This window comes from Variovorax sp. GW821-FHT10D07, from assembly GCF_059415325.1.
Map to the genome: position 1 here is coordinate 146673 of NZ_JBWKMZ010000010.1, position 50332 is coordinate 197004.

General features: G+C 69.5%; 52 protein-coding genes and 1 tRNA gene. 29 read left to right on the forward strand and 24 right to left on the reverse strand.

The genetic code is table 11. The features are described from left to right. The first annotated feature begins 146 nt into the window (after positions 1–146). A complete protein-coding gene (locus tag AC07PU_RS26525; RefSeq protein ID WP_495321520.1) occupies positions 147–986 on the forward strand; it encodes a DNA ligase in 840 nt (279 codons plus the stop codon). Positions 987–1033: 47 nt separating this feature from the next. Here the strand turns inward: AC07PU_RS26525 and AC07PU_RS26530 are convergent, their stop codons facing one another. Continuing rightward, positions 1034–3331, reverse strand: coding sequence for an Orn/Lys/Arg family decarboxylase (locus AC07PU_RS26530; RefSeq protein WP_495321521.1), 2298 nt, complete (start codon positions 3329–3331; stop codon positions 1034–1036). A 208-nt stretch (positions 3332–3539) separates the two neighbouring features. On the opposite strand from AC07PU_RS26530, the gene AC07PU_RS26535 reads away from it, so the two are divergent. The 5 genes from AC07PU_RS26535 (at position 3540) to AC07PU_RS26555 (ending at position 6192) form a co-directional block, all read left to right on the forward strand. Beyond that, positions 3540–3965, forward strand: coding sequence for an NfeD family protein (locus AC07PU_RS26535; RefSeq protein ID WP_093341745.1), 426 nt, complete (start codon positions 3540–3542; stop codon positions 3963–3965). Positions 3966–4002: 37 nt separating this feature from the next. Next, a complete protein-coding gene (locus tag AC07PU_RS26540) occupies positions 4003–4935 on the forward strand; it encodes an SPFH domain-containing protein (RefSeq protein ID WP_093341743.1) in 933 nt (310 codons plus the stop codon). 44 nt (positions 4936–4979) lie between these two features. Then, positions 4980–5070 (forward strand) — tRNA-Ser (locus tag AC07PU_RS26545). Positions 5071–5283: 213 nt separating this feature from the next. Continuing rightward, entirely contained in the window at positions 5284–5664 is a 381-nt protein-coding gene (locus AC07PU_RS26550) for a hypothetical protein (protein WP_495321522.1), read from the forward strand. A gap of 138 nt (positions 5665–5802) precedes the next feature. Continuing rightward, a complete protein-coding gene (locus AC07PU_RS26555; protein ID WP_093341739.1) occupies positions 5803–6192 on the forward strand; it encodes a response regulator in 390 nt (129 codons plus the stop codon). Positions 6193–6291: 99 nt separating this feature from the next. Here AC07PU_RS26555 and AC07PU_RS26560 read toward each other — a convergent pair whose 3' ends face one another. From AC07PU_RS26560 to AC07PU_RS26575, 4 genes are all read right to left on the reverse strand, one after another. Continuing rightward, complete coding sequence (locus AC07PU_RS26560; protein ID WP_093341737.1) at positions 6292–7500, reverse strand: branched-chain amino acid ABC transporter substrate-binding protein; 1209 nt, start codon at positions 7498–7500, stop codon at positions 6292–6294. 149 nt (positions 7501–7649) lie between these two features. Next, complete coding sequence (locus AC07PU_RS26565) at positions 7650–8069, reverse strand: hypothetical protein (protein ID WP_495321523.1); 420 nt, start codon at positions 8067–8069, stop codon at positions 7650–7652. After that, positions 8069–8512, reverse strand: a complete 444-nt coding sequence (locus AC07PU_RS26570) for a DNA polymerase III subunit chi (protein WP_093341733.1) — start codon at positions 8510–8512, stop codon at positions 8069–8071. The genes AC07PU_RS26565 and AC07PU_RS26570 overlap by 1 nt, the downstream gene beginning before the upstream one ends. Further along, positions 8509–10056: a leucyl aminopeptidase gene (locus tag AC07PU_RS26575; protein WP_208508719.1), complete on the reverse strand. Its 1548-nt coding sequence runs from the start codon at positions 10054–10056 to the stop codon at positions 8509–8511. The genes AC07PU_RS26570 and AC07PU_RS26575 overlap by 4 nt, the downstream gene beginning before the upstream one ends. Positions 10057–10077: 21 nt before the next feature. Here AC07PU_RS26575 and lptF point away from each other — a divergent pair, with 21 nt between their 5' ends. The 8 genes from lptF (at position 10078) to AC07PU_RS26615 (ending at position 16088) form a co-directional block, all read left to right on the forward strand. Further along, entirely contained in the window at positions 10078–11220 is a 1143-nt protein-coding gene (gene lptF / locus AC07PU_RS26580) for an LPS export ABC transporter permease LptF (protein ID WP_093341729.1), read from the forward strand. Beyond that, positions 11217–12326 carry an LPS export ABC transporter permease LptG gene (lptG, locus tag AC07PU_RS26585; RefSeq protein ID WP_093341727.1) on the forward strand — a complete coding sequence of 370 codons (1110 nt, stop codon included), beginning with the start codon at positions 11217–11219 and terminating at the stop codon, positions 12324–12326. The genes lptF and lptG overlap by 4 nt, the downstream gene beginning before the upstream one ends. Continuing rightward, positions 12326–12700 carry a sirohydrochlorin chelatase gene (locus AC07PU_RS26590; RefSeq protein ID WP_495321524.1) on the forward strand — a complete coding sequence of 125 codons (375 nt, stop codon included), beginning with the start codon at positions 12326–12328 and terminating at the stop codon, positions 12698–12700. The genes lptG and AC07PU_RS26590 overlap by 1 nt, the downstream gene beginning before the upstream one ends. Before the next feature lie 63 nt (positions 12701–12763). Then, the gene (locus AC07PU_RS26595) at positions 12764–13705 is read left to right on the forward strand and encodes a CysB family HTH-type transcriptional regulator (protein WP_093341723.1); all 942 of its coding nucleotides are present in this window, start codon (positions 12764–12766) and stop codon (positions 13703–13705) included. A 53-nt stretch (positions 13706–13758) separates the two neighbouring features. Next, on the forward strand, positions 13759–14928 hold the full coding sequence (locus tag AC07PU_RS26600; protein WP_495321525.1) for a pyridoxal phosphate-dependent aminotransferase: 1170 nt from the start codon (positions 13759–13761) through the stop codon (positions 14926–14928). A gap of 37 nt (positions 14929–14965) precedes the next feature. Continuing rightward, on the forward strand, positions 14966–15352 hold the full coding sequence (locus AC07PU_RS26605) for a rard protein (RefSeq protein WP_093341718.1): 387 nt from the start codon (positions 14966–14968) through the stop codon (positions 15350–15352). Between the two features lie 14 nt (positions 15353–15366). Then, positions 15367–15834, forward strand: a complete 468-nt coding sequence (locus AC07PU_RS26610) for a DUF3592 domain-containing protein (protein WP_495321526.1) — start codon at positions 15367–15369, stop codon at positions 15832–15834. Positions 15835–15929: 95 nt separating this feature from the next. Next, positions 15930–16088 carry a DUF3309 family protein gene (locus tag AC07PU_RS26615; RefSeq protein WP_082321553.1) on the forward strand — a complete coding sequence of 53 codons (159 nt, stop codon included), beginning with the start codon at positions 15930–15932 and terminating at the stop codon, positions 16086–16088. A gap of 106 nt (positions 16089–16194) precedes the next feature. Here AC07PU_RS26615 and hrpA read toward each other — a convergent pair whose 3' ends face one another. After that, positions 16195–19980 carry an ATP-dependent RNA helicase HrpA gene (hrpA, locus tag AC07PU_RS26620; RefSeq protein WP_495321659.1) on the reverse strand — a complete coding sequence of 1262 codons (3786 nt, stop codon included), beginning with the start codon at positions 19978–19980 and terminating at the stop codon, positions 16195–16197. Positions 19981–20466: 486 nt separating this feature from the next. Here hrpA and AC07PU_RS26625 point away from each other — a divergent pair, with 486 nt between their 5' ends. The 11 genes from AC07PU_RS26625 (at position 20467) to AC07PU_RS26675 (ending at position 32843) form a co-directional block, all read left to right on the forward strand. Further along, positions 20467–21504, forward strand: coding sequence for an ATP-binding protein (locus tag AC07PU_RS26625; RefSeq protein ID WP_495321527.1), 1038 nt, complete (start codon positions 20467–20469; stop codon positions 21502–21504). Between the two features lie 12 nt (positions 21505–21516). Further along, entirely contained in the window at positions 21517–22482 is a 966-nt protein-coding gene (locus AC07PU_RS26630) for a M41 family metallopeptidase (RefSeq protein WP_495321528.1), read from the forward strand. A gap of 43 nt (positions 22483–22525) precedes the next feature. Beyond that, entirely contained in the window at positions 22526–23872 is a 1347-nt protein-coding gene (gene argA, locus AC07PU_RS26635) for an amino-acid N-acetyltransferase (RefSeq protein ID WP_093341712.1), read from the forward strand. A gap of 31 nt (positions 23873–23903) precedes the next feature. Next, positions 23904–24539: a LysE family translocator gene (locus AC07PU_RS26640; RefSeq protein WP_296787808.1), complete on the forward strand. Its 636-nt coding sequence runs from the start codon at positions 23904–23906 to the stop codon at positions 24537–24539. Between the two features lie 53 nt (positions 24540–24592). Next, positions 24593–25819, forward strand: coding sequence for a succinyldiaminopimelate transaminase (gene dapC, locus AC07PU_RS26645; RefSeq protein WP_495321529.1), 1227 nt, complete (start codon positions 24593–24595; stop codon positions 25817–25819). 50 nt (positions 25820–25869) lie between these two features. Further along, positions 25870–26703 (forward strand): 2,3,4,5-tetrahydropyridine-2,6-dicarboxylate N-succinyltransferase, encoded by an 834-nt coding sequence (dapD, locus tag AC07PU_RS26650; RefSeq protein WP_208507891.1) that lies wholly within the window; start codon positions 25870–25872, stop codon positions 26701–26703. A 91-nt stretch (positions 26704–26794) separates the two neighbouring features. Continuing rightward, a complete protein-coding gene (locus tag AC07PU_RS26655) occupies positions 26795–27943 on the forward strand; it encodes a PilT/PilU family type 4a pilus ATPase (protein ID WP_093341704.1) in 1149 nt (382 codons plus the stop codon). A gap of 13 nt (positions 27944–27956) precedes the next feature. Next, positions 27957–29135 carry a succinyl-diaminopimelate desuccinylase gene (gene dapE / locus AC07PU_RS26660; RefSeq protein WP_495321530.1) on the forward strand — a complete coding sequence of 393 codons (1179 nt, stop codon included), beginning with the start codon at positions 27957–27959 and terminating at the stop codon, positions 29133–29135. Further along, positions 29132–30010, forward strand: coding sequence for a 50S ribosomal protein L3 N(5)-glutamine methyltransferase (gene prmB / locus AC07PU_RS26665; protein WP_495321531.1), 879 nt, complete (start codon positions 29132–29134; stop codon positions 30008–30010). Before dapE ends, prmB begins: the two co-directional genes overlap by 4 nt. Before the next feature lie 168 nt (positions 30011–30178). After that, complete coding sequence (locus tag AC07PU_RS26670; protein ID WP_495321532.1) at positions 30179–32224, forward strand: ABC-F family ATP-binding cassette domain-containing protein; 2046 nt, start codon at positions 30179–30181, stop codon at positions 32222–32224. Positions 32225–32339: 115 nt separating this feature from the next. Next, on the forward strand, positions 32340–32843 hold the full coding sequence (locus AC07PU_RS26675; protein ID WP_093341697.1) for a hypothetical protein: 504 nt from the start codon (positions 32340–32342) through the stop codon (positions 32841–32843). Here the strand turns inward: AC07PU_RS26675 and AC07PU_RS26680 are convergent. After that, positions 32776–33027 carry a hypothetical protein gene (locus AC07PU_RS26680; protein ID WP_495321533.1) on the reverse strand — a complete coding sequence of 84 codons (252 nt, stop codon included), beginning with the start codon at positions 33025–33027 and terminating at the stop codon, positions 32776–32778. The genes AC07PU_RS26675 and AC07PU_RS26680 overlap by 68 nt on opposite strands. Before the next feature lie 3 nt (positions 33028–33030). Next, complete coding sequence (locus tag AC07PU_RS26685) at positions 33031–33435, reverse strand: helix-turn-helix domain-containing protein (protein ID WP_495321534.1); 405 nt, start codon at positions 33433–33435, stop codon at positions 33031–33033. A gap of 117 nt (positions 33436–33552) precedes the next feature. Here AC07PU_RS26685 and AC07PU_RS26690 point away from each other — a divergent pair, with 117 nt between their 5' ends. The 3 genes from AC07PU_RS26690 to AC07PU_RS26700 all read left to right on the forward strand — a co-directional run bounded on the left by AC07PU_RS26690 (position 33553) and on the right by AC07PU_RS26700 (position 36643). Beyond that, positions 33553–34305, forward strand: a complete 753-nt coding sequence (locus AC07PU_RS26690) for a helix-turn-helix domain-containing protein (protein WP_495321535.1) — start codon at positions 33553–33555, stop codon at positions 34303–34305. 288 nt (positions 34306–34593) lie between these two features. Then, positions 34594–35988 (forward strand): alkaline phosphatase PhoX, encoded by a 1395-nt coding sequence (locus tag AC07PU_RS26695; RefSeq protein WP_495321536.1) that lies wholly within the window; start codon positions 34594–34596, stop codon positions 35986–35988. Between the two features lie 127 nt (positions 35989–36115). Then, complete coding sequence (locus AC07PU_RS26700) at positions 36116–36643, forward strand: nucleoside 2-deoxyribosyltransferase (RefSeq protein WP_495321537.1); 528 nt, start codon at positions 36116–36118, stop codon at positions 36641–36643. A gap of 1 nt (position 36644) precedes the next feature. Here the strand turns inward: AC07PU_RS26700 and fliR are convergent, their stop codons facing one another. The 13 genes from fliR to fliF form a co-directional block, all read right to left on the reverse strand. Then, positions 36645–37415: a flagellar biosynthetic protein FliR gene (fliR, locus tag AC07PU_RS26705; RefSeq protein ID WP_057591753.1), complete on the reverse strand. Its 771-nt coding sequence runs from the start codon at positions 37413–37415 to the stop codon at positions 36645–36647. A 19-nt stretch (positions 37416–37434) separates the two neighbouring features. Further along, positions 37435–37704 (reverse strand): flagellar biosynthesis protein FliQ, encoded by a 270-nt coding sequence (fliQ, locus tag AC07PU_RS26710; RefSeq protein ID WP_495321538.1) that lies wholly within the window; start codon positions 37702–37704, stop codon positions 37435–37437. Then, the gene (gene fliP / locus AC07PU_RS26715) at positions 37701–38450 is read right to left on the reverse strand and encodes a flagellar type III secretion system pore protein FliP (protein WP_495321539.1); all 750 of its coding nucleotides are present in this window, start codon (positions 38448–38450) and stop codon (positions 37701–37703) included. Before fliP ends, fliQ begins: the two co-directional genes overlap by 4 nt. Then, positions 38431–38727 (reverse strand): FliO/MopB family protein, encoded by a 297-nt coding sequence (locus tag AC07PU_RS26720; RefSeq protein WP_093341687.1) that lies wholly within the window; start codon positions 38725–38727, stop codon positions 38431–38433. Before AC07PU_RS26720 ends, fliP begins: the two co-directional genes overlap by 20 nt. A gap of 25 nt (positions 38728–38752) precedes the next feature. Beyond that, positions 38753–39118 (reverse strand): flagellar motor switch protein FliN, encoded by a 366-nt coding sequence (gene fliN / locus AC07PU_RS26725; protein ID WP_093341686.1) that lies wholly within the window; start codon positions 39116–39118, stop codon positions 38753–38755. Then, on the reverse strand, positions 39108–40097 hold the full coding sequence (fliM, locus tag AC07PU_RS26730; RefSeq protein WP_495321540.1) for a flagellar motor switch protein FliM: 990 nt from the start codon (positions 40095–40097) through the stop codon (positions 39108–39110). Before fliM ends, fliN begins: the two co-directional genes overlap by 11 nt. A gap of 13 nt (positions 40098–40110) precedes the next feature. Next, on the reverse strand, positions 40111–40677 hold the full coding sequence (locus AC07PU_RS26735; protein ID WP_495321541.1) for a flagellar basal body-associated FliL family protein: 567 nt from the start codon (positions 40675–40677) through the stop codon (positions 40111–40113). Between the two features lie 107 nt (positions 40678–40784). Continuing rightward, entirely contained in the window at positions 40785–42038 is a 1254-nt protein-coding gene (locus AC07PU_RS26740; RefSeq protein WP_495321542.1) for a flagellar hook-length control protein FliK, read from the reverse strand. Continuing rightward, positions 42035–42484 carry a flagellar export protein FliJ gene (locus AC07PU_RS26745; RefSeq protein ID WP_398500445.1) on the reverse strand — a complete coding sequence of 150 codons (450 nt, stop codon included), beginning with the start codon at positions 42482–42484 and terminating at the stop codon, positions 42035–42037. Before AC07PU_RS26745 ends, AC07PU_RS26740 begins: the two co-directional genes overlap by 4 nt. A 61-nt stretch (positions 42485–42545) precedes the next feature. After that, on the reverse strand, positions 42546–43952 hold the full coding sequence (gene fliI, locus AC07PU_RS26750; RefSeq protein ID WP_093341679.1) for a flagellar protein export ATPase FliI: 1407 nt from the start codon (positions 43950–43952) through the stop codon (positions 42546–42548). Then, positions 43939–44616, reverse strand: a complete 678-nt coding sequence (locus tag AC07PU_RS26755) for a FliH/SctL family protein (protein WP_398500447.1) — start codon at positions 44614–44616, stop codon at positions 43939–43941. The genes fliI and AC07PU_RS26755 overlap by 14 nt, the downstream gene beginning before the upstream one ends. Before the next feature lie 43 nt (positions 44617–44659). Continuing rightward, complete coding sequence (fliG, locus tag AC07PU_RS26760) at positions 44660–45652, reverse strand: flagellar motor switch protein FliG (protein ID WP_395347534.1); 993 nt, start codon at positions 45650–45652, stop codon at positions 44660–44662. Positions 45653–45667: 15 nt separating this feature from the next. Then, positions 45668–47413 (reverse strand): flagellar basal-body MS-ring/collar protein FliF, encoded by a 1746-nt coding sequence (fliF, locus tag AC07PU_RS26765; RefSeq protein ID WP_495321543.1) that lies wholly within the window; start codon positions 47411–47413, stop codon positions 45668–45670. 158 nt (positions 47414–47571) lie between these two features. On the opposite strand from fliF, the gene fliE reads away from it, so the two are divergent. Then, complete coding sequence (fliE, locus tag AC07PU_RS26770; RefSeq protein WP_495321544.1) at positions 47572–47889, forward strand: flagellar hook-basal body complex protein FliE; 318 nt, start codon at positions 47572–47574, stop codon at positions 47887–47889. Between the two features lie 73 nt (positions 47890–47962). Here the strand turns inward: fliE and AC07PU_RS26775 are convergent, their stop codons facing one another. From AC07PU_RS26775 to fliD, 3 genes are all read right to left on the reverse strand, one after another. After that, the gene (locus AC07PU_RS26775) at positions 47963–48262 is read right to left on the reverse strand and encodes a flagellar protein FliT (RefSeq protein WP_093341673.1); all 300 of its coding nucleotides are present in this window, start codon (positions 48260–48262) and stop codon (positions 47963–47965) included. 19 nt (positions 48263–48281) lie between these two features. After that, complete coding sequence (gene fliS, locus AC07PU_RS26780; RefSeq protein WP_208509020.1) at positions 48282–48698, reverse strand: flagellar export chaperone FliS; 417 nt, start codon at positions 48696–48698, stop codon at positions 48282–48284. A gap of 98 nt (positions 48699–48796) precedes the next feature. Continuing rightward, on the reverse strand, positions 48797–50245 hold the full coding sequence (gene fliD / locus AC07PU_RS26785) for a flagellar filament capping protein FliD (protein ID WP_296787778.1): 1449 nt from the start codon (positions 50243–50245) through the stop codon (positions 48797–48799). Between the last annotated feature and the right edge of the window lie 87 nt (positions 50246–50332).

The following is a 50332-nucleotide window of genomic DNA, read 5'->3' on the forward strand; positions in this document are numbered from 1 at the left end:
AGTAAGCGGCACCACGGCTCCCGGGCACGCTCTCGCGCCCGTCGGACGGCGATGCACGCCGGTCGCGCAGCGCTTGTCTCGCGAAGGAACTTCGGCCACAAATGGGCATCCATCGGTCGTTTCCAGCTACTCATTTCATAGCACCCGTGCTCCATCGACGCTCCCTGCTGCTCGCCACCCTGGGCTTTGCGCTGACCTTGCCGGCGCACGCCGGCGCGCCCGCGCTGATGCTGGCCGAGGTCTACAAGCCGGGCATGTCGCTGGCCGACTACTGGGTCAGCGAGAAGTACGACGGCGTGCGCGCGTACTGGGACGGCCGGCAGCTCTTCACGCGCGGCGGCGAGCGCATCCTGGCACCGGCCTGGTTCACCGCCGCGCTGCCCAGGCAGCCGCTCGACGGCGAGCTCTGGGCCGGCCGCGGACGCTTCTCGCATGCGGTGTCGACGGTGCGCAGCCAGGCGCCCAACGACGTCGCCTGGCACGAGATGAAATTCATGGTGTTCGACCTGCCGGCCCAGGGCGGCGACTTCACGGCCCGCCTCGGCGTGCTGCGCAAGTTGCTGCCGATCACCGATGCGCCCTGGGTGGTGGCGGTGCCGCAGGAGCGCGCGACCACGGCCGAGGCGCTGCAGGCGCTGCTCGACAAGACCGTGAAGATGGGCGGCGAAGGCCTGATGCTGCACCGCGGCGCCTCGCTCTACCGTGCCGAGCGCAACAACGACCTGCTCAAGGTCAAGACGCACGAAGATGCCGAAGCCCGCGTGGTCGGCCACGTGCCGGGCAAGGGCAAACACGCTCACCGGCTCGGCGCGCTGCTGGTCGAGATGCCCGGCGGCCAGCGCTTCAAGCTGGGCACCGGCCTGAGCGATACCGAGCGCGAGCAGCCGCCCGCGATCGGCACCTGGATCACCTACCGCTACAACGGGCTCACGGCCGGCGGGCTGCCGCGCTTCGCACGCTTCATGCGCGTGCGCGAGGACGGCTGAGCCGCCCCCCGCACCTTGCTCACCCTGCCCGCTTCGCGCTCCGGCGCTCAGGCGATCTTCCGCACGCAGTCCGCGTAGTAGCGCTTCTTGCCCGTCTCGTCGACGCGCGCCACCAGGCCGTGGATGTCGGTCTCGAAGCCCGGGCACTGCGTGTTGAACTCGCGCGAGAACTTCAGGTAGTCGACGATCTTCTTGTTGAAGACCTCGCCCGGGATCAAGAGCGGAATGCCCGGCGGGTACGGCGTGATCAGGCTGGTGGTGATGCGGCCCTCGAGCTCGTCGATCTCCACGCGCTCGGTCTTGCGGTGCGCGATGTGCGCGAAGGCGTCGCTGGGCTTCATCGCCGGCGTGAGGTCGCTCAGGTACATCTCGGTCGTCAGGCGGGCCACGTCGTAGCGCGCGTAGAGCTGGTGGATGTGCTGGCACAGGTCGCGCAGGCCGAGGCGCTCGTAGCCCGTGTGCTGCTGGCAGAACTCCGGCATGATCCGCCACATCGGCTGGTTGCGCGCGTAGTCGTCCTTGAACTGCTGCAGCGCCGTCAGCAGCGTGTTCCAGCGGCCCTTGGTGATGCCGATGGTGAACATGATGAAGAAGCTGTAGAGGCCGGTCTTCTCGACGATCACGCCGTGCTCGGCCAGGAACTTGGTCACCACGCTGGCGGGAATGCCGGTCTCGGCGAAGTTGCCCTCGAGGTCCAGGCCCGGCGTCACGATGGTCGACTTGATCGGGTCGAGCATGTTGAAGCCGTCGACCAGCTCGCCGAAGCCGTGCCAGTTGCGCGGCGACTTCTTCGAGCGGCTCTTGCCGTTCTTCTCGCCGTGCATGATCCAGTCGTCCGGGACGCCGATGCCCTCGTCCACGAGTTTCTCGGGGCCCCAGACCTTGAACCACCACTCATCCTTGCCGAACTCCTCCTCGACCTTGCGCATGGCGCGGCGGAAGTCGAGCGCCTCGAGGATGCTCTCCTCCACCAGCGCGGTGCCGCCGGGCGGCTCCATCATCGCGGCGGCCACGTCGCAGCTCGCGATGATCGCGTACTGCGGGCTGGTCGACGAGTGCATCAGGTAGGCCTCGTTGAACAGGTCGCGGTCGAGCTGGCGATTCTGCGAGTCCTGCACCAGCACGTGGCTGGCCTGGCTGATGCCGGCCAGCAGCTTGTGCGTGGACTGGGTCGCGAACACCAGCGATTCCTTCGGCCGCACGCGGCGCTTGCCCATCGCGTGGTAGGAGCCGTAGAACGGGTGGAAGGCGGCGTGCGGCAGCCAGGCCTCGTCGAAGTGCAGCGTGTCGACGTAGCCGTCGAGCGTGTTCTTGATGGTCTCGGTGTTGTAGATCACGCCGTCGTAGGTCGACTGCGTGAGCGTCATCACGCGCGGCTTGACCTTGTTGGCATCGACGTCGGCCAGCAGCGGGTTGGCCTTGATCTTGGCCTTGATGGCCTCGGGCTCGAACTCGCTCTTGGGGATCGGGCCGATGATGCCGAAGTGGTTGCGCGTGGGCTTCATGAACACCGGGATCGCGCCCGTCATGATGATCGCGTGCAGGATCGACTTGTGGCAGTTGCGGTCCACCACCACCACGTCGTCGGGCGCCACCGTGTGGTGCCACACCATCTTGTTGCTGGTGCTGGTGCCGTTGGTCACGAAGAAGCAGTGGTCGGCATTGAAGATGCGCGCGGCGTTGCGCTCGCTGGCCGCCACCGGGCCGGTGTGGTCGAGCAGTTGGCCCAGTTCCTCCACCGCGTTGCAGACGTCGGCGCGCAGCATGTTCTCGCCGAAGAACTGGTGGAACATCTGGCCCACCGGGCTCTTGAGGAAGGCGACGCCGCCCGAGTGGCCCGGGCAGTGCCACGAGTACGAACCGTCTTCCGCGTAGTCGATCAGCGCCTTGAAGAACGGCGGCTGCACGCCCTCGAGGTAGCTCTTGGCCTCGCGGATGATGTGGCGCGCCACGAATTCGGGGGTGTCCTCGAACATGTGGATGAAGCCGTGCAGCTCGCGCAGGATGTCGTTCGGGATGTGGCGCGAGGTCTTGGTCTCGCCGTAGATGTAGATCGGCACGTCGGCGTTCTTGCGCCGCACTTCGCCGATGAAATTGCGCAGGTTCAGCACCGCCGGATCCAGGTCGGGACCGACCGTGAATTCCTCGTCGTCGATCGACAGGATGAAGGCGCTGGCACGGCTTTGCTGCTGAGCGAACTGGCTCAGGTCGCCGTAGCTCGTGACGCCCAGCACCTCGAAGCCCTCCGTCTCGATGGCCTGCGCGAGCGCGCGGATACCGAGGCCCGAGGTGTTCTCGGAGCGGAAGTCCTCGTCGATGATGACGATGGGAAAGCGGAATTTCATGGGGCGGAGCTCCGGGACAGGCAATGAGGCGCGAAGTGTACGGAATTCAGATGAAGAATTCGCCGCCGCGTCGAATGTCCGCCGAATGACGGTGCGACACGCTTTTCGCCGCAGCGCCGGGAGCCCCCACAAAGTGCAGGCGAGTCCGGGCCGCCCGGAGCGCATGCCTCAGAATGGCGTCGCCTGAAACAACTACAGAGGAGATGTCATGGCGAATTCCACGATCTGGTGGTTGATCGCTGGCACGGCAATCGTGGTCGAGCTCCTGTCCGGCACGGTCTACCTGCTGCTGCTGGCCGGCGGTTTCGCCGCCGCGGCGATCTCCGCCCACCTGGGCTTCGGCACCGTCACGCAACTGCTCGTGGCCGCCGTCGTCGGCGTGGTGGCGGTGCTGACCTGGTACTCGATCCAGCGCAAGCGCCCGCCGCCCCCACCCACCGAAGCCAACCGCGACCTCAATCTCGACATCGGCGAGAGCGTGCAGGTCGAGGCATGGAACCCCGACGGAACCGCCACCGTGCGCTACCGCGGCGCCCAGTGGACCGTCGTGCAGCGCGCGGGCCATGCGCCCTCCACCGGCGAACACCGCGTGGTCGAGGTCGTCGGCAGCCGGCTGGTGGTCGACAAGGTCTAGCTAGAACCCGAGAACGAAAGAGGAAAGGTACAGAGCCATGGAATATTCGGTCCCCATCATCATCCTGGTCATCGCGATCATCTTCATCAGCCAGTCGGTGAAGTTCGTGCCGCAGCAGAACGCCTGGGTGCGCGAGCGCCTGGGCAAGTACCACGGCACCATGACGCCCGGCCCCAACTTCCTGATCCCGTTCATCGACCGGGTGGCCTACAAGCACAGCCTGAAGGAAATCCCGCTCGACGTGCCGAGCCAGATCTGCATCACGCGCGACAACACGCAGCTGCAGGTCGACGGCATCCTCTACTTCCAGGTCACCGACCCGATGCGCGCCAGCTACGGTTCCTCGAACTACATCGTGGCCGTGACCCAGCTCGCCCAGACCTCGCTGCGCAGCGTGATCGGCAAGCTGGAACTCGACAAGACCTTCGAGGAGCGTGACGTCATCAATGCCCAGGTGGTCGCGGCCATCGACGAGGCGGCGCTCAACTGGGGCGTGAAGGTGCTGCGCTACGAGATCAAGGACCTGACGCCGCCGAAGGAAATCCTGCAGGCGATGCAGCGCCAGATCACGGCCGAACGCGAGAAGCGCGCGCTGATCGCGGCCTCCGAGGGCCGGCGCCAGGAGCAGATCAACATCGCCACCGGCGAACGCGAGGCCTTCATCGCGCGCTCCGAGGGCGAGAAGCAGGCCCAGATCAACAACGCCCAGGGCGAGGCGGCCGCGATCACCGCGGTGGCCACCGCGACGGCCGACGCCATCGAGCGCGTGGCGGCCGCGATCCAGCAGCCGGGCGGCGAACAGGCGGTGCAGCTCAAGGTGGCCGAACGCGCGGTCGATGCCTACGGCAAGGTCGCGGCCGATTCCAAGACCACGCTGATCGTGCCGAGCAACATGACCGAGACCGCCGCGCTGATCGCCTCGGCCATGCGCATGGTGCAGGCCGGCAAATCCTCGGGTCCCACGGCCTGAGGCTTCCGGAAACGGCCTCGGCGACTGCTACAATCGTGGGCTTCGGAGCGGTGGATGAGCGGTTTAAGTCGCACGCCTGGAAAGCGTGTGAGGGTTAATAGCCCTCCGCGGGTTCGAATCCCGCCTGCTCCGCCAGAGAGTCTTTGTTCGCAACCGTTCGCGAACATGCAGGAAGCCCGAGTTGCCATTGGCACTTGGGCTTTTTTGTGGGCGCCTGTTGCGTGGCGCGCCCCTTGCTCTCACCGATGCGCCGGACTCACTCCACCGACCCGCGCAGACCTCACACCGCCCTCCCCGACCCGTCTGGCGGTACGATCCCCAGGTTTTCAGTTCCCCAGGAGGCGCCGCATGGCAGGACATCCCAGCACCAAGCCGCACGGCAGCACGTCGCTCGACCGCACGCTCGAAAAAACCGAGCGGGTCGCCGCCGACGTGCAGAAGGCCTCCGACAACCTCGCGGTGGTCAACACGGTGCTCGAGCAGGAGCTGCCCGAGGAGGTGCAGGTGGGCGAGGTGGCGCTGGCCATCGCGCACACGAGCCAGCTCGAGGAAAAGCTCGCGCAATCGGCCGAGCAGCTCGCCGAGGTCAACGCGGCGCTCAGCGAGGAGATCGAGAAGCGCATCGAGGCCACGGCCCAGCGCGACGAGAGCGCGGCCCGCGTGAAGAAGCTCGAGGCCCGGCAGGCCACCGCGGCCGAGCCCGGCACGGGCAAGCACGCGAACGACTGACGCGACCCGCGCGCCGGCGGCGGGGCGCGGCGGACATCGTATGAAATAGGGACACGCCGCGTTTCTCCGTCTCCTTTCTCCTACGCAGCAAGCGCGCGCGGCACGCTACGCTATTGGTTCTCACACCCTATCCGTGGCATGGCCCTCATCACGTTCCTCGTCGAGGACAACAAGACCATCAGGGACAACCTGGTTCCGGCACTCGAGGACCTGGTGAATGCCCAAGTCGTTGGCTTTGCCGAAACCGAATCCGAAGCGCTCGCGTGGCTGCGCGCCCATCCGGCCGAGTGGCAGTTGCTGATCGTCGACCTGTTCCTCAAGGAAGGCTCGGGCCTGGGCGTGCTCGCGGGCTGCAAGGAACGCCTTCCCGGCCAGCGCGCGGTGGTGCTCAGCAACTACGTGACGGCCGACATCCGCGCGCGCTGCGAGACGCTCGGCGCGGACGCGGTGTTCGACAAGTCGCGCGACCTCGACGCCTTCATCGAGTACTGCAACACCGACCGCCCCTCGGGACTCGCGCCGCTCTGAGCAGCAGGCGCCCTCCTCTTCCTTCTCCCCCGCCGTTTCGAGCGCCCATGAAAAAAGGGCCCGAAGGCCCTTTCTCGTTGGAACGCGGATCGAAGCCGATCAGCGCACCACGGCGATCTGCGTACGCTGGCCACCCTTGTAGGTGTAGAGCGTCAGGGCGCCGCCCTTGATGTCGCCCTTTTCGTCGAAGGCGATCGGGCCGGTCACGCCCTTGTACTGGATCTTGCCCACTTCGGGCAGGTACTTCTCGGGATCGGCCGAGCCGGCCTTGACCATCGCTTCGGCCAGCACGTTGACCGCGTCGTAGACGTACGGTGCGTAGATCTGGACGTCGACGCCGTTCTTGGTCTTGAACTTGGCCTTGAAGTCTTCCAGCGGCTGCTTGAAGTCGCCGTCCACGCCGCCGGCTTCGGCGCACACCACCATGTCTTCGCCGATGGCATCGCCAGCGAGCTTCGGCAGTTCGCCGGTGCACAGGCCGTCGCCGCCCATGAACTTGACGTTCAGGCCGAGCTGCTTGACCTGCTTGAGCATCGGGCCGCCAACGGCGTCCATGCCGCCGAAGAACAGCACGTCGGGCTTGGCGGCCTTGAGCTTGGTCAGGATGGCGTTGAAGTCGGTCGACTTGTCGGTGGTGAATTCGTGGCCCACGATGGTGGCGCCGGCGGCCTTGGCCGACTTCTCGAATTCTTCGGCGACGCCCTGGCCGTAGGCGGTGCGGTCGTCGATCACGGCGATGTTCTTGCCCTTGAGCGTTTCGACCGCGTACTTGCCCAGCGTGCCGCCGAGTTGCGTGTCGTCAGCCACCACGCGGAAGGTGGTCTTGAAGCCCTGGCGGGTGTACTTGGGGTTCGTTGCCGAAGGCGAGATCTGGGGGATGCCGGCGTCGCTGTAGAGCTTCGAGGCGGGGATGGTGGTGCCCGAGTTCAGGTGACCGACCACGCCGTTGACCTTGCTGTCGACCAGCTTCTGGGCCACGGCCGTGCCTTGCTTCGGATCGCCTGCGTCGTCTTCGGCGACCAGCTCGAACTTGGCGACCTTGTCGCCGATCTTGAGGCCCTTGGCATTCAGTTCCTCGATCGCCATCTTGGCGCCGAACTCGTTGTCCTTGCCGAGGTGGGCAATCGGACCGCTGGTCGGAGCCACGTGGCCGATCTTCACGACCAGTGCATCGGCGGGAGGTGCAGCGGGTGCCGGGGCGGCCGCGGTGGGCGCCGGGGCAGCAGCGGGTGCCGCAGCTTCTTCTTTCTTGCCGCAAGCCACCAGCGTGAGTGCAGCCAGAGCGACCGCAGTCCATTTCAATTGCATGAGAACCTCCAGAACATGGATGATGAGATTGAGAAACCGGTCGTGTGATCCGGGCGCTCCTGACCTCGCAAGTTCCGCGCCGCAGACCCGGGCCACCCTAACCCTCCAGCTTTGGCCCACCCGACCTGGCGCGCAGTTTAGCTGAAGCTTCACCCCTCGAAAGTTGGCGTAGACCCTGGGTTTTCCGAGAGTTCGGCGGCCATCGCCTCGATCACCAACGCACGCAAAACGGCTTCGATTTCGCCGCGCAAACGCGGCACCATCGCATCGAGTTGCTGCTGCACGGCGGCGGCCACGGTGTCGCTCAAACGCTCCTCGAGCGAGAAGTCCACGCGCTGCAGAACACGGTGCAGCAACTGCTCCTCGAGCCGCACGATGTCGGCCTCGGAACGCTGCACCGCGGGCGGCAATGCGACGGCCTGGGACGGGTCGGGCATGGCCGGCGCGGCGGCATCCGGCCCGGCGTTGTCCGCCAACGGCGAATGCGCCGCGACCGGCTCGGCGGGCAGGTCGAGCACGGTCGTGAGCGTGGGAACGAAACGCGGCGGCGTGCGGGTCGGGGTGGCCATCAGGATGCGCTCCTCGCGAAGTCGTGCGGCTGGATCGTGTAGCCGCGGTCGGCATAGTGGCGCCAGCGCGCGCGGCCGATCTGGCGGTCGTCGGGCTCGTTGCTCACGATGTCGATCAGGCGCTCGTAGCGCTCGAAGCCCGCGGGCACCTGCGCACCGAGATTGACCAGCAGTTCGCGGTGCGGCAGCGCGGCCGACTCGGCGCCCTCGTCGGCCAGGATCACCGGCGAGCGCGACAGCACGTGGGCCGGCGCATCGCCGCGGCAATGGGCGACGAACTCGGTCGGTGCCAGTTGCCAGAGGCCGGCGTCGATCGCGTCGAGCCATTGCGCCTCGCCGACCACCACCACCCGCATGCCGCGCGTGGCGACGGCCTTGCGCACGAGCCGGCAGGCGTAGCTGAGCTTGTCCGGCGCGTTGTAGTGAAAGCCGATGTCCGTCACTGCACCGAACGCGCCTTGCGGGCCGCCGCCTTGCTCTCGGACTTGCCCTCCGTCTTCCGCTCGGCCTTGGCTTTCGCCTTGCCCTCGCCGGCGCCGGTCGCGCCATCCTGCGCGCGGCGCGTGAGGTACGAGACCAGCAGGCCGACCGGTCGGCCGGTCGAGCCCTTGGCCGCGCCGCTCTTCCATGCGGTGCCGGCGATGTCCAGGTGCGCCCAGGCGAAGTCGGCCGTGAAGCGCTGCAGGAACTTGGCCGCCGTGATGGCGCCGCCCGCGCGGCCCGCCACGTTGGCCACGTCGGCGAAGTTGGTCTTCAGGCCCTCGGCGTATTCGTCGTCGAGCGGCAGGCGCCAGCAGCGGTCCTGCGAGCTTTCGCCGGCCGCCTCGAGCGCCGCGGCCAGCGCGTCGTCGCTCGAGAACAGGCCGCTGCGCACGCCGCCCAGAGCCACCACGCAGGCGCCCGTGAGCGTCGCGATGTCGATCACGGCGGCGGGGTCGAAGCGCTTGGCGTAGGTCAGCGCGTCGCAGAGGATCAGCCGGCCTTCGGCGTCGGTGTTGAGGATCTCGATGGTCTGGCCGCTCATGCTGGTGACCACGTCGCCGGGCTTGATGGCGCGGCCGTCGTTCATGTTCTCGCACGAGGGGATCAGGCCGATCACGTTGATCGCGGGCTTGATGCCGGCCAGCGCGCGGAAGGTGCCGAGCACGCTCGCGGCGCCGCACATGTCGAACTTCATCTCGTCCATTTCGGCCGCCGGCTTGAGCGAGACGCCGCCGGTGTCGAAGGTGATGCCCTTGCCGACCAGCACCACGGGCGCCTGGTCCTTGGACCCGCCCTGGTAGCGCAGCACGATGAAGCGCAGCGGCTCGGCCGAGCCCTGGGCCACGGCCGCGAACGCGCCCATGCCGAGCTTGTCGACCTCCTTGGGGCCGAGCACCTCGCACTTGATGCCGGGCAGCTTGCCCAGGCCCTTGGCGGCCTCGGCCAGCATCGTCGGCGTGGCATGGTTGGCGGGGCGGTTGCCCCACTCCTTGGCGAACTCGATCCCCTCGACGGTGGCACGCGCCTGCTCGAAGGCCGCGCCGACCGTGGCCGCATCGGCCACGCCCACGGTCACCTGGCGGATGCTGCGCGGCTCGGCCTTGGACTTGGTGGCGGTGTAGACATAGCTGGCGTCGGCGGCCGCGATGACGGCGCTCGCCACGGCCGCCGGTTCGGCGTCCTGGGCGAAGGCCAGCACCACGCGCTTGGGCGACTGGGCCTTGGCGGCGTTGACCGCGGCGATCACGCCGCTGCGCACCGAAGCCGGCTTGCCGTCGCCGATGGCCGCCAGCACCACGCGGGCGGCGGCCACGTCCTCGGGCCGGTACAGGGACAGCAGCTTGCCGGCCTTGTCGGGCAGGTCGCCGGCCTTGCGGGCGGCGGCGATCTGGACGGAGAGGGGGTCCTTGGACGCGAGCGGCGCACTGCCCACGAGCACGATCAGGACGTCGGATTTTTCGGCCGCTGCGCGGGCGACTGTGAGGGTCTTGAGTTGAAAGTCCATAATCCTTTTTTTCCTCGAACGATGTTATTCCATTCTTCCCTACGCAAGGAGCTGTCGCGCAGCTTCGGAGCGACCCTCGTGGTCCTGGTCACCATCGTGATGACCATGATGCTCATCCGTACGCTCGGACTGGCCTCCAAGGGCAGCGTGAACCCGTCCGAAGTGTTCCTCGTCATGGCCTACACGGTGCTCGGCTACATGCCGACCATCCTGAGCCTGAGCCTGTTCATCGCCATCGTCGGCACCCTGTCGCGCATGTACCGCGACAGCGAGATGGTGATCTGGTTCTCCAGCGGCCGCGGGCTGTCCGACTTCGTCGAGCCGCTGTTCCGCTTCGCCTGGCCGGTGCTGCTGCTGATCGCCGCCATGGCGCTGATCGGCTGGCCCTGGGCCAACTCGCAGACCATGGGCATGCGCCAGCAGTACGAGCAGCGCGGCGACCTCGAACGCGTGTCGCCCGGCGAATTCCGTGAATCGGCCGGCCGGCTGCGGGTGTTCTTCATCGACAAGGACTCCGCCGACAGCGCCACCGCCACCAACGTCTTCATCTGGTCGGTCGAGCGCAACCTGCAGATCACGACCTCGGCGCGCAGCGGCCGCATCGAGACGCTCGGCAACTCGCGCTACCTGATGCTGAGCAACGGCCAGCGCCTGGAGCGCCCGCTGCTGCCCAACGGCGCCTTGAAGATCAGCGAGTTCGAGACCTACGGCACGCGCGCCGGCGGCAGCGCCGCCGGCACCAGCGACGCCACGCCGCCACGCGCGCGCACCACGCTGTCGCTGCTCGGCGACTTCAACGCAACCGCGGCGCGCGGCGAACTCGCCTGGCGCGTGGGCATGCTGCTGGCGGCCATCAACTTCGTGCTGCTGGCCCTGGCCGTCTCCAGCGTCAATCCGCGCGTGGGCCGCAGCGGCAACCTGCTGTTCGCGCTGTTCGCCTTCGTCATCTATTACAACCTGCTGAACCTGGGCCAGAGCTGGATCAGCTCTGGCCGCTACGGCATGGGCGGCTTCATGCTGCTGCTGCACGGCGGCGTGGCGCTGTTCGCCATCTCGTGGCTCACGCTGCGCAACAACAACTGGGCGCGCCGCAAGAGCCGCGGCGGCCGGGCCTCCGGTCCCACCCCGCCGCCCTCCACCGCCCGGCTGGAGCCCACGCCATGAGAACCATCCGCCGCCTGATCTACATCGAGGCGCTGAAGGCCGTGGCCTTCGTGACCCTCGGCTTCCTGAGCCTGTTCTTCTTCTTCGACTTCGTCGACGAGCTGCAGGCCGTGGGCCGCCCCGAGAGCCTGGCCTACGGGCCGGCGCAGGCCCTGCTCTACGTGACCTTGCTGTTGCCGAGCCATCTCTACGAGCTGCTGCCGATCACCGTGCTGATCGGCTGCATCTTCGTGATGGCGCGGCTCGCGCAAAGCTCCGAATACACCATCCTGCGCACCAGCGGCCTCGGTCCCTGGCGCGCGCTGCGCACGCTGCTGGTGCTGGGCCTGGGCTTCGTGGTGCTGACCTTCGCGGTGGGCGACTACCTCGCGCCGGCCGCCGAGCGCGCCGCCCAGCTCGTGAAATCGCGCTACCAGGGCACCTTCACCTTCGTGGGCAACACCGGCGCCTGGCTCAAGGAACGGCAGGACAAGGCGTCCTACGCCGTCAACGTGCTGTCGATCTCGCGCAACGGCGGGCTCAAGACCGCGCGCATCTTCGAGTTCGACGACAAAGGCTACCTGCGCAAGCAGATGACCGCCGCCACGGCGCGCATCGAGCGCGGCTACTGGGTGCTGTCGGAGATCGAGCAGCAGGACTACGACACCCGCGCCGCCGAAGGCAAGGCGCATGTCGCCACCACCCGGATGGCCGAGCTCAACTGGCCGACCTCGCTGACGGCCGAGATGGTCTCGGTGGCGTTGCTGCGGCCCGACCGCATGAGCACCATCGACCTGTTCGACTACATCCGCCACCTCGACGCCAACGGCCAGACCGCGCAGCGCTACGAGATCGAGTTCTGGCGCAAGGTGTTCTATCCGCTGTCCTGCCTGGTGATGGTGGTGCTCGCCCTGCCCTTCGCCTACCTGCACTTCCGCCAGGCCGGTATCACCACCTACGTGTTCGGCGGCGTGATGATCGGCATCAGCTTCTTCCTGCTGAACAACGTGTTCGGCTACCTCGGCAATCTCAGCAACTGGTCGCCCTGGATCACGGCGGCGGCGCCCGGGCTCATCTATTCGGTGATGTCGCTGGCGGCCTTCAGCTGGCTGGTGCTCAGACGCTGATGGCCACGCCGACGGTGCAGGGCATCGTGCTGCTGGCGCACGGCTCGCGCGACCCGCGCTGGCGCGAGCCGATCGAGGCCGTGGCGGCGCGAACGCGCGCGCTGTCCCCCGAGGTCCGGGTGCGCTGCGCCTACCTCGAACTGGCCGAGCCCGACCTGCGCACCGCGGCCGCCGCGCTGGTCGATGAAGGCGCCAGCGCGATCCGCGTGGTGCCGCTGTTCCTCGGCATGGGCAAGCACGCACGCGAGGACATCCCGCGCCAGCTCGACGCGCTGCGCGCCGAATGGCCGGCGCTGGCCTTCACGCTCGCGCCCACCGTGGGGGAATCGCCGCAGGTGATCGACCTGCTGGCCCGAATTGCGGTGGAAATCTGAACATTAGGCAATTTCCATAGATTCCGAAGGCATAATAAATTCCGCAATAAGACGGAATTTGATATGAATCTGCACCAGTTCAAGTTTGTTCAGGAAGCCGTGCGGCGCAACCTGAACCTGACCGAGGCCGCCAAGGCGCTGCACACCTCCCAGCCCGGGGTGTCGAAGGCGATCATCGAGCTCGAGGAAGAACTCGGCGTGGAAATCTTCGCGCGCCACGGCAAGCGCCTCAAGCGCGTGACCGAGCCGGGCCAGCACGTGATCGCGAGCATCGAACTGATCATGCGCGAGGTCGGCAACCTCAAGCGCATCGGCGAGCAGTTCAGCGCACAGGACAGCGGCACGCTGTCGATCGCCACCACCCACACGCAGGCGCGCTACGTGCTGCCGGTGCCGGTGGCCAAGTTGCGCGAGGCCTACCCCAAGGTCAACGTGAGCCTGCACCAGGGCTCGCCCGACCAGGTGGCACGCATGGTGATCGACGAGGTGGCCGAGATCGGCATCGCGACCGAATCGCTCGCCGACTACACCGAGCTCGTGACCCTGCCCTGCTACGAGTGGCAGCACGTGCTGGTGCTGCCCAAGGAACATCCGCTGGCGACCAAGGAGCGCATCTCGCTCGAGGACCTGGCGTCCGAGCCGATCATCACCTACCACCCCTCGTTCACCGGCCGCACGCGCATCGACCATGCCTTCGCGCAGAAGAAGCTCGCGCCGCGCATCGCGCTCGAAGCCATCGACTCCGACGTGATCAAGACCTACGTGCGCCTCGGGCTCGGCGTGGGCATCGTGGCCGAGATGGCGGTGCGCGACGAATCGAATGCCGACCTCGTGGTGCGCCCGATGGGCCAGGTGTTCGGCCAGAACATCGCGCGCGTGGCCTTCAAGCGCAGCGCCTACCTGCGCAACTTCGTGTTCAAGTTCGCCGAGCTGCTGTCCGACCGGCTCGACCGCAACCTGATCGCCAAGGCCCTGAGCGGCCACCAGCAGGACTACGAACTCTGAGCGCCCGCCGAGGTCCACGCGCTCGTCCCGACTTTCCTCCCACGCATCCCACCATGAGCACCGCCCTTTCCCCCCGCACGCCCGAGATCGCGACCAAGCTGCCCGCCGTCGGCACCACCATCTTCACCGTGATGTCCGCGCTCGCGGCCGAGAAGAACGCGGTCAACCTGGGCCAGGGCTTCCCCGATTTCCACTGCGATCCGCAGCTGCTCGAGGACGTGACGGCCGCCATGGCCGCGGGCCACAACCAGTACCCGCCGATGCCGGGCATCCCCGCGCTGCGCGAGGCCATCGCCGCCAAGATCGAGGCGCTCTACGGCCACGTCTACAGCGCCGCGACCGAGATCACGGTGACCGCGGGCGCCACGCAGGCGATCATCACGGCCATCCTCGCTGTGGTGCGCGCGGGCGACGAGGTGATCGTGCTCGAGCCCTGCTACGACAGCTACGTGCCCAACATCGAGCTCGCGGGCGGCAGCGTGGTGCGCGTGCCGCTGGTGCCGGGCACCTTCCGCCCCGATTTCGACCGCATCGCGGCCGCGCTGAGCCCGCGCACGCGCGCGATCATCGTCAACACGCCGCACAACCCGAGCGCCACCGTGTGGACCGAGGCCGAGATGCGCCGGCTCGAGGAGCTGCTCGCGCCCACCGAGGTGTTCGTGATCGCCGACGAGGTCTACGAGCACATGGTCTACGACGGCGCGCGCCACGAGAGCGTGGCCCGCTTCCCGGGCCTGGCGGCGCGCAGCTTCATCGTCAGCAGCTTCGGCAAGACCTACCATGTCACCGGCTGGAAGGTCGGCTTCGTGGCCGCGCCCGCGCCGCTGATGGCCGAGTTCCGCAAGGTGCACCAGTTCAACGTGTTCACCGTCAACACGCCGATGCAACATGCGCTGGCGCGCTACATGGCCAACCCCGCGCCCTACCTCGAGCTGCCGGCCTTCTACCAGCGCAAGCGCGACCTGTTCGCCGCCGGCCTCGCCAAGACCCGCTTCAAGCTGCTGCGCAGCGAAGGCAGCTACTTCCAGTGCGTCGACATCTCGGCGGTTAGCGATCTCTCCGAAGCCGACTTCTGCCTCTGGCTCACGCGCGAGATCGGCGTGGCGGCGATCCCGCTGTCGGCCTTCTACGGCGACGGCTTCGACCAGCGCGTGGTGCGCTTCTGCTTCGCCAAGAAGGACGAGACGCTGGTCGCCGCGCTCGACCGGCTCGCCAAGCTCTGAGCCCATCGACCGGCGCCGGGCCACGGGACCGCACGCGATGAAGGCGCCACGGCTCATCCTCGGCGCGCTGGCGCTGTCCTTCTTCGCCGCCGGCGTGGCCGACGCCTTCGTGCCGATGCTGCCGGGCCGGCAGTACTCGGCCGTCGACATGCTGCACATGCCGCTGATCACCGCGCTGTGCTACGCCTGGTGCCGCGCCGACCTGCTCGCGCGCGGCCAGGTGCCGCGCGGGCGCATCGCGCTGTTCGCGGGCGTGTTCCCGCTGCTGGGCGTGCCGGTGTTCTTCCTGCGCACGCGGCCCTGGCGGCAGGCGCTGCTCGGCCTGCTGCGCACCGTGGGCTTCCTCGCCTTCTGCCTGCTGCTCGCGAGCCTCGGCGGCCTGCTCGGCGACTTCGCCGCGGGCGCATCGCACCGCGGCGGCTGAAGGAGGCACGGGCCATGGCGAATCCCCAGCTTCGTACCCTGCAGAAGGTCTTCGGCGGCGTCGGCGCGGCCCTGTTCGTGGTGGCGCTGCTCGTGGCGGCCCACACCGTCTACTTCATCCGGTCCGCGGTGCACGCGCAGGGCGAGGTGATCGACCTGCTGCACGTGGAGTCGGACGACGACGGCGACGGCACCTGGAAGCCGCGCGTGCGCTTCCGCACGGCCGCGGGCGAGACGATCGATTTCGAGTCCTCGACCAGCAGCAACCCGCCCTCCTACGAAGTCGGCGAGGCGGTGCGGGTGCTGCATGCGCCCGGCTATCCGCGCAACGCGCGCATCGACAGCTTCTTCTCGCTCTGGGGCATGTCCATCGTCTTCGGTGCCATCGGCACGGCCTTCCTGGTGGTCGTGCTGGTGCTCGCCATCGCCGCGGCCGCCGCACCGGCACAGCCTACCCGGCGCGGGCGCCGACGCCCACGGTAGGACAGTCCTGACCGGCGAAGGCGCGGCTCTCTTGCGCTGCGCGCACCCCGGGGTCACGAGCATCGAGGCTCGATAACAACGTCCCTGGAGAAAACATGTCGCTCTCGTTCATTCTGCTGATCGTCCTGATCCTTCTGCTGATCGGCGCGCTGCCGAGCTGGGGACACAGCCGTACCTGGGGCTATGGTCCCAGCGGCGGTCTTGGCCTCGTGCTCGTGATCGTGATCATCCTGGTGCTGATGGGCAGGATATGACGCGCGGGCGAGGCGGCACGCTGCCTCGCCCTTCATGACGAGGCGAAGGCCTCTTCGGACGAAGCCCGCGACAGCGGGCTTTTTCTTTGGAATGTCGAACGGGCCGTCAGGCCTGCAACTGCGCCCAGGCCTTGTCGAGCCGCTTCACGCTCACCGGCTGCGGCGTGCGCAGCTCCTGCGCGAAGAAGCTCACGCGCAGCTCCTCGAGCAGCCAGCGGAACTCGAGCATGCGGTCATCCACCACGCCCTTGCGCTCGGCCACCAGCCGCCAGTAGCGCTGCTCCTGCGGCCGCAGCTCGGCCAGCTTGGCGGTGTCGCGCGCCGGGTCGCCGCGCAGCTTGTCGAGCCGCAGCACGATGGCCTTGAGGTAGCGCGCGAAATGCTGCAGCTGCGTCCACGGCGCATCGGCGATGAAGCGCTTGCCGACCAGCTTCTGCAGCTGCTGCGCGGCGTCCTGCACCGACTCGGGCTGGATCTTCGTGTCCTTGATCTTGCGCGCGGCCGCGGCGTATTCGGCGAGGATCGTCGCGGCCAGCCGCGCCACCTCGTTGGCGATCAGGGTCAGCCGGCCGCGCCCCTCGTCGAGCCGCCGCTTGAAGGCGAACTCGTCGGCCGGCAGCGGCTCCTGCAGGAAGGCGCGGTCGATCGCGACCTCCACGATCTGCGCGCGCAGCTCGTCGGCGGTGCCCAGCGGCATGTAGGCCACGGCCATCTTCTGCAGGTCGGGGATGTTCTTCTCGAGGTACTTGAGCGCGTCCTTCAGCTGCAGCGCGAACAGCCGGCGCAGGCCGGCGCGGTGCTTCGCGGCCGCGACCGCGGGCTCGTCGAAAACCTCGATCGTGACCGCGTCGCCCTCGTCGCGCAGTGCCGGGAAGCCCACCAGCGACTGGGCACCGCGGCGCACCTCCATCAGCTCGGGCAGTTCGCCGAAGCTCCAGGCGGTGTAGCGCTGGCCGGCCGGCAGCGCCGGCGTGGCGGGTGCGGCCGGCGCGGCCTCCTGGGCGCGGCGCGCGTCGGCGGGTGTCGCGGTCTTGGCGGGTTCGGCCGAGGCCTTCACGTTGAGCCCGGCCAGCGCCTGGAACGCACCGCGTGCCTTCGCGCCGAGCTCGGCCTTGAGCGCGCCGAGGTTGCGCCCCATGCCGAGCTGGCGGCCGTGCTCGTCGACCACGCGCAGGTTCATGAACAGGTGCGGCGCGAGCATGTCGAGCTTGAAGTCGGCGCGCTTCACGTCGATGCTGGTCATGTCGCGCACGCGCTTGAGCAGCACGTCGGTCAGCGAGCCCGTGCCGAACAGCTCGGGCTCCGACAGCGCCTCGGCCAGCTTCGCCGCCGACTCGGGCAGCGGCACCAGCCGCGAGCGCGGCCGCTGCGGCAGGCTCTTGAGCAGCGCCTGGATCTTGTCCTTGAGCATGCCCGTCACCAGCCATTCGCAGCGTTCCTCGCTGACCTGGTTGAGCACGAACAGCGGCACGCTGACGGTGAGGCCGTCCTTGGCGTCACCGGGCTCGTGCAGATAGGTCGCGGCGCAATCCACGCCGCCGAGCCGCAAGGTCGGCGGGAACGACTGGGTGGTGATGCCGGCCGCCTGGTGGCGCATCAGCTCGTCGCGCGAGAGGAACAGCAGCCGCGGCTGCTCCTTCGAGGCCTGCCGGTACCAGTTCTCGAAGGTCGTGCCGCTGGCCACGTCGGCCGGCAGCTGCGCGTCGTAGAAGGCGAAGATCAGCTCGTCGTCGACCAGCACGTCCTGCCGGCGCGACTTGTGCTCGAGGCCCTCGACCTCGCGCACCAGCTTGCGGTTGGCCGCGAGGAACGGAAAGCGGCTGTCCCACTGCCCGCCGACCAGCGCCTCGCGGATGAAGATCTCGCGCGCGGCGACCGGGTCGACGCGCGTGAAGTCGACGCGCCGGCCGCTGTAGACCACCAGGCCGTAGAGCGTGGCGCGCTCGAGCGCGGCGACCTGCGCGCTCTTCTTCTCCCAGTGCGGATCGAGCAGCTGCTTCTTCAGCAGATGCCCGCCCACTTCCTCGAGCCACTGCGGCTCGATGTTGGCGATGCCGCGGCCGAACAGCCGCGTGGTCTCGACCAGTTCGGCCGCTACGATCCAGCGACCCGGCTTCTTCTTCAGGTGCGCACCGGGATGCTTGTAGAACTTGATGCCGCGCGCGCCGAGGTAGGCCTCGTCGTCCTCGAGCTTCCAGCCGACGTTGCCGAGCAGGCCGGCCAGCATCGACAGGTGCAGCGGCTCGTAGCCCGCGGGCTCGGCATTGATGCGCCACTTGTGCTCGGTGACCACCGTGAGCAGCTGCGAATGGATGTCGCGCCATTCGCGCACGCGGCGCACGTTGACGAAGTTCTGGCGCAGCAGCTGCTCGTACTGGCGGTTGCTGAGCTTGTGGCTGTCGCCATGGCCACCGCGCGCGTCGGCGATCCACTTCCACAGCCGCAGGTAGCCGCTGAACTCGCTCTTCTCGTCGTCGAATTTCGAATGCGCCTGGTCGGCCTGCTGCTGCGCTTCCATCGGGCGGTCGCGCACGTCCTGGACGCTGAGCGCCGAGGCGATCACCAGCACCTCCTCGAGCGCGCCGCGTGAGCGGGCCTCGAGGATCATGCGGCCCACGCGCGGGTCGAGCGGCAGCTTCGCGAGCTCGGCACCGGTGGCGGTCAGCTCGTTGGCATCGTCGACCGCGCCGAGCTCGTTGAGCAGCTGGTAGCCGTCGGCGATGGCGCGCGGCGACGGCGCCTCGAGGAAGGGAAAGCGCGACACGTCGCCCAGCCGCAGCGACTTCATGCGCAGGATCACGCCCGCCAGCGACGAGCGCAGGATCTCGGGATCGGTGAAGCGCGGCCGGCCCTCGAAGTCCTTCTCGTCGTAGAGACGGATGCAGATGCCGTTGGCCACGCGCCCGCAGCGGCCCGCGCGCTGGTTGGCGGCGGCCTGGCTGATCGGCTCGACCAGCAGCTGCTCGACCTTGCTGCGGAAGCTGTAGCGCTTCACGCGCGCCGTGCCCGCGTCGATCACGTAGCGGATGCCCGGCACGGTGAGCGAGGTCTCGGCCACGTTGGTGGCCAGCACGATGCGCCGGCCGGTGTGGCCGTCGAAGATGCGGTCCTGCTCGGCCTGCGACAGCCGCGCGAACAGCGGCAGCACCTCGGCATTGCGGTACAGCGGCTGGTGCGTGAGGTGGCGGCGCAGATGGTCGGCCGCCTCGCGGATCTCGCGCTCGCCGGGCAGGAAGACCAGGATGTCGCCCGCATGGTGCGGATCGCGCCAGAGCTCGTCGACGCCGTCGGCGATGGCGTCGTTGAGGTCGTGGTCGCGCGATTCCTCGAACGGCCGGTAGCGCTGCTCCACGGGGAAGGTGCGGCCCGACACGAACACCGTCGGCGCCGGTCCCTTGGCCGAGGCGAAGTGCTGCGCGAAGCGGTCGGCGTCGATGGTCGCCGAGGTCACGATCACCTTGAGGTCGGGCCGGCGCGGCAGGATCTCGCGCAGGTAGCCGAGCAGGAAGTCGATGTTCAGCGAGCGCTCGTGGGCCTCGTCGATGATGATGGTGTCGTAGGCCTTGAGCAGCGGATCGGTCTGCGTCTCGGCCAGCAGGATGCCGTCGGTCATCAGCTTGACCGAGGCATCGCGCGACAGGCGGTCCTGGAAGCGCACCTTGAAGCCGACCACGTCGCCCAGCGGTGTCTTGAGTTCTTCCGCGATGCGCTTGGCCACCGAGCTCGCGGCGATGCGGCGCGGCTGCGTGTGGCCGATGAGGCGGCCCTTGCCGGGCTCGGCATTGAGCTTGCCGCGGCCCAGCGCCAGCGCGATCTTCGGCAGCTGCGTGGTCTTGCCCGAGCCGGTCTCGCCGCAGACGATCACCACCTGGTGCGCCTGGATGGCGGCCATGATCTCGTCGCGCCGGGCCGAGACCGGCAGCGATTCGGGAAAGTCGATGCGAAGGGGGGAAGTCGTCGTGGTCGTCAAGGGAGGGGGTCGCAAGCGCAGGCGCCCGTTCTCTTCGGGCAAACCATCGATTATCGGCGCGCGCGATGGATGTTGCAGCACATCCACACCGCGGCGTAAATATTCTTTACGCCGCGAGCCCGCGCCGCTACGATCGCGGCCATGACCACCATCCTTGTCCCCCCCTCGCTGCGTTTGCGCGCAGGCCACGTGAGTGCACGTGGCGGGGTCAAGTCGACCCGCCCGGCCTGACGAAGCCCGCGCGCGCCGCGTTCTCCTTCACGGAACGCCGCCCGCGCGCTTCGGCAGCAGTCCGAAGCGCGCCGCCCTGATCCCGACCAGCGCATCGCATGCAGCCCCTCCCCGTTCGCGGGGAAGCGGCCGCGTTCCCGTCTCCCGAAACATCATCCGAAGAAGAAAAACACCGCCATGTCCAACGACATCCATTCCGACCTGCATGCGACGCTCGCCGAGCGCTCGCGCCACCTGCAGGCCGTGGCCCATTCGCTGAAGACCGAGCTCTTCGGCATCGACGACATCATCGATCGCGTGATCGATTCCCTGCGCGCCTGGTACGTGCTGCCGCAGCTCATCGGCCGCCCGGTCGTGATCTGCCTCTGGGGCCTCACGGGCACCGGCAAGACGCAACTGGTGCGCCGCCTGGCCCAGCACCTGGGCTTCTACGACCGCTTCATCGAAGTGCAGATGGACGGCTTCAGCCACGGCTCGGGCCACCGCAGCGCCGGCTCGATCTCGGCCATGCTGGCCGAGTCGGGCATCGCCGAGGGCGAGCGCGGCATCCTCGTGCTCGACGAGTTCCAGCGCTTTCGCACCGTCGACAAGCACGGCAAGGAAGCCAAGGTCGAGCGCTACCAGGACGTCTGGGCGCTGCTGTCCGACGGCCGCCTGCCGCCCTCGCTGTCGGTGCTCGGCGAGATCGAGTCCTCGCTAGCCTGGGCCGAGTACGACCAGGACCGCAAGAGCGTGGACGAGGACGACGAAGAAGACGACGAGAAGGACGGCAAGCCGCGCCGCAAGCGCCGGCTGCAGCTCTCGCCGTGGGAGGCGCAGGAGTTCAAGCGCTGCCTCAAGCTGCGCGAATCGCTGCTCGACATCATGACCTGGAAGCCGGCCGAGATTCAGGAGCGGCTGCGCGCCTTCCGCGCCTCGCAGGAGAGCTGGGAGACCGACTACTCGAAGCTGCTGGTCTTCGTCTCGGGCAACCTCGACGAGATGTATGCCGAGACCGCCAAGCGGGTCGAGGACTGCGATACGGACGCCGACATCTTCCACGCGCTGACGAAGAAACTCTCGCTGATCGACGTCAAGAAGGCGCTGGCCGAACGCTTCAAGCCCGAGCAGATCGCGCGGCTGGGCAACAACCACGTGATCTATCCCTCGTTCGACCGCGCGACCTACGTGCGCCTGATCCTCTCGATCTGCGACCGCTACGTGGGCGAGATCTAGGAGAGCTCGGGCGTGCGCTTCGTGCTCGACGCCAGCGTCTACGAGCAGATCTACGCCAACGCGGTGTTCCCCGCGCAGGGCACGCGGCCGCTGTTCTCGTCGATCCACGCGATCCTCAGCGCGACCCTGGTCAACGCGGCGCTCTGGGCGCTCGAACAGGGCGCCAACGGCGCCGAGCCGGTGTGGCTGATGCTGGACGCGGGCGACGGATCGCAGGGTGCGCAGGGCCAGGCGAAGATGGTGGCGCGTTTTCGCCTCGCGCGGCGCGAGTTCCCCGTGGTGCTCGAGCTCAACCGGCTCAAGCAGCGCGCCAATGCCGACTTCCGCGCGCTGCTGGCGGTGCACGAGGCCGGCCACGGGCTGGTCTATGCGCTGCTGTTCGGCCGCGCGCCGCAAGAGATCCGCATCAACGTGGCCTCGTTCGAGGGCGGCTACAACAGCTACGTGAAGCGCAAGGCCTGGTCGAAACAGAACACGCTCGACAGCATCTGCGTGAGCCTGGCCGGGCGCGCGGCCGAGCGGCTGGTGTTCGGCGATGCCGGCGCCACCACCGGCGCCGAGCAGGACCTGGCGCAGGCCACCGAGACCGCGGCGCGCCACGTGCGCCACCACGCCTTCGGCAGCCGCTGGAGCCGCACTGACGTGACGACCGACGCCAACGACAACCTCAACACCGACGTGGCGGCCACCAACCGGGAGATCGAGCAGATCCTGGCGCGCGAGCACATCCGCGCGCTCGAGCTGATCGAGTCGCACGCGACGGCCTTCCTGGCCGTGGTCGATGCGCTGATGGCGCAGGGCTCGATCGCGCCGGCCGAACTCGCCGCCCTGCTCGGCCTGCCGCTCGCCACGGCGGGCCCGCCGGCCGCGCCGGAGGCCGAACCGCTGGACGCCTACGCCACCCAGCTCGCGTCGTTCAAGGCCCGCGGCACGCCGCCGGCCGGGGGTGCCGCGCGGCTGCTGCGCGCCCTGGCCTGATGCGCTGCACCAAAACGCGCCCAAGAATGCACAATCACGCCCCATGTCGACCGTCTTCAATTTCACCTTCGTGCCCTGGTTCCGCTCCGTCGCGCCCTACATCCACACGCACCGTGGCAAGACCTTCGTGGTCGGGCTCGCGGGCGAGGCGATCGCGGCCGGCAAGCTCCAGAGCATCGCGCAGGACCTGGCCCTGATCCAGAGCATGGGCGTGAAGATCGTGCTGGTGCACGGCTTCCGCCCGCAGGTCAACGAGCAGCTTGCCGCCAAAGGCCACGAGGCCAAGTACTCGCACGGCATCCGCATCACCGACGCGGTGGCGCTCGACTCGGCCCAGGAAGCCGCGGGCCAGCTGCGCTACGAGATCGAGGCCGCGTTCAGCCAGGGCCTGCCGAACACGCCGATGGCGGGTTCGACGGTGCGCGTGATCTCGGGCAACTTCATCACCGCGCGCCCCGTGGGCGTGGTCGACGGCGTGGACTTCAAGCATTCGGGCCTGGTGCGCAAGGTCGACTCGGCCGGCATCCGCCGCACGCTCGACTTCGGCGCGATGGTGCTGATGTCGCCGTTCGGCTTCTCGCCCACCGGCGAGGCCTTCAACCTCACGATGGAGGAAGTCGCGACCAGCGTGGCGATCTCGATCCAGGCCGACAAGCTGATCTTCCTGACCGAGACCCCGGGCATCCGCATCCACAGCGAGCTGCCCGAGAGCGAGGACAACCCGATCGACACCGAGCTGCCGCTGGACGCCGCCGAGAAGCTGCTGGCCGCGCTGCCGCCGGCGCAGAAACCGACCGACACCGCCTTCTACCTGCAGCACTGCGTGAAGGCCTGCAAGGCCGGCGTGGAGCGCAACCACATCCTGCCGTTCGCGCTCGACGGCTCGCTGCTGCTCGAGATCTACGTGCACGACGGCGTGGGCACCATGGTGATCGACGAGAAGCTCGAGAGCCTGCGCGAGGCCTCGGTGGACGACATCGGCGGCATCCTGCAGCTGATCGAGCCTTTCGAGCGCGACGGCACGCTGGTCAAGCGCGACCGCACCGAGATCGAGCGCGACATCCACCAGTACACGGTGGTCGAGCACGACGGCGTGATCTTCGGCTGCGCGGCGCTCTATCCCTATCCCGAGGCCAAGACCGCCGAGATGGCCGCCCTCACCGTCTCGCCGCAGTCGCAGGCCCAGGGCGATGGCGAACGCATCCTCAAGCACATCGAGCACCGCGCCAAGGCCATGGGCATCGAGAGCCTGTTCGTGCTCACCACCCGCACCATGCACTGGTTCCTCAAGCGCGGCTTCCAGCAGGTCAACCCCGACTGGCTGCCCGAGGCGCGCAAGCGCAAGTACAACTGGGACCGCAAGAGCCAGGTGCTGGTGAAGAAGATCTGAACCCTTCCATCGATTCCGCCCGCGAGAAACCATGACGCTCACCACCGCCCTGCTGTTCTGCATCGTGGCCCTGGCCGCCATCGCCACGCCCGGCCCCACCGTGCTGCTGGCGCTGAGCAACGGTTCGCGCCGCGGCGTGCGCGGCGCGCTCCCGGGCATGTTCGGCGCGATGCTGTCGGACTTCGTGCTGGTGGGCGCGGTGGCGCTGGGCCTGGGCGCGCTGCTCGCGGCCTCGGAATTCTGGTTCTCGATGCTCAAGTGGGTGGGCGCGGCCTACCTCGCCTGGCTCGGCATCCGCATGCTGCGCTCGAAGGGCGGCAGCTTCGAGCGGCCCGCCGAGGGCGCGGCCGCCGCGCCGGGCAGCGGCCGCCAGGTCTTCTTCAAGTCCTTCCTGGTCGCGGTGACCAATCCCAAGGGCTACCTGTTCTGCTCGGCGCTGCTGCCGCAGTTCATCGATCCCGCCTCGCCGCAGGGCATGCAGTACGCGATCATCGCGGTGCTGTTCGCGGGCCTGGACATGGCCGTGATGCTGGTCTACGCCTTCGTCGGCGCCAAGGCGATGCAGCTGCTGACCGCACGCGCCGCGCGCTGGATCGACCGCACCTGCGGCGCGATGCTGCTGGCGCTGGCCGGCTCGCTGGCCTTCTACCGCCGCGCCACGCCCTGAACGCCGGGCCCGGCCGGGGCGGCGACGGCACGTCTCGCCGATAATCGCGCCCCATGAATCCCCTGCTTTCCAGGCTCCAGCCCTATCCCTTCGAACGGCTGAAGCAGCTGTTCGCCGGCGTCACGCCGAACCCCGACCTGAAGCCCATCAGCCTCGGCATCGGCGAACCCAAGCACGCGACGCCCGAATTCATCAAAGAGGCCCTGAGCGCCGGCCTCGGCGCATTGGCCGCCTACCCCGCCACTGCGGGCGACCTGAAGCTGCGCACCGCCTTCACCGACTGGCTGCAGAAGCGCTACGGCCTCGCGCTCGATCCCGCCACCCAGGTGCTGCCGGTCAACGGCTCGCGCGAGGCGCTGTTCTCGCTGGCCCAGACCGTGATCGACCCCAGCGACCGCGACCATCCGCCGGTCGTGATCTCGCCCAACCCGTTCTATCAAATCTACGAGGGCGCGGCCTTCCTCTCGGGCGCCGAGCCCTACTACGCGCCCAGCGTGCCGGCGCGCAACTTCGCCGTCGACTGGGACAGCGTGCCCGAGGCGATCTGGCAGCGCACCCAGCTGGTGTTCGTCTGCTCGCCCGGCAACCCGACCGGTGCCGTGATGCCGCTCGACGAATGGCGCAAGCTGTTCGAGCTGTCGGAGCGCCATGGCTTCGTGATCGCCTCCGACGAGTGCTACAGCGAGATCTACTTCCGCGACGAGCCGCCGCTCGGCGGGCTGGAAGCGGCGGCCAAACTCGGCCGCGGCGACTTCAAGAACCTGATCGCGCTGACCTCGCTGTCCAAGCGCAGCAACGTGCCGGGACTGCGCAGCGGCTTCGTCGCGGGCGATGCGGACATCCTCAAGAAATTCCTGCTCTACCGCACCTACCACGGCAGCGCCATGAGCGGCATCGTGGCCGCGGCCAGCATCGCCGCCTGGGGCGACGAGGAACACGTGGTACACAACCGCGCGATGTACCGCGCCAAGTTCGCGGCCGTCACGCCGCTGCTCGAGCCGGTGCTCGACGTGCGCCTGCCCGACGCCAGCTTCTACCTCTGGGCCGGCGTGCCCGAAGTGTGGGCCGGCGACGACGAAGGCTTCGCCCGCGCCCTTTACGCTCAATACAATGTCACGGTTTTGCCGGGGAGCTATCTGGCACGCGACACGCATGGCCCGCAGGGCGGCGCCCCCGTCAACCCGGGCAAGGGCCGCATCCGCATGGCGCTGGTGGCCGAGACCGCCGAGTGCGTCGAGGCGGCCGAGCGCATCGTGCGCTTCGTGCAGGGCGGCCGCTGATCCTGCCTCTCCCCGCCTCCGATTTTTCGCTTCTTCATCCGAGAGTCCTCATGACCCAGCAACTGCAACAAATCATCGACGCCGCGTGGGAAGACCGCGCCAACATCTCCGCCACCGCCGCTTCGGCCGAGGTGCGCGATGCCGTCGAGCACGTGATCACCGAACTCAACAACGGCAAGCTGCGCGTGGCCACGCGCCAGGGCGTGGGCCAGTGGACGGTGCACCAGTGGATCAAGAAGGCCGTGCTGCTGTCGTTCCGCCTCAAGGACAACGAGCAGATCCAGGCCGGTTCGCTCGGCTTCTACGACAAGGTGCCGACCAAGTTCTCGCACCTGTCGGCCAGCGAGCTCAAGGACTCGGGCGTGCGCATCGTGCCGCCGGCCGTGGCCCGCCGCGGCAGCTTCATCGCCAAGGGCGCGATCCTGATGCCCTCGTACGTGAACATCGGCGCCTACGTGGGCGAAGGCTCGATGGTTGACACCTGGGCCACCGTGGGCTCGTGCGCGCAGGTCGGCGCCAACGTGCACCTGTCGGGCGGCGTGGGCCTGGGCGGCGTGCTCGAGCCGCTGCAGGCCAACCCGACCATCATCGAGGACAACTGCTTCATCGGCGCGCGCTCCGAAGTGGTCGAAGGCGTGATCGTGGAAGAGAACTCGGTGCTCGGCATGGGCGTCTACATCGGCCAGAGCACCCCGATCTTCAACCGCGACACCGGCGAGATCTCGTACGGCCGCGTGCCCAGCGGCAGCGTGGTGATCAGCGGCAACCTGCCCAAGAAGACCAAGACCGGCCAGGACTACAGCACCTACGCCGCGATCATCGTGAAGACGGTCGACGCGCAGACGCGCTCGAAGACCAGCCTCAACGACCTGCTGCGCGACTGATCGAACGGCGGCCGAGGGGGCCGCCTTTTTCCTGTCCCACCAAGAGTGCCACGACGGCACCGCCGAACGACCGAGGAGAAGGAGAGCGACGATGAACATGATGGAGCGGATTCTTCGGCTGATGGCCGAGCGCAAGGCCTCCGACATCTACCTGTCGGCGCACTCCCCGGTGCAGATCCGCATCAACGGCGTCTGCGTGCCGATCAATGCGCAGGTGCTGCCGCCGGCCGCGCCGCTCGCGCTGCTGGCCGAGGTGGTGCCGCCCGCGCGCATCCAGGAGCTCGAGGCCAACGGCGAACTCAACATGGCGGTGGGCATCGAGGGCGCGGGCAACTTCCGCATCAGCGCGATGCGCCAGCGCGGCACCTACGCGGTGGTGGTGCGGCACATCGCCTCGGTCATCCCGGGCTTCGACGAGCTCAACCTGCCCGACATCCTGAAGACGCTCATCATGGAGAAGCGCGGGCTGATCCTGATGGTGGGCGCCACCGGCGCCGGCAAGACCACCACGCTGGCCTCGATGCTCGACTACCGCAACGAGCACGCCAGCGGCCACATCCTCACGGTCGAGGAACCGATCGAGTTCACCTACACCAACAAGCGCTCGCTGGTGAACCAGCGCGAGGTGGGCAGCGACACGCAGTCGCTGCAGACGGCGCTGAAGAACGCGCTGCGCCAGGCGCCCGACGTGATCCAGATCGGCGAGATCCGCGACCGCGAGACCATGACCGCGGCCATCGCCTATGCGCAATCGGGCCACCTGTGCGTGGCCACGCTGCATGCCAACAACAGCTACCGCGCGCTCAACCGCGTGCTGAGCTTCTTCCCGGTCGAGGTGCGCCCCACGCTGCTGGGCGACCTGGGCTCGGCGCTGCGCGCCGTCGTCTCGCAGCGGCTGCTGCGCACGCCCCAGGGTGCGCGCGTGCCGGCGCTCGAGGTCATGCTCAACACCGCGCTGGTGGCCGAGCTGATCGAGAAAGGCGACTTCTCGGGCGTCAAGGAAGCGATGGAGAAATCCATGGCCGAAGGCTCGCAGACCTTCGAGGAAGACATCGCGCGCCTCGTGATCGAGGAGCGCATCACCCGCGAGGAAGGGCTGGCGCATGCCGATTCGCCCACCAACCTCATGTGGCGCCTGCAGAACCGCCAGGCGCCCAAGCCCCAGGCCGACGAGCGGCACCTGACCGACCAGCTCGACGAGCCCACCTTCACCGACATCACGCTCGACGTGAAATTCTGAGAACCGCCCCCCGATGTCCCGCACGCTCCAGCTCGCCGAACAACTGATCTCGCGCCCTTCCGTCACCCCCGACGACGCGGGCTGCCAACAGATCCTGGGCGAGCGGCTCGCGCGGCTGGGCTTCGCGCTCGAGACCATCGAGAGCGGTCCCGCGGACTTCCGGGTCACCAACCTGTGGGCGGTGCGCCGCCCGGCCGACGCCTCGGCCGCCACGAAGACGCTGGTGTTCGCGGGCCACACCGACGTGGTGCCCACCGGCCCCGTCGAGCAGTGGACCAGCCACCCGTTCACGCCCGCGCACCGCGACGGCAAGCTCTATGGCCGCGGCGCCTGCGACATGAAGACCTCGGTGGCCGCCTTCGTGGTCTCGATCGAGGAGTTCCTGCAGGCCGTGCCCGATCCGCGCCTGACGCTGGCGCTGCTGCTCACCAGCGACGAGGAAGGCCCGGGCGTCGACGGCACCGTGGTCGTGTGCAACGCGCTGGCCGCGCGCGGCGAGAAACTCGACTACTGCATCGTCGGCGAGCCCACGGCCGTCGAGCGCTGCGGCGACATGATCAAGAACGGCCGCCGCGGCACCATGAGCGGCAAGCTCACGGTCAAGGGCGTGCAGGGCCACATCGCCTACCCGCACCTCGCGAAGAACCCGGTGCATGCGGTGGCGCCCGCGCTGGCCGAGCTGGTCGCGATCAACGCGGCCGGCGGCTGGGACGCCGGCAATGCCTGGTTCCAGCCCACGAGCTGGCAGATCAGCAACTTCCACGCGGGCACCGGCGCGAGCAACGTGATCCCGGGCAGCGCGGTGATCGACTTCAATTTCCGCTTCTCGACCGAGTCCACGCCGCAGGCGCTGCAGCAGCGCGTGCAGGCCGTGCTCGACGCGCATGGCGTCGACTGCACGCTGGCCTGGACCGTCGGCGGCCTGCCCTTCCTGACCACGCCGGGCGAACTGGTCGCGGCCGTGCAGGGCGCGATCCGCGACGAGACCGGCATCGAGACCGAGCTGTCGACCAGCGGCGGCACCAGCGACGCGCGCTTCATCGCCAAGGTCTGCCCGCAGGTGGTCGAGCTCGGCCCGGTGAACGCCAGCATCCACAAGATCGACGAGCACATCGAGGTGGCCGAGATCGAGACGCTGAAGAACATCTACCTGCGCACCCTGAAGCAGCTCGACGCTGCGCTCGCGGCATGAAGACCGTCATCGCGCTGATCGAAGCCGGCGCCGAGCAACTGGAACAGGCCGGCGTGGCCTTCGGCCATGGCACGGCCAACGCCTTCGACGAGGCGGCCTGGCTGGTGCTGTGGCGCCTCAAGCTGCCGCTCGACGAACTCGATGCCGTGGCCGACACGCCGGTGTCGCCGGCCGACGCGGCCAAGGTCGAGGCCCTGATCGCCGAGCGCATCGCGAGCCGCAAGCCTGCCGCCTACCTCACGAAGGAAGCCTGGCTGCAGGGCGTGTCCTTCTATGTCGACGAGCGCGCCATCGTGCCGCGCAGCTTCATCGCCGAGCTGATCGCCGACGGCTCCATCGACTACTGGCTCGGCGAGCACACGCAGCGCGTGCTCGACCTGTGCACCGGCAACGGCAGCCTCGCGGTGCTCGCCGCGCTGACCTATCCCGAGGTGAGGGTGGACGCGGCCGACCTGTCGGTGGCGGCGCTCGAGGTCGCCGCGATCAACGTCACGCGCCATGCACTCGATGCGCGCGTGACGCTGATCGAATCCGACGGCCTCGCGGCCACGCCCGGCCCCTACGACCTGGTGCTGTGCAACCCGCCCTACGTCAACAGCCGGAGCATGGCCGCCCTGCCCGCCGAATACCGCGCCGAGCCCGAGCTGGCGCTGGCCGGCGGCACCGACGGCATGGATTTCGTGCGCCGGCTGTTCGCCGACGCGCCCGCGCGCATGAGCGAGCACGCGGTGCTGGTGCTGGAGATCGGCAATGAGCGCGAGCACTTCGAGGCGGCGTTTCCGCAGCTCGAGGTGGTGTGGCTCGAAACCTCGGCCGGCGACGACCAGGTGCTGCTCGCCACCCGCGCCGCGCTGGCGGCGCTCACGCCGCCATGAGGGCCGGCGCCGGCGTGCGTTAGCTGCGCTCGACCGCAACCCCTTCCACCTTCTTCTCGCGGCCATCGGCCGCGAATCCCGGTTTTCGGGCTGGTTTTCCGCGCCTTTGTCCCTTGTCGCCAAGACGCAAGGGCCGGGCGGGATAATCGCCCCCACGGTTCCTCTCTCATGATCACTCTCAAGAACGTCATTCTTCGCCGCAGCGCCAAGGTCCTGCTCGACGGCGCCACCGTCACCCTCAACCCCGGCGAGAAGGTCGGCCTGGTGGGACGCAACGGCGCGGGCAAGTCCACGCTGTTCGCGCTGCTCAACGGCACCCTGCACGAGGACGGCGGCGATTTCTCCGTGCCCAAGCAATGGCGCATGGCTCAGGTCGCGCAGAACATGCCCGAGACCGAGGAGTCGGCCACCGACTTCGTGGTGGGCGGCGACACCCGCCTGACCGAGCTGCGCGAAGCGCTGGCCGCCATCGAGGCCGCCTACACCGCGAGCCCCGACGACGCCGACATCGGCATGGAGCTGGCCCATGCCTACACCGACCTGGCCGATGCCGGCGAGCACGATGCCGTGCCGCGCGCGCAGGCGCTGATCCTGGGCCTGGGCTTCAAGGCGCACGAGCTCGACGCGCCGGTCAACAGCTTCTCGGGCGGCTGGCGCATGCGGTTGCAACTCGCGCGCGCGCTCATGTGCCCGAGCGACCTGCTGCTGCTCGACGAACCCACCAACCACCTGGACCTCGACGCCCTGGTCTGGCTCGAAGCCTGGCTGCAGCGCTACGCGGGCACCATGATCGTCATCAGCCACGACCGCGAGTTCCTCGACGCCGTGACCGACGTGACCCTGCACATCGCCAACGCCCAGCTCACGCGCTACGGCGGCAACTACAGCAAGTTCGAGGACATGCGCGCGCTGCAGATGGAGCAGCAGCAGCAGGCCTTCACCAAGCAGCAGGACAAGATCGCCCACCTGCAGAAGTTCATCGACCGCTTCAAGGCCAAGGCCAGCAAGGCCAAGCAGGCCCAGAGCCGCGTGAAGGCGCTCGAGCGCATGGAGCGCGTGGCGCCCCTGCTGGCCGAGGCCGACTTCAGCTTCGAGTTCAAGGAGCCGGGCAACATCCCGAACCCGATGCTGTCGATCAGCAACGCGAGCTTCGGCTACGAGATTGAGAACGAGGAACCGAAGACCATCCTGCGCGGCGTCAACCGCTCGGTGCTCGCGGGCCAGCGCATCGGCATCCTGGGCGCCAACGGCCAGGGCAAGTCGACGCTGGTGAAGACCATCGCGCGCGAGATGGGCGCGCTGGCCGGCCAGGTCACCGAGGGCAAGGGCCTGAACATCGGCTACTTCGCGCAGCAGGAACTCGACGTGCTACACCCCGAGAGCAACCCGCTCGAGCACATGGTGCGCATGGCGCGCGAACTCGGCAGCAGCGTGAAGGAAGCCACCGGCGAACAGGCGCTGCGCGGCTACCTCGGCAGCTTCAACTTCAGCGGCGACATGGTGAAGCAGCCCGTGGGCACCATGAGCGGTGGCGAGAAGGCGCGCCTAGTGCTCGCGATGATGGTCTGGCAGCGGCCCAACCTGCTGCTGCTCGACGAGCCCACCAACCACCTGGACCTCGCCACGCGCGAGGCCCTGGCCGTGGCGCTCAACGAGTTCGAGGGCACGCTGATGCTCGTGAGCCACGACCGCGCGCTGCTGCGCTCGGTCTGCGACGAGTTCTGGCTCGTGGGCCGCGGCGTGGTCGGCGACTTCGACGGCGACCTCGACGACTACCAGCGCTACCTGCTCGACGAGGCCAAGCGGCTGCGCGAGGAGGCCAAGGTGGCGAACGCGGCGGCGGCATCGGCCGCGGCCCCTGCCCCGGCACCAGTGGCGGCGCCCGCGCCCGCGCCGGCACCGGCGCCCGTGTCGCCCGCCGCGTCGCCCGCGGCCTCGTCGCGCAACCCGCAGCAGCGCAAGCAGGACGCCCAGGAGCGCCAGCAGCGCAGCGAGCAGGCCAAGCCGCTGAAGCGCGAACTCTCGAAGATCGACGAGCGCATGGCCGCGGCCGGCAGCGAGCGCAGCGCGCTCGAGGCCCGGCTGGCCGAGCCGCTGCCACCGGCCGAGATCGCCGACGCCGGCAAGCGGCTCAAGGCGCTCAACGACGAGATCGGCCAGCTCGAGGAGCGCTGGCTCGCGCTGTCGGACCAGCTGGAAGCCCTGAGCGCGTGACGGGCCTGAGACGCCTGTAACGCCAGTAACGCCTTCAGGCCTTGAACCACCGCCCGGGCGGACCATCTATCGGAAGATCCCCATCCATCCGACGACCACCCGGGAGGTGCACCGCATGCCATCCGCCATCGAACTGGCCCAGGGCGACGAGAAGCTGATCGCCGCCATCCTGCGCAGCCGGCGCCTGCTCGGACGCAAGGCGCTGATGGCCGCGGCCGCCAGCGCCGTGCCGCTGCCGGGCGTCGACTGGATGGCCGACGCCGCCCTGCTCTCGCGGCTGGTGCCGCAGATCAGCGCCGAATTCGGACTCTCGGTGACCCAGATCGACCGCCTCGGCACGCACCAGCGCGAGCGCGTGCAGAAGGCCGCCACCACCGTCGGCGCGCTGCTGGTCGGCCGGCTGGTCACACGCGAGCTGCTGCTCAAGCTCGCGCGCCATGCCGGCATGCGGCTCACGGCCAAGCAGGCCACCAAGTACGTGCCGATCGCCGGACAGGTGGTGTCGGCCGCCCTCGGCTATGCCGCGCTGCGCGCCCTGGGCGAACAGCACATCAAGGATTGCGTGCGCGTGCGCACCGCGCTCGCGCTGCCGCCCGCCGAAGCGCCCGCGTCCGCCTGAGCGATTCGCGGTCGGGCGTGGTCAGCGCCAGGGCCACGCCGACCGCCAGGCCGAAACTGCCGAGGCCCAGCGCCAGCATGTCGCCGGCCTGCAAGCCCGCGCAGATCACCGCAACCGACACCAGCATCAGCAGCCCGCGCAACGCGCCCTCGAACTCGAGGCCCGGCGCGGCTTCGCGGCGCATGGCTCAATCGCGGTGCATCGCGGGCCAGGGCAGCGGGCCGCGCGGAAAGGGCCGCAGCACCACCGGGGCCGCCGGTCGGCGGCGGGACGAGCTGCCCGACCTGGCCGGCGTCGGCGTAGGCGCCGGCGCTGAGGCCGGGGTCGCGGGTGCCGATTCGGAGGCTACGGTCTCTGCCGGCGCGCTGCGCGACAATGGCCGGCCCCGGCCCGGCCCTGGCGCCACCGGTCCTTCCTTGAGCTGCTGCTCGTAGGCGGCGAGCAGCGCGTCGTAGGTGCGCAGCATCACGTCGCGCTCGCCGTAGCGTCCGATCTTGCTGATGGTGGGTTGCGGAATGCCGGTCCGTTTCTGGATCTGCTTCTGCGTAAGTCCCATGGCGCGCAGCGCCAGTACGAGCTCTTGTGGCTTCATGGCTGACTCCCTTTCGCTTATTCTAGAGTCGATATAGAATATTCTCTCGGGATTAAATCTGCGGCTATGGAAGACTCCCTAGCCGCACGAGCACTGGCGGCTCGCCTCTACGCCGACATGACGCAAAGGGCAGCCGAGGACAAATCGGGGGTCCGGCAATCGGACATTTCGAAGATCGAACGCGGCGAGACCCTGCGCCCTTCGGGCTTGCTGCAACTCGCTCTCGCCTATCGCTGCGATCCGTTGTGGCTGGCCACCGGCGAAGGGCGCGCCCCCTGGGAAGAGGCCGCCCTGCCGCGCTCGGCCAACATCACGGGCGAACCCGACGGCTCCTACCGCGTGACCCGCGTGCCGCCGCCGATCCCCTTCTATCGCCCCGGCACGCCCGGTACCGTGCCGCTGATCAGTTGGGAACAGGCCGCCACCTGGACCGGCCCCACCATCCCCGAACCGACGCCGCCGGCTCCGCCCCCGTTGCCACTGAACGTGCGCGAGCTGCGCAAGGGCAAGCTGCCGCCCGCGCCGCCACCGCAACCGGTGCCGGCCGAGATGTGGATTCCCTGCGTGAGCCGCCACAGCGAGCTGGCCTATGCGCTGCGTGTGCGCGGCGACAGCATGACCGCACCCAGCGGCCACCTGAAAAGCTATCCCGCCGACGCGATCATCTTCGTCGACCCGCAGCGCGTGCAGCCGATGGACGGCGAACGCATCATCGCGAGGCTCGACGCCAGCGGCGAGGTCACCTTCAAGGCCTTCAAGCAGGAGGACGGCCGGCGCTGGCTGCAGCCGCTCAATCCCGCGCACGAACCGATCCGGCTCGCGTTCACCGTGCTGGGCACGGTCATCGGCAAGTGGGAAGACGAGGACTGAATCGAGCGCCGCGGCGAGAAGAATGAGCGCAGGATGAGCATCCCTCCAGGAATGCGAAACGGCGCCCGCGGTCAGGTTGCATGCAGGTTCGCGGAGCACATTAAGGGCTCTCCCTGTGACCTGTACCTCTGATCCTCCCTCCTCCGCAGGTCACCTTCCAGCCCGCCTCGTGCGGGCTGTTTTTTTTCCGCGACGCCCTGCGTCCAGCGTCATCGTTCTGCCATCGCACCCCCGAAGAATCGCGCCCGGTCTTCCCTGACCGCGACCTGACTTCACGATGCAAAGAACATGACAAAAGCCTTCCCCGCGATTCCCCTCGACCTGCCCCAGCGCCGCGCCTTCCTGCGCCAGAGCTTCGCCACCGCCGGTGCCGTCACGCTGCCCGCCTTCCTCGCCGCCTGCGGCGGTGGCGGCGACGGCGTGGCCTTCCCGCCGATCGGCGCCCTGCCGCCGAGCCCGCCGCCCGCGGGCGAGCCGCCCGCACCGCCGCCGGCGCCGCCCGTGAAGAAGAGCCCGTTCGCCGAGTTCTCCGCGCTGCAGGCCGCCGACGCCAACGGCGTGATGCTGCCCAAGGGCTTCAGCTCGCGCATCGTCGCGCGCTCGGGCACCGCGGCCGCGGGCAGCTACGCATGGCATGCCGCGCCCGATGGCGGCGCGGTCTATCCGGGCCCCGACGGCGGCTGGATCTACCTGAGCAATTCGGAAGTCAGCAAGACCGGCGGCGTCGGCGCGCTGCGCTTCGACAAGAACGGCGTGGTCGTCGATTCGTACGCCGTGCTCAAGAACACCTCCACCAACTGCGCCGGCGGCCCCACGCCCTGGGGCACCTGGCTCTCGTGCGAGGAGCATTCGAGCGGCATGGTGTGGGAGTGCGATCCCGCCAAGCCCTGGGTCGATGCCAACAGCGCGCCCAGCCTGCCCGCGCTCGGCCTCTATGCGCACGAAGCCGTCTGCGTGGACCCGGTCCACAAGATGCTCTACCTGACTGAGGACGCCTCGGGCGGCCGCGTCTACCGCTTCGTCTGCGACGCCAGCGACTGGCCCGAGGGCGCGGCGCGTCCCGCCATGAAGAGCGGCCGGCTCGAAGTGCTCAAGGTCAAGGGCATCGTGAACGACGTGGACCTCGCCGCGCCCGACTACGCCAAGCTCAAGGACTACGGCACGCCCCAGCCCGTGGAATGGCTCGACGTGATCAATCCCGAGAAGGCGCAGGCCGGCGTGCGCAGCGCCATGCGCACCGGCGGCCTCACGCCGCCCGGCGCCATCTTCACCAAGGCCGAGGGCATCTGGTTCTTCAACGGCATCGTCTACTTCGTGACCTCGTTCAATGCCCGCATCTGGGCCTACGACACGCTGAACCAGACGCTCGAGGTGATCTACGACGGCAAGGACAAGGACCCGGCCACGCACTCGATCGACGAGCCCGACAACCTGACGATCTCGGCGCTCGGCGACATCCTCGTGGCCGAGGACGCGGGCAACCTCGAGATCGGCGTGCTGCGCATCGAAGCCGGCACCTCCCAGCCGCTGATGCGCCTCGTGGGCCACGACGACAGCGAAGTCACCGGCCCCGCCCTCTCGCCCGACGGCACGCGCCTGTACTTCAGCTCGCAGCGCGGCACCAGCGGCTCGAGCAACGGCGGCATCACCTTCGAGATCACGCTGCCTTCGCCCGCCAAGTAAAGCGGCACGGCGCGCATTCCTGCGAGCAGTCTTGGCCCGGTTCGTCCGGGCTTTTTTTCGTCCGCGGCGATATGCCAGGGCGCATCGCCCTACGCACACGCGCGCCATGCCGCCGCATACTCGGCCCATGAACGCTCCTTCCGACCGCGTGCGGCGCGTCTACCTCGCCGGCCCCGATGTCTTCAGCGCCGATGCCACGGCGCGCCTGCAGCGCCTGGTCGAGGCCTGCGAGGCGCGCGGCCTCGAGGCGCTGCCGCCGGCCGAGGATGCGAGCGGCCCGGCCACGCCGCCGGCCGAGGTGGCGCAGGCGATCTACGACACCAACATGGCGCTGCTGCGCCGCGCCTCGGGCGTGATCGCCGACCTGTCGCCGTTCCGCGGCACCGAGCCCGATTCGGGCACGGTGTTCGAGGTCGGGGTGGCGATCGCGCTGGGCCTGCCGGTGGTGGGCTACGGCATTCCCGAGGGCAGCTATGCGGCGCGCGTCGAAGCGGCACTGCCCACGCGGCGCGATGCCGACGGCACCTTGCGCGACGCGAACGGCATGGCGATCGAGGGTTTCGAGCTGCCGCTCAACCTGATGCTGGCCTGCTCGATCCGCATCGCGCGCACGGCCGAGGAAGCGCTCGACCTGTTGCAGCAGCGACTGGGCTGACTCAGCGGCCGCCCGCGGCGGTCGTGATCATGCGTTCCATCAGCGCGAGCAGCGGCTGCTCCATCATCGGCAGCACCAGCGCGATGCCGGCCAGGCCCGCGGTCAGCGTGACCGGGAAGCCGATGGCGTAGATGTTCATCTGCGGCGCCACGCGCGAGACGATGCCCAGCGTGAAGTTGACGAACAGCAGGAGGCCGATCATCGGCAGCGCGATCCACATCGCGCTCGCGAACAGGTCCGTGCCCAGTTCGTGCATGCGCGTGCGCGCCAGCGCCTGCAGCAGGCTGCCGCCGACCGGGAAGGCCTCGAAGCTGCGGATCACCGCCATCAGCACCGTGAGGTGGCCGTTGATCACCACGAAGAACAGCACCGCGATGTTGCCGAAGAAGCGCGACACGGCGCTGGTCTGGCCGCTGCTCACGGGGTCGAAGAAGGAGGCGAAGTTCAGGCCCATCTGCAGGCCCACGAGCTCGCCCGCGAACTCCACCGCCGCGAACACCATGCGCACCGAGAAGCCGATCGCCATGCCGATGCCCACCTGCTGCACCAGCGTGCCGAGCATCGCGGCGTCGTTGAGGCCGATCATCGGCGGCGTGTCCAGCGTGGCCTGCGCGCACAGCGCGACCATGAAGGCCAGCCCGATGCGCGCGCGCACCGGAAAGGCACGCGAGGAGAAGACCGGCGCGGTGGTGAACACGCCCAGCACGCGCAGGAAGGGCCACAGCACGGGCGTGACCCAGGCCATGAGCTGGGCTTCGGTGAAGGTCAGCACAGCAACGGAAGAAGGCGCGCTACAGCACCATCTGCGGAATCGACTCGATCACGCGGCGGATGTAGTCGACCAGCGTGGCGAGCATCCACGGCCCGGCCAGCGCGAACACCGCCACGGCCGCCACCAGCTTGGGCACGAAGGCCAGCGTGGCCTCGTTGATCTGCGTGATGGCCTGGAAGATGCTCACGACCAGGCCCACGACCAGCACCACCAGCAGCACGGGCAGCGACACGGTCAGGAGCATGACCAGCGCCTCCTGCCCTATCGTCAGGACCATCTGCGCGTTCATGTGGCGAAGCTCGCGGCGAGCGAGCCGATCAACAGGTTCCAGCCGTCCGCGAGCACGAACAGCATGAGCTTGAACGGCAGCGCGACCAGCACCGGCGACAGCATCATCATGCCGAGCGACATCAGCACGCTCGAGACCACGATGTCGATCACCAGGAACGGGATGAAGATCATGAAGCCGATCTGGAACGCCGACTTGAGCTCGCTGGTGGCGAAGGCCGGGATCAGCACGCGCATCGGCGCGGTCTCGGCCTTCACGTCGGCCGGCAGCTTGGCCAGCCGCGCGAACAGCGCGAAGTCGCTCTGGCGCGTCTGCTTGAGCATGAACTGGCGCATCGGCGTCTCGGCGCGCTTGAGCGCCTCCTCGAAGCCGATGGCATTGGTGCTGTAGGGCTTGTAGGCCTCGTCGTAGACGCGGTCCAGCGTGGGGCCCATCACGAACACCGTGAGGAACAGCGACAGGCCGATGATCACCTGGTTGGGCGGCGCCGACTGCGTGCCCAGCGCCTGGCGCAGCAGCGACAGCACGATCACGATGCGCGTGAAGCCGGTCATCATCAGCACGATGGCCGGCAGGAACGACAGCGCGGTGAAGAACAGCAAGGTCTGCACCGGCACCGAGAAGCTGGTGCCGCCGCTGCCCGAGCCCACCAGCAGCGGCAGCTGGCCGCCGGTCTCCTGCGCGAGGGCGAACGCGGGCGCGAGCAGCGCGAGGGCCGCGAGGGCCTTAGCGCGGCAGTTGCGCATGCGGCACCTCGGAAGACGCGGCCGGCAGCGTGTGCAGGCAGGTGATCGACTGGCCGGTCACGCCCAGCACCAGCCAGGTCCGCGCGCCCTCGGGCCCGACCTCGACCGTCACCACGCGCTGCTGCGGGCCGACCGCCACCGCCGACAGCAGGCGCGAGGCGGAACCGCCCGCGCCGGCCGGACCGAGCCCGCGGCGCTGCTGCAGGCGGCGCAGCACGAAGGGCACGGCGCAGATCAGGCCGATGAAGACGACGATGGTGAGCAGGCTCTGCGTCATGAAGGCAAACGGAGGAAAAGCCGCCTCAGACCCGGTTGAGCCGGCGCAGCCGCTCGGCCGGCGCGACCACGTCGGTCAGCCGGATGCCGAACTTGTTGTTGACCACCACCACCTCGCCCTGGGCGACGAGGTAGCCGTTGACCAGCACGTCCATCGGCTCGCTCGCGAGCGTGTCGAGCTCCACGATCGAGCCCTGGCCCAGCTGCAGGATCTGCTTGATCGGTACCTTCTTGCGACCCAGCTCCACCGAGAGCTGCACCGGGATGTCGAGCACGCGCTGGATGTCCTGCAGCGGCGCCGCGCCCGAAGCGGCGGCGCCCGCGGGCACTTCCTCGAGCGCCTCGGCCCAGCCGCCGGCCGCGTTGTCTGGGGTGGCTTGATCAGTGGACATGTGAACCTCCAAGCCAGTGCGGGTCGTCGCCGCGCAGGCATTCGTCGATGCGCAAGGCGTAGCGCGCGTTGTGGGTGCCGTAGTGGCAGATGAAGACGGGGGCGCCCTCGACCGAGGCCACCAGTTGCGGCAGGCGGTCGAACTGGATGAAGTCGCCGGGCTTCATGCTCATGAGCTGCGCCACCGTGACCTCGGGATGGGCCAGCTCGGCCACCAGCGTGACCTCGGCGGCCTGGATCTCGCGCGTGAGCATGGTCACCCAGCGCCGGTCCTCGGCCATCTCGCGCGCCTGCTGCGCGCCGTAGAGCACAGAGCGGATCGGCTCGAGCGAGGCATACGGCAGGCAGACGTGGATGTGGCCCGTGACGCCCGCCACGCTGACCTTGATCAGGTTGACCAGCACCGTGTCGCCGGGCGCGGCCACGTCGACGAACTGCACGTGGGTCTCGGAACGGTCGGGCACCAGCTTGAGCGGGTACACGTCCTGCCAGGCGCTGTTGTAGGCATGGCAGATCGCCCCGAGCGCGCGCTGGATCACGCGCTGCTCGGTCGGCGAGAAGTCGCGGCCCTCGATGGGCGCATGCACCGTGCCCGAGCCGCCGTACAGCGCATCGACCAGCGCCGAGATCAGCGTGGCCTCGCAGACCACCAGCGCGCGGCCGCGCAGCGGCGGCATCGCCACGATGTTGAAATTGGACGGCAGCGGCAAGGCGCCGAGGAAATCGGAGAAGCGCAGCAGCTGCACCGGCTCGATCGCGATGTCGGCGCTGCGGCTCACGAGCTGGAACAGACCCTGGCGCAGGTTGCGCGCGAAACGGTCGTGCACCACGTCGAGCGTGGGCATGGGGCGGCGCACCAGCCGCTCCTCGCCGGCCGTGATGTCGTAGTCGCGCGCGGCCGCGTCGGCCATGCGCTCGGCGGTGTCGGCGGGGGCCGCCGACTCGGGCGTGGCCTCGGTGTGCTGTTCGCTGCTGCTCATGGGCGCTTCGGGCTCACTGCACGATGAAGCTGGAGAACAGCACGCCGCGCACCGGGCCGTTCGCGCGCGGCTTGCGCGCACGCGGCGCCTCGTCGTCGCCGGCGCGCGCCGCGTCGGGGTTGAGCACGCGCGTCACCTCGATCATCACGTCATCGGCCAGCTTCTCCTTGCCGTCGCGCTTGAGCAGTTCCTCGGAAGTGCGCTGCGACACCAGCATCAGCATCCGGCTGCGCACCACGGGCATCAGCGTCTTCAGGCGCGCGGCGGTCTTCTCGTCCCGCACGTCGAGCGTCATGCCGATCTGGGCGACGCGTTCGCCGCCCGGGTCGGCCAGGTTCACGATCAGGTTCTCGAGCGCGAGGTAGGTGGCGTCCGCATGCTTGGTATCGGGCTCGGATTCCGCATCGGCGGCGGCAGCCGGTGCCGCGGCGCCGGTCTTGTTGAGGAAGAACCAGGTACCGCCCGCGGCCGCGCCGCCGGCCAGCAGCACGGCGACGACGATGCCCAGGACGAGCTTCATCCGGCCCTTGGGCGGCGGCGCGGCGGTGGCCGTGGCGGAGTCGGCGGCTTTGGCGGACACGGTGGATTTCCTTGGGGGCACGGACGGCGGCCATCGCCGTCCTCGTGCGATCGATTATTCGATCGCGAGGGCCGCGGGAAGGGGCGGAAAAAAGGGGGGAAAACCGCTCAGACGTACAGATCGAGCGCGCGCCCCGCCGGCAGCGGCGCACGCGCGACGACCGGCGCGGGCGCCGAGGCGGAGGCCGCACCGAGCCGCGCGACGCCGCGCACCACGCCGCGCGCATCGGACCACCCCTCGCCCTCGCCGCGCTGCTGCGTGCCCGCGGACTGCGCATCCACGGTCACGCCCGACAGCAGCAGCCCCTCCTGCCCGAACAGGTCCTTAAGCTGCGCCGCGGCCTGGCCCAGCATCTGGCGCACCTCGGGCTGGTCGCTGCGGAACGCGATCTGCGCCTCGTTGCCCTGCACCTGCACGCTGAACGACACGGTCTGGCCCGGCGCGAGTTCGAGCGAGACCTCGGCGCCCTGCGACTTCTGCGCCAGCCACCAGCTGACCTGCTCGGTCATGCGGTCGGCGAGCACGGCGCCACCGGCCGAGGCGGCGGCGGACGCGGCATCCACGGGCGCCATCCAGGCCGACGATGCCGAGGCGGAGGAGGACGTGCCCGCGGTCACGCTGCCGGGATCGGCGAGCGTGCCGGTGGCGCTGCCGCGCTCGGTGCTTCGCTCGGCGCGGCGCGGCGCGGCCACGGTGGCGACGGTTTCCGTCACCGCGGCCTGGATCGTTCGCGCCTGCGCGGACAGCGAGGCGGCCGCGAGCTCTTCCTTCGGCGGCAGGGCCTGCGACGGCGCGGTGCGCGGCGGCGCGGCCGCGGCATCGGCCGCCGCCAGGTTCGCCAGGCGCTGCGCCGTGCTGCGCGCGGTCGCCGCGGCATTCGGCTTGGCGGTGGGCGCGGCGGGGAGATCGACAGCGGCGTCCTGCGCGGTGCCAGGCGTCGTCGGCAGCGCGGGCATGCCCTTGGCGGGCTTCGGTCCCGCTCCGGCGCCGTTCACGGCATCGACAGCGGCCTCGGCCGTGGCGACGGGCGCGTCCCCCGCCTTGCCCTCGCGGCTCACGAAGGCGCCCTGCGCCAGCAGCATCCAGGGCTCGACGGCCGGCTGCGTGGTTGCGGGTACTGGTGCGCCGGCAAGCGCCTCGTCGGCCTTCTCGTCCTCTTTCGAGGCACCCGCGGTGGGTGCCTTCGCGGGCCTCGAAGCGCCCTCCTCGCCGGCCGCTTCCGCCGCCTCCGAGGCCTGGGATTCATTCGCGTCCTCGAGCGCCCGGTCGAAGGCATCGGCCGCGCCGCCTTGCTCGCGCGCGGCCGGCGCACGCGCGGGCAGCAAGGGATCGACGCCCGTGCGCGCGACTTCGACGCTCATCGCCATTCCTCCGTGCGTTCCTGGTGCCGGCGGTGCTGCAGCGCCGCCTGTTCGTCCGTCTGCTTCTGCGCGCGCCGGTCGGCCTGCAGCTGCAGCTCGCGCTCGCGCGCCTGTACCAGCTGGCGCAGGCTCTCGAGCCGCGCCTCGGCCTCGCGCACCGGCACGGCCGCGCGCTCCACGCCCTGGCCGAGCTCGCGCACGATGCCGGTCTGCAACGCGATCGCGTGATCGAGCCGCTCCATGAACTGGTAGTGGTGGCGCATCAACTCGGGCGTGCAGTTGAGAGAGCGCGTGGCCCAGCGCGCGGTGCATTCCTGCGCGTAGCTCTCGAGCTGGTCGAGCTGCACCTGGCCCGCGAGCCACTTCTGCCGCGCCTGCGCGAGCACCTGCACCGCGGCGTCGCGCCGGTCGCGCGCCATGTCGGCCGCGATTTCGAGACCGCTCATCGAAGTACCTTCGTGCTTCGCACTGCGGTGCGAGCTTGCTTGGGGCGGCCCGGCGCGGCGCTCATGGCTGCCGGCCCTCGAGCACGTCGGCCATGCCGCCGAGGCTCACATCGAAGGGCGCGCTCTCGTGCATGCGCTGCTGCAGGAACGCGGTCATCGCGGGCTGCAGCCGGATCGCCTGGTCGAGCGCCGGGTCGCTGCCCGCGGCATAGGCGCCCACGCGCACCAGGTCGCGGCTCTTGCGGTAGCGCGAGTAGATGGCGCGGAAGTGGCGCGCGCACTCGAGGTGGCCGGCCGAGGCCACGTTGTGCATCACGCGCGAGGCCGACTGCTCGATGTCGATGGCCGGGAAATGCGCCTCCTCGGCCAGCGCGCGCGACAGCACGATGTGGCCGTCGAGGATGGCGCGCGCGGCGTCGGCGATCGGGTCCTGCTGGTCGTCGCCCTCCGACAGCACGGTGTAGAAGGCGGTGATCGAGCCCACGCCGTTGAGGCCGTTGCCGCTGCGCTCCACCAGCCGCGGCAGCTTGGCGAAGCACGAGGGCGGATAGCCCTTGGTGGCCGGCGCCTCGCCGATCGCCAGCGCGATCTCGCGCTGCGCCATCGCATAGCGCGTGAGCGAATCCATCAGCAGCAGCACGTGCAGCCCCTGGTCGCGGAAATGCTCGGCCACCGCGGTGGCATAGCTCGCGCCCTGCATGCGCAGCAGCGGTGGCGAATCGGCCGGCGCGGCCACCACCACCGAGCGCGCGCGGCCCTCGGGGCCGAGGATGTCCTCGATGAATTCCTTCACCTCGCGGCCGCGCTCGCCGATCAGGCCGACCACGATCACGTCGGCCGCGGTGTAGCGCGCCATCATCCCGAGCAGCACGCTCTTGCCCACGCCCGAGCCGGCGAACAGGCCGATGCGCTGGCCACGGCCGACGGTCAGCAAGGCATTGATCGCGCGCACGCCGGTATCGAGCGGCTCGCGCACCGGGTCGCGGTCCATCGCGTTGATCGGCGCGCGGTCCAGCGGCTCGGCGCTGACCTCGGTCAAAGGGCCCAGGTCGTCGAGCACATGGCCCTGCGGATCGACCACGCGGCCCAGCAGGCCGTCGCCCAGCGGCAGCCGCAGCGCGCCCACGCGCGGCGCGATGCCGGGGTCGGCCTCGCCGAGCCGCGGCACCGGTACGTAGGGCGCGGCCGGCACCACGCTGGCACCGCTCGACAGGCCCTGCACCTCGCCGGCCGGCATCAGGAAGGCGCGGTCGTTCGAGAAACCCACCACCTCGGCCAGCACCGCGGGCTGGCTGCCCATGCGCACCAGGCACTGCGAGCCCACGGGCGCGCGGATGCCCGAGGCCTCGAGCACCAGGCCGGTGAGCCGGGTCAGCGTGCCGCGCGCCTCGAGGCCGGCGTCGTGCGCCAGCCGCGCCTGCGCATCGGCCATGAACTGGCGCCAGTCGAGCGGGTCAGCCAGCCGCATCCGGGTCCTTCGGCGCCGCGTCGTCCTGCCACGGCATCGCCAGGCCCAGCGCCGCGACCGCGCGCGACCAGCGCGTGGCCACGCCGCCGTCGATGACGGTGCCGGCCGACTCGACCAGGCAGTCGCCGGGCGCGATGCCCGCGTCGGCCACCACGCTCACGGGCTGGCCCTCGAACTCGGCGCGCAGCGCGACGCCCAGCCTCTCGAAATCGGCCGGCGACAGCCGCACGGCGCTGGCCTTGCCATCGACCGCGAGCATCGCGAGCGCCTCGCGCACCACCGGCTCGAGCACGGCCGGCCGCGTCGCGATCTCCTGGCGCAGCACCTGGCGCGCGAGCGCGCAGGCGATCTCGAGCGTGCCGCGCGCGAGCTCCTGCTGCACCTCGGCCAGCTGCGCCTCGGCGCTTGCGAGCAAGGCGGCCACGCGCTGCGCGGCCTCCAGGCCCTCGTTGGCCTGGTAGGCCTCCATCTGTTCGCGCGCCTCGGCCTGCGCGGCCGCGCGGCCGGCCGCATAGCCTTCGTCGCGGCCCTGCTGGCGCGCCTCCTCGATCGCCTCGGGATCGACCACGCCGCCGAGCACGTTGCCCTCGGCGCCGACAGCGGCGAACTGCCAGCGCGCGAAGCGCGCGACGTCCTCGCCGCGGATGAAGGCGCCGCGGCTCACGCCCGGACCTCCGTCGTTTCAGCCAGCGTCATGCGTGCGCCCATCAGACGAACCCGCCATCGCCACCGCCCAGCATGATCTGGCCTTCGTCGGCGAGCCGGCGCAGCGCCTTGAGGATTTCCTTCTGCTGCGCCTCGACCTCCGACAGCCGCAGCGGCCCGCGCGCCTCGAGGTCCTCGCGCAGCGCCTCGGCCGCGCGCGAGGACATGTTCGAGAGGAACTTGTCGCGCAGCGGCGGCGCCGCGCCCTTGAGCGCGACGATCAGCGTCTCGGACGCGATCTCCTTCATCACCAGCTGCAGCGACTTGTCGTCGAGCTTCATCACGTCGTCGAAGACGAAGGTCAGGTCGGCGATCTGCTGCGCCAGCTCGGCATCGTGGTTGCGGATCGCCGCGATGGCCTGCGCATCGGCGCCGCTGCCCAGCAGGTTGATCATGCCGGCCGCCGTGCGCGGTCCGCCCAGCGAGGGCTTGCGCACCTTGGCGCCGCCCGAAAGCACGCGGAACATCACCTCGTTGAGGTCTTCGAGCGCGGCCGGCTGGATGCCCTCGAGCGTGGCCACGCGCAGCAGCACCTCGGCGCGCTGCAGGTCGGGCAGTTGCAGCAGGATCGCCGAGGCATGCTCGGGCTCCAGGTGCACCAGGATCGCGGCCACGATCTGCGGATGCTCGAGCTTGAGCACCTCGGCCACCGACGGCGCGTCCATCCACTTGAGGTTCTCGATGCCGCTGAGGTCGGCGGTCTGCAGGATGCGGTCGACCAGGATCGAGGCCTTCTCCTCGCCGAGCGCGTGGCGCATCACCGAGCGCACGTAGTCGCCGGTGTCGGCCGCGAACAGGCTCTGGCCCGCGGTGGCGGTGATGAAGCGGTCCGCCACCTCGCCGAGCCGCTCGCGCGACACCGCGCGGGTTTTGGCGATGGTCTCGCCGATCTTCTGCACCTCGCGCGGCGACAGGTGCCGCAGCACCTCGCCGGCTTCGTGTTCACCGAGCGACATCAGCAGGATCGCCGCGTCGTTGAGTCCCTGTTCGTCCATCTGCCTGGTTCCCGCTCAGCCGTGGACCCAGGTCTTGACGATGTTCGCCACCGCCACCGGGTTCTGCCGCGCCATCTGGCGCGCGCCCTCCAGCCGCATCTGCTCGGGCACCTGCTCCTGCGGCGAGGGCACGGCCACCGCCTCGGGCGCGCCGAGCGCGGGACGCTCGGGCGTGTCGGCCACCATCGCGTTGAGCTGGCTGCCGGCGGCGGGACCGCCGAGCGCCGGCGTGGTGCTGCCGGGCAGCGGCTTGGCCGCGGCCATGGCCTTGAGGCCGGGGCGCACCATGCCCAACAGCACGATCGCGCCGATCAGCACCAGCCCCACGGGCCAGGCGAAGCTGCGCGCCAGCTCGAGCGTTTCGGGGCGCTTCCACAGCGGCAGCTCGACCTGCACCGGCGCGTCGACCAGGAACGGCGTGTTCATCAGGTTCACCGAGTCGCCGCGCTCCTTGTTGAAGCCGATGCTCTCGCGCACCAGCGCCGTCATCTGCTCGACCTGCTGCGCCGACAGCGCGGTCGGCACCACCTTGCCCGCGGCATCGGCCACGCCCTGGTAGTTGACGACCACCGCCGCGCTGAGCCGGCGGATCTGGCCGCTGGCGCTTCGCACGGTCTTCACGGTCTTGTCGACCTCGTAGTTGATGGTGGACTCGCGCTTGCCCGGCGGACGCTGGGCCGCGGCACCCGCGGCGGCCGCACCTGTGGGCGCGAGCGCCGCGGCCGGCCCGTTGACCGGCGCCGACGAGGCACCGGGCGGCTGGTTCGAGGTCGCGCCGGGCACGCCCGCGGGCGGCGTGGCACCGGCCGCGCCGGGGCCGGTGGTCTCCACCGTCTGCTGGCTGCGCACGGCGCCGGCCTCGGCCGCCTGGTTCGGGCGGTGCTCCTCCATGGTCGTCTCGCTCTGCGAGAAGTCCACGTCGGCCGTGACCTGCGCCTTCACGTTCTGGCGCCCCACCACCGGCTCGAGGATGTCGAGGATGCGGCGCATGTACTGCTGCTCGATCTGCTGCACGTACTGCAGCTGCTGGCCCTCGCCGGCACCCGCGCCGCCCGTGGCGCCGTCGCCGGTCTGCGACAGCAGCTTGCCGCTGTCGTCGACCACGCTCACGGCCGAGGGCGCGAGCTCGGGCACGCTCGAGGCCACCAGGTGCACGATGCCCGCGATCTGGTTGCGCTCGAGCGTGCGGCCCGGGTGCAAGGTCAGCAGCACCGAGGCCGAGGGCTTCTGCTGCTCGCGGAAGAAGCCGTTCTGGTTCGGCAGCGCCAGGTGCACGCGCGCGCTCTGCACCGAGGCCAGGCCCTGGATCGAGCGCGTGAGCTCGCCCTCGAGGCCGCGCTGGAAGCTCAGCTTCTCCTGAAACTGGGTCATGCCGAAGCGGTTGTTCTCCATCAGCTCGAAGCCGGCCACCGAGCCCTTGGGCAGGCCCAGCGAGGCCAGGCGCAGGCGCACGTCGTGCACCTTGTCGGCCGGCACCATCACGGCGCCGCCGCCCTCGGTGTACTTGTAGGGCACGTTCATCTGGGCGAGCTGGGCGACGATCGCGCCGCCGTCCTTGTCGCCGAGGTTGGCGTAGAGCACGCGCCAGTCGGCCTGGCGGCCCATCACGATGGCGGCCACGGCCAGCGCCACCAGCAGCGCGGCACCGATCGCCAGCCGCAGGCGCTGGCGCCGGTCGAGCGACGCGAGGCGGCCCTGCCAGGCCGGGGCGGCAAGGGACGCGGGCTGGGCGGCGGGAAGTTCGGCGACGGCGGTGGACATGGGCTCGGCGGTGCGGGTGTTCGCACGGCGCGGAAGGCGCTTCGTGCTCGCTGCGATTATTCGGGCCGGCCCCGTCCCACATAAGCCCGATAAAGGGCTGCTTTCCTGCCCATTTCCCCGCGATCGCGCTCGGCCGAGCGCCCGTAGCATCGGTGCCCATGGACCTCCGACTCGCACCGCTGACTTCGCCCACCTCGGCGCAGGCTTTCGCGCGCACGGCGCGCGCCGCGCCCTCGGCCGCCGAGGGCAGCGGCGGCGGCTTCGCCGGGGCGCTCTCGGGTGCGCTGCAGTCGGTGAGCGCGGCCCAGAACCAGGCCGGCGCGCTGCAGCGCGAGGTTCAGCTCGAGAACCCGAACGTCAGCCTGGAGCAGACCATGGTCGCGATCCAGAAGGCGCAGATCGGCTTCCAGGCCACGATGCACGTGCGCAACCGCATGGTGCAGGCCTACAGCGACATCATGAACATGCAGGTGTGAGGCGACGGGCGCCCTGCCCGCCTGTCTTGCCGGACCGAGCCACCGCCTTGCCGGCGGTGTCGGTCCTTCTTCTTCAGTGGATCAGCTGCAGCCGCGAATCGAACAGGTGGTCGAGGTCGGCGATCCACGGCTCGGCCAACAGCCGGATCTCGGCATCGTTGCGCAGGATGCGCTGCATCACGCGGGTCTTCTCGGCGCGGTCGGTGCGCGGCAGTTCGAGGGTGGTGGCCTTGAAGCGCAACTGCTCGATCAGCACGGCGCAGGCGCCTTCGCAGCGCACCACGCCTTCCCAGTCTTCCATGCGGGCGGCCTCGAGCATCTGCTTGCTCGCGGCTTCGATCGCTTTGTAGTAGTCGAGCAGTCGCTCTTGCATGAAGGACTCCAAGGACGCCTCAGGCGGCCTGCGCGGGCTGGGAGGGCCCGATCTGTTTCCAGCTCTGTGCGACCGGTGCGATCAGCGAGGCCACTTCCGCCAGGGCCGCCCCGTCGTTGCGGAGGTTGGCGACCGTCAGGCGGTTGATGCAATAGTCGTACAACGCGCGGAGTGTAACCGCGAGTTCTCCACCCCGGGCCTCGTCGAGCCCACCCTTGAGGCCCTCCTCGAGGAATCGCACCGCCCGCATGATCTGCTGGCCCTTGAGCGCGATGTCGCCGCGCGCCAGCGCGCCGCTGGCGGCGTGGATCGACTGCAGCAGGCCGTCGAACAGCAGTTCGATGAGCCGGTGCGGGGAGGTCGAGGCGTCCACGCCCGATTCGGCGCCCACTCTGGAGTAGGCCTTGGCGGCGCGGGCTGCGGGCGAGGTGTACATGGTGCGGCTTCCTGTTCCGGTGTCTATGCCTTCTTTATCGGCATTCCGGTGCGGAAGTTGAGGCCCGCGGGCCCGGCGCGCGCGCCCGATCTCACGCCTCAGCTGGTGGACTTGTTCCACTGCGCCACCTGCTGGGAGATGTAGGTGTTGAGCGCGGTCAGCGAGGCCATCTTGGTGTCCAGCGCCGTGTACTGCGCGCGCAGCCGCTTCTCGGTCAGCGTCAGCCGGTCGTTGAGGTTGTCCTGGCTCTTGTCGTTGTCCTTGCGCTGGGCCTTGAGCGACTGGGTGCGGGTGTCGAGCGTGCCGTCGGTGGCCACGGCCGCCTGGGTGAAGGCCGACAGCCGCGTGGCGAAGCCGGTGGCGCTGGAGTCCACGGTGTTCTGCGGCGCGGCGAAGAACTGCTGCACGGCGGCCGGGTTCTTCAGCGCCGTGTCGAGCTTGGCGGTGTCGAGCGCGAGGTTGCCCGCGCCGTCCTTGGCGACCGTGATGCCGAGGTCGCTCAGACGCTGGATCGCGCCGCCGCCCGAGGGCGCGCCGACCAGGCTGCGCAGCGCGTTCTGCAGGCTCACGGCGGTGGAGTCGCCCTGCAGCAGCGCCGCGGTCTTGCTCGCCGCGTCGTAGGCGGTGGCCGAGTTCAGCGTCTGGTTCATGGTGTTGTAGGCCGTCACGAAGGCCTGGATCGTGCTGCGCAGGCCCGAGGTGTCGGTGGTCACGGCAACCTCGACCGGCGCCGTCGTCACCTGTGACAGCGTGAGGCTCAGGCCCGGCACGGTGTCGGCCAGCACGTTGCTGTCCGAGCGGATCGCCACGCCGTTGATGGTGGCCTCGGCATTGCGCGCGTACTGCACCGGGTTCGCCCCCATGCCCTGCCCCGTGCCGTCGAAGGCCAGCAGACCGAGGTCGGCACCGTCGCCCGAGCCCACGGGCGCCGCGGTCACGCGAAAGCCCGCGGCCTCGCCGGTGGCGCCCGAGCGCAGCATCAGCCGCTCGCCCGAGAGGTCCTTGAGCACGGTGGCGCTGACGCCCGCGCCGGCGGCGTTGATCTTGGCCGCGATGGCCGAGAGGCTGTCGCCCTCGTTCACGCTGATGTCGATCGCCGGCTTGTCGCCGGCCGCGAAGTTCGGGCCGCCCGCGTCGGTGTCGTTCCAGTCGCCGAGCTGGATGCTCAGCGTGCCGAGGCCGAAGCCGGTGCCCGTGGCCACCGCGCCCGAGGACACGGCCTGGGCGCGCGCGAGCTGCGACACCTGCATGGTGAAGCTGCTGGCCACGGCGTCGCCGGCCTTGGTCACGCTCGCGCTCAGCGCGGTGGCGTTCGAGCTCGAGGCGGTCTTCGCGTTCCAGGTCGCGGCGGCCGCCAGCTTGGTGGCCGCGTCGGACAGCGCCGAGAGTTGCGACTTCAGCGTGCCGAAGGCCGAGATCTTGTTGTCGAGCGTGGACGCCGTGCCCTGCAGCGCGGTCAGCGGCTTCTTCTCGATCGCCATCAGCTGCGTGATGATGGATTCGACGTCGAGCTGGCTGCCGATGCCGGTCGATGTGATGGTGGCCATGTCGTTTCTCCGATGCTGGAATCGCCTGCGCCCACGGAAAAAAGCGCGGGGGGGGGGAAAGGAGTGTTTGTTTGTCGCCCCCCCATG

What these genes read in the sequence shown, in the direction of transcription:
- fliN (WP_093341686.1), bottom strand. Translation starts at nt 39,118, where the DNA reads ATGTCCACTGATCAAGCCACCCCAGACAACGCGGCCGGCGGCTGGGCC.
- AC07PU_RS26605 (WP_093341718.1), top strand. Translation starts at nt 14,966, where the DNA reads ATGAAGGCGCCACGGCTCATCCTCGGCGCGCTGGCGCTGTCCTTCTTC.
- dapD (WP_208507891.1), top strand. Translation starts at nt 25,870, where the DNA reads ATGACCCAGCAACTGCAACAAATCATCGACGCCGCGTGGGAAGACCGC.
- prmB (WP_495321531.1), top strand. Translation starts at nt 29,132, where the DNA reads ATGAAGACCGTCATCGCGCTGATCGAAGCCGGCGCCGAGCAACTGGAA.
- dapC (WP_495321529.1), top strand. Translation starts at nt 24,593, where the DNA reads ATGAATCCCCTGCTTTCCAGGCTCCAGCCCTATCCCTTCGAACGGCTG.
- AC07PU_RS26535 (WP_093341745.1), top strand. Translation starts at nt 3,540, where the DNA reads ATGGCGAATTCCACGATCTGGTGGTTGATCGCTGGCACGGCAATCGTG.
- AC07PU_RS26695 (WP_495321536.1), top strand. Translation starts at nt 34,594, where the DNA reads ATGACAAAAGCCTTCCCCGCGATTCCCCTCGACCTGCCCCAGCGCCGC.
- AC07PU_RS26720 (WP_093341687.1), bottom strand. Translation starts at nt 38,727, where the DNA reads ATGACGCAGAGCCTGCTCACCATCGTCGTCTTCATCGGCCTGATCTGC.
- fliP (WP_495321539.1), bottom strand. Translation starts at nt 38,450, where the DNA reads ATGCGCAACTGCCGCGCTAAGGCCCTCGCGGCCCTCGCGCTGCTCGCG.
- AC07PU_RS26675 (WP_093341697.1), top strand. Translation starts at nt 32,340, where the DNA reads ATGCCATCCGCCATCGAACTGGCCCAGGGCGACGAGAAGCTGATCGCC.
- AC07PU_RS26550 (WP_495321522.1), top strand. Translation starts at nt 5,284, where the DNA reads ATGGCAGGACATCCCAGCACCAAGCCGCACGGCAGCACGTCGCTCGAC.
- AC07PU_RS26640 (WP_296787808.1), top strand. Translation starts at nt 23,904, where the DNA reads ATGACGCTCACCACCGCCCTGCTGTTCTGCATCGTGGCCCTGGCCGCC.
- dapE (WP_495321530.1), top strand. Translation starts at nt 27,957, where the DNA reads ATGTCCCGCACGCTCCAGCTCGCCGAACAACTGATCTCGCGCCCTTCC.
- argA (WP_093341712.1), top strand. Translation starts at nt 22,526, where the DNA reads ATGTCGACCGTCTTCAATTTCACCTTCGTGCCCTGGTTCCGCTCCGTC.
- fliE (WP_495321544.1), top strand. Translation starts at nt 47,572, where the DNA reads ATGGACCTCCGACTCGCACCGCTGACTTCGCCCACCTCGGCGCAGGCT.
- AC07PU_RS26685 (WP_495321534.1), bottom strand. Translation starts at nt 33,435, where the DNA reads ATGAAGCCACAAGAGCTCGTACTGGCGCTGCGCGCCATGGGACTTACG.
- AC07PU_RS26590 (WP_495321524.1), top strand. Translation starts at nt 12,326, where the DNA reads ATGGCCACGCCGACGGTGCAGGGCATCGTGCTGCTGGCGCACGGCTCG.
- fliQ (WP_495321538.1), bottom strand. Translation starts at nt 37,704, where the DNA reads ATGAACGCGCAGATGGTCCTGACGATAGGGCAGGAGGCGCTGGTCATG.
- lptF (WP_093341729.1), top strand. Translation starts at nt 10,078, where the DNA reads ATGTTATTCCATTCTTCCCTACGCAAGGAGCTGTCGCGCAGCTTCGGA.
- fliS (WP_208509020.1), bottom strand. Translation starts at nt 48,698, where the DNA reads ATGTACACCTCGCCCGCAGCCCGCGCCGCCAAGGCCTACTCCAGAGTG.
- AC07PU_RS26555 (WP_093341739.1), top strand. Translation starts at nt 5,803, where the DNA reads ATGGCCCTCATCACGTTCCTCGTCGAGGACAACAAGACCATCAGGGAC.
- fliI (WP_093341679.1), bottom strand. Translation starts at nt 43,952, where the DNA reads ATGCGGCTGGCTGACCCGCTCGACTGGCGCCAGTTCATGGCCGATGCG.
- AC07PU_RS26625 (WP_495321527.1), top strand. Translation starts at nt 20,467, where the DNA reads ATGTCCAACGACATCCATTCCGACCTGCATGCGACGCTCGCCGAGCGC.
- AC07PU_RS26775 (WP_093341673.1), bottom strand. Translation starts at nt 48,262, where the DNA reads ATGCAAGAGCGACTGCTCGACTACTACAAAGCGATCGAAGCCGCGAGC.
- AC07PU_RS26690 (WP_495321535.1), top strand. Translation starts at nt 33,553, where the DNA reads ATGACGCAAAGGGCAGCCGAGGACAAATCGGGGGTCCGGCAATCGGAC.
- fliG (WP_395347534.1), bottom strand. Translation starts at nt 45,652, where the DNA reads ATGGACGAACAGGGACTCAACGACGCGGCGATCCTGCTGATGTCGCTC.
- AC07PU_RS26680 (WP_495321533.1), bottom strand. Translation starts at nt 33,027, where the DNA reads ATGCGCCGCGAAGCCGCGCCGGGCCTCGAGTTCGAGGGCGCGTTGCGC.
- AC07PU_RS26655 (WP_093341704.1), top strand. Translation starts at nt 26,795, where the DNA reads ATGAACATGATGGAGCGGATTCTTCGGCTGATGGCCGAGCGCAAGGCC.
- AC07PU_RS26610 (WP_495321526.1), top strand. Translation starts at nt 15,367, where the DNA reads ATGGCGAATCCCCAGCTTCGTACCCTGCAGAAGGTCTTCGGCGGCGTC.
- AC07PU_RS26530 (WP_495321521.1), bottom strand. Translation starts at nt 3,331, where the DNA reads ATGAAATTCCGCTTTCCCATCGTCATCATCGACGAGGACTTCCGCTCC.
- hrpA (WP_495321659.1), bottom strand. Translation starts at nt 19,980, where the DNA reads ATGGCCGCCATCCAGGCGCACCAGGTGGTGATCGTCTGCGGCGAGACC.
- fliD (WP_296787778.1), bottom strand. Translation starts at nt 50,245, where the DNA reads ATGGCCACCATCACATCGACCGGCATCGGCAGCCAGCTCGACGTCGAA.
- AC07PU_RS26740 (WP_495321542.1), bottom strand. Translation starts at nt 42,038, where the DNA reads ATGAGCGTCGAAGTCGCGCGCACGGGCGTCGATCCCTTGCTGCCCGCG.
- AC07PU_RS26540 (WP_093341743.1), top strand. Translation starts at nt 4,003, where the DNA reads ATGGAATATTCGGTCCCCATCATCATCCTGGTCATCGCGATCATCTTC.
- fliM (WP_495321540.1), bottom strand. Translation starts at nt 40,097, where the DNA reads ATGAGCAGCAGCGAACAGCACACCGAGGCCACGCCCGAGTCGGCGGCC.
- AC07PU_RS26595 (WP_093341723.1), top strand. Translation starts at nt 12,764, where the DNA reads ATGAATCTGCACCAGTTCAAGTTTGTTCAGGAAGCCGTGCGGCGCAAC.
- lptG (WP_093341727.1), top strand. Translation starts at nt 11,217, where the DNA reads ATGAGAACCATCCGCCGCCTGATCTACATCGAGGCGCTGAAGGCCGTG.
- AC07PU_RS26745 (WP_398500445.1), bottom strand. Translation starts at nt 42,484, where the DNA reads ATGAGCGGTCTCGAAATCGCGGCCGACATGGCGCGCGACCGGCGCGAC.
- AC07PU_RS26615 (WP_082321553.1), top strand. Translation starts at nt 15,930, where the DNA reads ATGTCGCTCTCGTTCATTCTGCTGATCGTCCTGATCCTTCTGCTGATC.
- fliF (WP_495321543.1), bottom strand. Translation starts at nt 47,413, where the DNA reads ATGTCCACCGCCGTCGCCGAACTTCCCGCCGCCCAGCCCGCGTCCCTT.
- AC07PU_RS26600 (WP_495321525.1), top strand. Translation starts at nt 13,759, where the DNA reads ATGAGCACCGCCCTTTCCCCCCGCACGCCCGAGATCGCGACCAAGCTG.
- AC07PU_RS26565 (WP_495321523.1), bottom strand. Translation starts at nt 8,069, where the DNA reads ATGGCCACCCCGACCCGCACGCCGCCGCGTTTCGTTCCCACGCTCACG.
- AC07PU_RS26575 (WP_208508719.1), bottom strand. Translation starts at nt 10,056, where the DNA reads ATGGACTTTCAACTCAAGACCCTCACAGTCGCCCGCGCAGCGGCCGAA.
- AC07PU_RS26700 (WP_495321537.1), top strand. Translation starts at nt 36,116, where the DNA reads ATGAACGCTCCTTCCGACCGCGTGCGGCGCGTCTACCTCGCCGGCCCC.
- AC07PU_RS26670 (WP_495321532.1), top strand. Translation starts at nt 30,179, where the DNA reads ATGATCACTCTCAAGAACGTCATTCTTCGCCGCAGCGCCAAGGTCCTG.
- AC07PU_RS26560 (WP_093341737.1), bottom strand. Translation starts at nt 7,500, where the DNA reads ATGCAATTGAAATGGACTGCGGTCGCTCTGGCTGCACTCACGCTGGTG.